The following is a 57671-nucleotide window of genomic DNA, read 5'->3' on the forward strand; positions in this document are numbered from 1 at the left end:
TTCTTCCTGCGTTAGTGCAGAAAAATGGGTAAAATCGAATCTTAACCTATCCTCATCTACATAAGAGCCTGATTGATGAACATGATCACCTAAAACTCTTTTTAATGCTTCTTGAAGCATATGAGTTGCAGTATGATTCCTACCAATTTCAGTTCGTCTTTTCTTTTCAACCCTTAGAGTTACTAATTCATCTGTTTTTAATGTTCCTTCTAGCATCAAAGCAAAGTGTACAATTTTACCTGAAGCATTCTTTTGACAATCATAAACCTCAGCCTTGAAATTATCATTAAAGATTATTCCTTTGTCAAAAATTTGTCCTCCCATTTCAGCATAAAAAGGAGTAACTTCTGTTACAATAATACCTTTTGAACCCTTTGCTAGCTCAGAAGCAACCTCTTCACCACTAATTAAAACTTTAACTACCGATTGTAACTCCGTTTTATCATATCCATTAAATTTAGTTTCTATATTTTTAGGAATTAAATTTAGTTCATTTTCTCCATTGCCCATATAATTTGAATGTCCTCTAGCAGATCTTGCTCTTTGTCTTTGACTTTGCATTTCACTATTAAAACCTTCTAAATCAATTCCTATGCCTGCGTCTTCTAGTATTTCCTCTGTAAGCTCATATGGAAAACCAAAGGTGTCGTATAATTTAAAAGCTTTATCTCCACTTAAAATCTTATTGTTATTGCTTTTAAGCTCTTCGATATAAGTTTTCAAAATATCCATACCAGAATCTAAAGTTTCTGAAAATCTTTCCTCTTCAAGTTTTATAACCTTTTTAATATAACCTGCTTTTTCTTTTAATTCAGGATATGCTTTAAAGGAATTTTCAATAACAATGTTACAAAGTTTATTTAAAAAAGCATTTTTAATACCAAGTAATTTGCCATGTCTTGCTGCCCGCCTAATTAGTCTCCTAAGAACATAGCCTCTGCCCTCATTAGATGGAAGCACCCCATCGCTTATCATGAAAATTGTGCTTCTAACATGGTCTGTTATAATTCGGAGTGATATATCCTCGGTGCGAGTTTCTCCATATTTTACTTTTGATACCCTTGAAACTTCGTCTAAAATATTTTTTATAGTATCTACTTCAAAGATACTGTTGGTTCCTTGCATTATAGTGGCTATTCTCTCAAGCCCCATACCTGTATCTATATTGGGATTCTTTAATTTGTTGTAGTTGCCCTGCTCATCTTTATCAAATTGAGTGAATACTAAATTCCAAAATTCTATTACTCTATCTTCATTTACTGCTTTAAGAAACTCTTCTGCAGTTTTTATTTGACCTAGTTCTACATTTCTATCAAAGTGTATTTCTGAACTTGGTCCACAAGGTCCCTGACCTATTTCCCAGAAGTTATCTTCTTTTCCTAATCTAAAAATACGTGTCGGATCAACGTCTGTATTTTTACTCCATATATCAAAAGCCTCATCATCTTCTAAATATATAGTTACATATAAACTTTCTTTTGGTATATTTAAAACCACTGTTATATATTCCCAAGCCCATGGGATAATCTCTTTCTTAAAATAATCTCCAAAAGAAAAATTTCCAAGCATCTCAAAGAAAGTACCATGTCTTGAGGTCTTTCCTACATTCTCAATATCTCCTGTTCTAATACATTTTTGACAATTAGTTATTCTGGTGCTAGGTGGTGTTTGTATTCCTGTAAAATATGGTTTAAGTGGTTGCATACCTGCATTTACAAGTAATAGACTAGCATCATTCTTAGGTACTAGAGGAAAACTCTCCAGTCTAAGATGTTCTTTACCTTCAAAAAATTTGAGAAAGGATTCCCTAATTTCATTCAATCCTAATTTTTCCATAATATCTCCTCCGTTTATTAATTGTATTTTGTCGTAGAATTTAAAAGCTTATAATTTTTTATAATAAAAAAAAACTTTACTCCCCTAAACCAAGGGACGAAAGTTTTCCGCGTTACCACCCTAATTATACCGCTATATAATTAATAAAAATTAATTACGCTGCAATATCTCTCAAGAAAAATGGTTCAAAGATAGCTTCAACATATCTAGCAAGAAGTTTTCACCATCCACTTCCTCTCTAAATGCAAAAATATATTTACTAGTTCTTATCATTACCAAGTATTAAATTATACTTGTATTATTATAGCATATTTTACCTTAGCACATCAATACATACAATATATAAAAAAACATATTTATAATTCTTAAAACAAATAATAGTTTAAGTCCTCGTATATAACTTTAATCACAACTCCTAGTGGTACAGCAAGTATCATACCTAAAATTCCGCCAACTTTACCACCTAAGATTAATAGTAATATTACTGTTAAGGGATGCATACTTATACTTTCTCCAATTATTTTTGGAGACAATATATTCCCTTCAATTTGTTGAAGTGCAAATAGCCATAAGGCTGTATATAAAGCTATTTTAGGTGAATGGAGTAGCCCTATTAAAATGGCAGGTATTACACCAAATATAGGCCCAAAATAAGGTATTATATTGAAAATTCCATTTATCAAAGAAAGTATAAGTGGAAAATCAACTTTCATAAACATTAAAATAAAAAAAGTAGCAATGCTTATAATTCCACATAAAATAAGTTGACTTATAATATATCGTCCCAATACTTTATCAATATCATCTATTATTTTTTTTATTATGTTTCTGCTCTCAGGAGGAAATACTATCAATGTCTTATTTATCATATTCTCACTATCACATAAAAAATAATAAATTATTAGAGGCGAAACCATGTAAGTGATTATATTCTCACCAAGCCCCATAATAGAGTCAAATACATTATCAAATATTACAAGTATTTGAGCATTTAATTTGTGGTATATAGTATTCATAATACTACTCATGAACTTGTTAGTGGTTAATATTTTAAATTTCATATTTACATGGGTTAAATAATTTTCTAAATCATAAGTTGCCTTACTAATATTTAAACCCTCCCTAAATATTGATGGAATTAGCACCACAAATGTTAATAATATTAAGCCTATTAGTCCCACTATTATCATTGAAGAGGCTGCTTTTTTATTTACACCTCTTCCAATCAAAAGCATATATAGTGGTTTTAATATATATGCTACAATAAATGAAATGAACGCTAAATTTAGTAATTGTTTAACAATAGGTATCCTTATTGCTATAAAGACAACTACCATAAAAAAAACAATACTTATAATTGCAATAATTAATTTCTTTTTACTAATTTTCTTCATGCGCTTTACCCTCCACGAAGAAGTTATGTGGCATACTCTTTAAAAAAGGATTATGGCAATTTGGAAGGTATAAAAGATTTTCTTCTCCAAGTATTAATTCATTTATTAAAATTATTCTCTTCCCTCTAAGCAAATTTGTAATAAATCCAGAAGACACTATAATTCCTTTAATTTCAAAGGTATCATATGTAAAAGTAATATCTTCAACCATACCAAATACATTTCTACATTTATCTATAACATCCATATTAACAAAGCTATGCAAAGGTAGATATTTATTTTTCTCAATTTTTTTCACTACCATATGTTTATTAAAATATATAATGTCTTCTTTTAATACACTTACGTTTTTATGAAAAAATTTATAAGGAGATACTTCAAATCCAATTACCTTTTCTCTATTAAAATCGATTAAAAGATCTTTGATAAATCCTATTTTTTTACCTTCTACAGTGACAACATCCATAAATATAAAATCTTTGCTTTTAAACATAATATCTCCTACATGAAAACAACTTAATTATTTTATAGTTATGTTTTCCAATTAGTCTAGGAATTATTACATAAATAAATATAATTGTTGGAAATAAACTATTTTTTCTTAAAGGATGCTAACAAAAGTATATATCGCGTAGAATGCGTATGAACAAGCCCTAGTGATTCACAATTTATATTATTTGCAGGTGCGTAAAGAAAACCGTATGTCTGAGCGAAGCGAGTTTGCGGTTTTTAGCAGCTGCAAATAATATAAATTGTAGAATTACTTGGCAAAGTGAGCGGATTCTTAGCGATATATACTTTTCGTTATAGCATCCTCTAAGAAAAAAAATTTAGTCTTATTAAACGTATTTATTTTAAATCATCTTTCCAAAGCTCAAGATTTTGTAACCCTCTATAATTATTTATTGCATTATGTATAGTTTGTTCTGCTAGCACTGAGCAATGCACTTTTGAAGACGGTAATCCTTCCAGCGCTTCAATAACTGATTTGTTGGTAAGTTTCCATGCCTCCTCTGTGGTTTTGCCCTTTACAAGTTCTGTAGCTATGCTAGAAGACGCTATGGCAGAGCCACAACCAAAAGCTTTAAACTTAACGCTCTGTATTATATTATCTTCAACTTTTATATAAATTTTCATTATATCCCCGCAATTAGGGTCTCCCGCCTCTCCAATGCCGTTAGCATCACCTAATATTCCAACATTTCTTGGACTGTAAAAATGCTCCATAACCTTATCGCTATACATCATAATTATTCTCCTTTTCTCCTTATAAATACAGAGGGATACCTAGTCTTTTAACTAGATACCCCTCTGCTTAAATTATCCACCAAAGTAGCTTTATATATAAATCACATTTAAATAAATAACAAGTTAGTAGCTAGTATATTTACTTGTTGTTTATTTGAATGTGCTATGTATTTATAAAACTTCTTCTATTATACCTCCACCCACTACTAGGTTTTCCGAATAAAAAACTACTGATTGTCCTTTGGTTATAGCTCTTTGCTTGTCATCAAAAACAACTTTTACCCTATTGTTTTCTAATGGAATTAAAGTAGCGAGTTGTGGCTGTGCAGAATACCTAATCTTAGCTGTAACTCTTAAATTATCCTTAAGTTTATCAAATAGAATGAAATTTAACTCTTTTGCGATAAGCTGAGTTTTAAAAATGTCCTCTTCGTCACCTAAAACCACTTGGTTAGTTAGTGGGTTAATATCAGTAACAAAAACAGGCTTTCCTAGTGCTATACCTAGTCCTTTTCGCTGACCTATAGTATAGTAGACTATCCCTTTATGTGCTCCTAAAACTTTTCCCTTTTTATCAACAAAGCTACCTGATCTTATTTCCCTACCACTATACCTTTTAATATAAGCTCCATGGTCGTTGTCAGGTATAAAACAAATTTCTTGGCTATCTTTTTTCCTAAAAACCTCTAGTCCAATTTTCTCTGCAATATTGCGTATTTCTGGCTTTGAATAGTCTCCACAGGGCATTAAAGTATGACTTAATTGATATTGAGTTAAACTATATAAAGCATAAGTTTGATCCTTTTTATCATCATCTGCTTTTTTAAGTACATATCTATCTTCTTGTTTTTCAATTTTAGCATAGTGACCCGTAGCTATATAATCAGCTCCAAGGGCTTCTGCTTTCCTTAAAAACTCTTTGAATTTAATATCCTTATTACACACAATACATGGGTTAGGCGTTCTACCTTCCATATATTCATCAATAAAGTTATCAATAACATTTGTTTTAAAAGCATCCTTAAAATTCATAACGTAAAAGGGAATATCCAGTACATCTGCAACACGCCTTGCGTCATTTGCAGCAGAAATAGAACAACATCCACCTTCATTTTCTTCATAATCAGGATTATCCTCAGAGAGCTTCATCATAATTCCTATAACTTCATAGCCCTGCTCTTTCAAGAGATATGCCGCTACAGAGCTATCTACTCCTCCACTCATTCCAATAACTACTTTTTTTTTCATCTAATATCCCCTATTCTCCGTGCACCTCGGCATGTATATCATCGTGTTCTGTGTAATCCCATACTTCAAGTCCTGCTTTGCTTCTATAATCATTAATTGCTTTGTGTATAGCTTCTTCAGCAAGAACCGAGCAATGCATTTTTATTGGTGGAAGTCCATCTAAGGCTTCAGCTACAGCTTGATTTGTTAATGTCCATGCATCATCTACAGATTTACCTTTAATAAGCTCTGTCGCCATACTTGAAGATGCTATAGCAGATCCGCAACCAAAAGTTTTAAACTTTGCATCTATCACTATATTATTTTCTACTTTTAAATACACCTTCATAATGTCTCCACATTTAGCGTTACCAACTTCACCAATTCCATCAGCATTTATAATTTCCCCTACATTTCTTGGGTTTGTAAAATGGTCCATAACTTTTTCGCTGTATATCATATTAATTTTCCCCTTTCTTTAAGTAGTCATCGTATAATGGTGACATATCTCTTAATCTTTGAATAATCCCTGGAACTGTTTTTAATACAAAGTCTACTTCTTCTTCAGTAGTTTCATCACCTAAAGATAATCTTAGGGATCCATGAGCTATTTCATGCTCTAGTCCTATTGCTAGTAGAACGTGAGATGGATCTAAAGACCCAGATGTACATGCACTTCCGCTAGAACCTGCTATACCATTCGCATCTAACATAAGTAGTATAGATTCGCCTTCTATAAACCTAAAGCATATATTTGAATTACCAGGAAGTCTATTTTCTCCTCTTGGTCCATTTAATCTTGTATGTGGTATTTCTAATAATCCATTCATAAGTTTATCTCTTAAATAAACTAGCTTTTTATTGTTTTCTTCCATGTTTTGAGTTGCTAGTTCAATAGCTTTACCAAAACCCACTATGCCAGCCACATTTTCAGTACCAGCTCTTCTATTTCTTTCTTGTCCACCACCATGTATTAAATTATCTATTTTAATACCTTTTTTTACATATAATGCTCCAACGCCCTTAGGACCATAAAATTTATGAGCAGCTATTGATAATAAATCTATATTCATTTCTTTTACGTCTACTGGAATATGACCTACAGCTTGAACTGCATCTGTATGAAAAAGTATTTTCTTACTTCTGCATAATGCTCCTATTTCTTTTATTGGCTCTATTGTTCCAATTTCATTATTGGCAAACATTATTGATACTAATATAGTTTTATCGGTAATAGCATTTTCTAAATCTTTAATATTTATAAGACCATATTCGTCTACTGGTAAATATGTAATTTCATATCCATTCTTAGCTAAATATTCACAAGTATGTAATACGGCATGATGTTCAATTGTTGTTGTTATTATATGATTTCCCTTTTGCTTATACGCAGAAGCTATTCCTTTTATTGCCCAATTATCTGCTTCTGAACCTCCACCTGTAAAGAAAATTTCATTTTCATTGGCATTTATAGCTCTTGCAATCTTATCTCTCGCAACATCAATGGCTTTTTTAGTTTCTCTTGCTAGAGTATAAATTGATGATGGATTTCCAAAGTATGTTGTGAAATAAGGAATCATCTCTTCTAAAACTTCTGGTTTAGTATAAGTTGTTGCAGCATGGTCCATGTAAATTGATTTATTCATTATCTTTCACTCCTTTATTTAATGTTATTTCATTATAATCATCAACAATATCTTTTAAGGTTATTGAGGATGTTACACTATCTATACTGTTTTTTATCTTTTTCCATAATAATCTGGTAGCACAACAATCAATTTTATTGCAAGAGCCTTCTTCAAGACAATCCGAGATTTCAATTGGTCCTTCAAGCACATTAATAACATCATATATTGTTATTTCCTCTGGTGCTCTATTTAGTATATAACCGCCTTGAGCTCCTCTTACACTTTTAATAAGTTTAGCCTTCCTAAGAGAAGAAAATAATTGTTCTAAATAATATTCAGAAATACTTTGTCTTTCAGATATACTTTTTATAGATATAGGTTGTTCTCCATAATTTATAGCTAAATCTACCATGGCTTTAACACCATATCTTCCCTTAGTAGATAATTTCATATAATCACTCCTTCAAAGTAGAGTGTTTTACTATACTTTCTATAAATTATAATATCAAACCCTAGTAAAGTTGTCAACTATAAATATGCGGATTTTTCAATATTATTTACAATAATAAGCTAAATTATTGAATTATTCATTAATAATCTATCTGTATATCCATAATGCTCAAAATTATGGATTATAATTATATATATATCCGCTTTTATATTAAAAAAAAGATTCACGCATAAAGAAGTTTTTAGTAATTGTTGAAGGAATTAAATATGTATAGTATAATTTAAAAAATGATTCTGAGGAATATCTTCCACGTATTTACATCAATTACCTAGGGTTTTTTATATTTTTTAAGGAGGTATTAAAATGAAAATCGACATGGTAAAACCATCTATTTTGCCTGGCTTTATGGAGTTACTGCCAGGGGATCAAATTCAGTTCAACAAATTAGCAGATACAATAAGGAAGACTTATGAAAGCTTTGGATTTATGGCCATAGATACACCGATAATAGAGAAATCTGAAATTCTACTGGCAAAAGGAGGAGGAGAAACTGAAAAGCAAATTTATAGATTTCTAAAGGGTAGTACTGATTTATCTCTTAGATTTGATTTAACTGTGCCACTAGCCAGGTATGTGGCTCAAAATTATAGTTCTTTGACTTTCCCTTTTAGAAGATACCAAATTGGCAAAGTATATAGAGGAGAGAGAAACCAAAAGGGGCGCTTTCGTGAATTTTACCAATGTGACATTGATATTGTTGGTAATGGCAATTTAAATATTTTCAATGATGCTGAAATACCTAGTATTATTTATTCAGTATTCAATAACCTAGGCTTCCAGGATTTCACTATAAAAATAAACAATAGAAAGCTGTTAAATGGATTTTTTGAAGCACTGCAAATTCAAGATAGTTCAGAGGTTTTACGAGTTATTGATAAAATTGATAAAATTGGGACATCAAATGCCACCCAGGAGCTATTAAGTTGTGGCTTAAGTTTCGAAATCGTAGAAAAAATCTTTGAATTTATTAATATAAGTGGAAACAATCAGGATATTTTATTATTATTAAACAATTTAAATATTTCTAATGCAAACTTCAAAGATGGTGTATGCGAGCTTTCAGCAGTTACTAAATATGTAAAATTGTTTGGTGTTCCAGATGATAATTTTAAAATAGATTTAAAAATAACCAGAGGTCTTGATTATTACACAGGAACAGTTTATGAAACATTTTTAAATGAATACCCGTCTATTGGTTCTGTGTGTTCAGGTGGACGCTACGACAATTTAGCAGAGCACTATACAAAACAAAAACTACCAGGAGTAGGCATATCAATCGGCCTTACTAGATTATTTTATCAATTAAATAAAGCAGGCTTCTTTAAAAATGATACTAATAAATCTATAACAAAAGTTCTAGTAATACCTCTTGATAATAATATTGATTATGGAATTTCTCTTGCAAATTTTTTAAGGGATAAGGGCATAATTACAGAAATATATCTTGAAGAGACTAAACTAGTAAAGAAACTTGGCTATGCAGATAAATTAGGTATTCCTTTTGTAATTTTAATGGGTGAAAAAGAAGCAGAAAATAAAACGGCCACTATAAAAAATATGTTTACTGGTGATCAAATAACTGTTGATTTTAATGCTGCTTATGAAATAGTTAATGCATAAATAAATGTCTAACAAAAAATATTATTGCCTCACAAATACATTATTTTTTGTAGGATAATAATAGGTAAAAACCTAAACAAAGGAGATTAGCCTATGGATTCAAATAGAAATACAAGATGGTTAGAGGATATCAATTTCTTATCTCGTGAACTTTCTCTAAAACATAAAAATTTATTTTTTCAAAAGAACAAAGAAGATTTTTTTAAGGAAATAGACAGTTTAAAAACGGATATTGAATCCCTAAGTAACTATGAAATAAAGCTGGAAATTGCTAAAATTGTTGCCTCCATGGGAGATGCTCACACCTATGTACCTTTAAACATTAATCTCTTGCTTCCCTTAGAATTGTATTGGTTTGCTGATGGAATCTATGTAATAGTAGCCCCACAGCAGTACAAGGAAATACTGTATCGCAAAATAATAAAAATAAACAACATCGATATAGAAGAGGTTATTAATATTTTAAGCTCAATCATTTCCTATGAAAATGAAACCTATCTCAAATCACAACTACCTAAATACTTCCCTGCTATTGAATTACTATACGATTTGGGACTTGTTAATGATATTGACAGCTTAGAATTAACATTTGAAGATAAAAACAAGAAAGAAAGAACTTTAGAAATAAAATCTATGCCCCTTGGCGAATGGAAAGAATTGTACAATTTAATTAATAATGATTTAATGTATAGCACCAATTTACCTCTTTATAGAAGAAATAGTCACAAAAATTACTGGTTCGAATACATAGATGCTTCTAGTATTGTGTACTTTAAATACAATGCTTGCAAGGATATGCCACCTAAAGATGTGGTTACCTTTTGCAGTGAACTCATCAATTTTATTGAAGCACATGTCGTAGAAAAACTCATAATTGATTTGCGAAATAACTTTGGTGGTAATTCTTCATTATTAAATCCATTTATTGAGTATATAATAAATTGTGATAAAATCAATAAAACTGGTAATCTTTTTATAATAATAGGACGAGAGACTTTTTCGTCGGCCCTGTTAAATTCCTTTTTCTTAAAAGAAAATACCTCAGCAATATTTTTAGGTGAACCCACTGGTGGAAAGCCAAACTGCTATGGTGAAGTGCAACGATTTATTTTAAAAAATTCTGGACTTACAGTTTGTTATTCTACTGAATACTACAAAATTATTGAAGATGATACCCTACTATCACTTTTACCGGATGTTAATATAGAGTTCACCATACAAAATTATATTAATAATGAGGATCCGTGTTTTGAATACATTAACAAGAAAGACTCATAAAGTATTTGCTCTCCATATTTATGACTTTTTTTTATCACCTTTTCCTCCTAGAACTAATACTATATACTGTGAATAATTTTACGAGGAGGAGTATTATGTCCTATAGAGAGGATAGTACAAGCTACAGAGATTTGATCCTTGGCATAAACAAAAAGGTACCTCTTATATCTGGGAAAAGTGTTACTGCAATTAATTTTGATAATGCAGCAACTACACCCCCTTTTAAGTCTGTTATGGAAGATGTTGTGAGATTTGCTCCTTGGTATTCCTCCATTCATCGTGGTGAAGGATTTAAGTCTCAACTTACTACTAGATTATATGAGGAGTCTAGAGATATTGTCAGCAAATTTGTTAAAGCTGATTGTAACAATACAGTTATTTATGTTAAAAATTCCACTGAAGCTTTTAACACTCTTTCCAATTTATTATACGAGTCTTCTAATAAAAATGTCATTTTGACAACAGACATGGAGCATCACTCTAATGACCTGCCTTGGAGAGATAAATTTATTGTAGACTATATATCTATAGATGCATCTGGAAGGCTATCTTTGGAGGATTTAGAAGCTAAGTTAAATAAATATAATAATTATATAAAGCTAGTTACAATTACAGGTGCTTCAAATGTAACAGGCTATAAAAATCCTATCTACAATATAGCCAAATTAGTTCATAGATTTGGTTCAAAATTACTTGTGGATGGTGCACAATTAATACCCCATGCTCCTTTTATTATGAATAATAAGAACTCAGAATATAATATAGATTTTTTAATCTTCTCTGCCCATAAAATGTATGCTCCCTTTGGCATCGGAGTATTAATTGGACCAAAAGATATTTTAGATAACTGTGACCCTGATTTGGTAGGTGGTGGAACCGTAGATATTGTAACTCATGACTTTATAAAATGGGCTGAATCGCCGCAGAGGCATGAGGCTGGATCTCCAAATGTTATAGGTACCATAGCTCTGGCATCTGCTATTAAAACTTTGAGCAAAATTGGTATGACTAATGTAGAGCATATTGAAAAAAAATTGACTGCTTACGCCATTTCTCAAATGAAAAACATTCCAAATCTTAAAATATATTGTGACACTTCTAAAGAAATTGACAGAGTTAGTATAATTCCCTTTAATATTGATGGAATTCACCATGCCACAGTTGCAAAAATTCTTTCCTATGAATGGGGTATTTCAGTAAGAAGTGGATGTTTTTGTGCTCAGCCCTACATGGCTTCACTTCTAAATATTTCTAGTGAATTTTCAAATAATCTCATAGCAAATCCTGACTTAAATCGTCCTGGAATGGTTAGAATAAGCTTTGGACTATATAATAGCTACTCAGAAATTGATATATTATCTCATGCCCTTAATAAAATTTCATCAAAAAGAGATTATTATATTTTGAAATATCAAAATATGAAAAAAACTCTTTTTGATAAATAATTCCTATAACTATTTGCAAATAAAAATAGTGCACATGTAAACTCTGTGTACTATTTTTAGAGTATCACTTAAATGGATAGTAAAATTAATTGAATTATTTATAAAAATAATATTACTATAGGTATAGTTATTACAGAAACCATTGTAGTTATAAATACGCACTGTGAGGCAAGTAAACTATCCCCACCATGTTTTTCAGCAATTATTGCAGTTATTACCGCTGCAGGCATTGCTTGCAGTATAACACATATGTTTAATAATAATTCATCTACTTTTAAGAATTTTAAAACTACATAAATAAGCATTGGAACTATTAGAAGTCTTACCACTGTAGCATAGTAAATAGAAATGTCAGAAAAAATATTCTTAAATTTCATTTCCGCCAGCATTGAACCAACAATTATCATAGATATTGGTGTTGTAGTAGATCCCACTAATTTTAACGAATTTTCAATAGGTAGAGGTAATCTTATTGAAAATACGAATAAAATTATGCCAATAAATACTGCTATAATAGCTGGGTTTGCTATTGATTTTCTCATGGATTTAAAATCTTTTTCTCCTGTGTAGAGCATTACACCTACTGTCCACGCTAAAAGATTGAAAGGAATATTGAATATTGCTGCATAGAAAACACCTACTCCTCCATAAATACTTTCAAGCACTGGATAACCCATAAAACCAACATTGCAAAAAATTGTTATAAACCTAAATACCTGTTGTTTGTTACTCGGAAACTTGAAAAAGAGTATCTTACTAATAAATATTAAACCTATGTGTATTAAAAAAGAATAAATCAAAATTTTTTGAGCATTACTGACCATGGTCGCTTCATATTTAATATTAAATGATGTAACTATCATAAAAGGCAAGGTTATATTTAATAGCAATTCCGATAGACCTTTATCAACGATAATATTAAAAAAATTTTTTTTCTTGGCATAAAAGCCTACCATCATAACAATGAATAATACCATAACCTGATTAACTAACTGGCTATTTCCCATTTTTATTCTCCTTAATTCAAAACATTCTAGTAACTTATATTAACATTAATTGAGGTGGTTTAACAACTATTTAAAATTAATTAAAAGTAGTACAACAAGTGATTATTAACTGTACCCCACAATCATATACTTTATAAAGAATTAATTAATTGAAGTTATTGTTAATGAAAAGGGGGAATTAGAAATGTATATTAATATGGACCAATATATGTATGAAGTTTATAAACAGGCCGAATATTGCAAATACAATATGGTGTATACTAATACCTTTGATGATGAGATTTTTTATAAAAATTCACTTAATAAAAAGCTCTATGAAATAAGTGATTTACTAGAAGATGATTTTAATTTTTCAATTAATCAAGCCTTAGAAAATAAAGGTATTAGACAAGAGGACTAAGTTAGCTAAATATAATGCTGATCCACCCTATGTGGCAATAAATGGAACAGTTTATGGCCTGCCATGGAGATTCGAAAATGCTCAATAGCTTACCAAAGATTGGAATATTGAAAATTTAATTAAATAAGGCACCTTCAAATAAATTAGAGTTAAAGGCTTGTATAATTATTTGAATGTGCCTAAAATACATTTTATAACAAGGGCATATACTCTATTTTTCTATTCTTAAAATAAACAGGTTTCAAATTACATATCTCGCATATCCTATTAGCTAATATAAAGTTGTTACCAATATCCTCTGCATTATGTGCATCGGAACCTATAGTTACGTATTTTCCACCTATTTGTTTGTAGGCACTATATACATGGATTAAATTATTATATGCTTCCACACTGCTCAGTCTTCTAGTATTAATTTCCATTACTTTTTCATTATGTACTATAGCTTTTAGCACTTCATTTATATATTCCTTAAATTCATGGTAGTGTATTTCATTATCTTGATAAGTAGCATATCTGGATATATAGTCGATATGTCCTAAACTATCAATAAAATCATACTGCTTTACGCAATCTACCATACTTGAAAAATATTGTTCAAATACTTCTTTTTTAGTTTTACCTACATAAGTTTTCGGATTGAAAATATCTGCTCCATTAGCTACATGTATAGATCCTATTATATAGTCAAAAGGATATTTGTTTATTATTTTTCTATTTTCCTCTAAACAAATCTCTTGCATTCCAATTTCAATTCCAAGCATAAAATTACTACCCTTGTATTTTTCATAGTCATTAAAATATTTATCTATATCAAAAGTAAAATCTGTTCCTGTTGGAAACTTTAAATCTAGATGCTCTGTAATAGTCATTCCTAAACCAATCTTTCTCGCATGGTCCAGACCATTTTGAAGTTTCATTTCAGAGTCTGAAGAAAACTCTGTGTGTATATGTGAATCAATCATAAGTCATCCTCCCTTTTTATTCAATTTTAATTGTAACATACTCCACTTAAATAACAAAAGCCACAATCCTATGCAAATATTTTTGCAGACAAATGTGGTTTTTATAAATTAATATTGAAGCACTGTGTGGTTTATATTAAGTATCTCTCCGCCCCCAGAGATTGAGGCAGAATATGTTCCAGGAGCAGTATCATTACCAACAATCCAATTAAAGGTAGTTACTCCTGTTTTATCTGTAGTACGCCATTGAATAACCCTAACTGTTTTATTTCCTACTTTATATGAAGTCTTTATATTATATTGTGTATTTGGTCTTCCTTGTATTGTTATAACACCAGTTCCTCCATGATTAACAGCAGATACAGCATTTATAATTTTTAAGTTGCCCTGGGCTATTATAAATTGTTGCTCTGGCATATTCACGGCTTTTACCATAGATATAGCTCCAGTGGTACTAGGGCACACCATGATGCACATGCTTAAAAATAAAATCCATACTACCTTGATTTTCATAAAATCACCTCTTCTTATATATTCTACCCATGTTAATAAATAATATTAGTTGCCACGCATATGGTAGCTTCAAATAATATAAAAATTTGCTTGAACTATTTAAAAAGTATATATATATATTTATTGGATATGTAAAATGGTGAAGTTAATTAAAATATGCCTCATAGGATTGCAGTTTAGCTGCTGTCCTATAAGGCATAATTAAATTTTATTATATCTTCATTAATATTTTGTGGTGATTATGACATATTACAGGATGGATTAAATTCCTCCATTATCATAGCTTAATTGCCACATAACTCCAAACTTATCTATCACATTTCCGTAGCATTTGCTCCAAAATGTTTCTTGAATGTCCATGCCTATAGTTCCGCCACTCTTCAGTTTATTAAATAGTGATTTAACTTCATCCATGTTCTTACTCACTATTGTAAGGCTTATGTTGTTTCCTACAACAAAAGGACTACCAGGAAAAACATCAGAAAACATAACATTGCTTCCATTAATATTAAGTTGCGTGTGCATCACTAACTCTTTTGCTTCCTTTGGAAGAGGATATTTTGGGTTAGGTGGCGCATCCCCAAAACTCATAATTTGTGGTTTTCCTGTTTCAAAAACCTTTGCGTAAAACTCCACTGCTTCACGACAGTTTCCATTAAAATTAATATAAATATCAACAGCCATTTAATTCACTCCTTACTTATAAATAATTTATAAATTATTTATTTGAATATTATATTATTTAACTGTAAATATTTATATATGCATCATAAAAAATATTTTTAGCGCCTACCAGCGATAAAGGACTGGATATTGTTTAACTTTATTCCTCGTTAATAGGTTGTTCCTGTAGTACCAAATGAGCGCCTTTTATTTTACTGCAAGTCTGCTGGAAAAACCAAGCCTATTTGTTTTCTTGCTTCATCCATCGTCTCCATTACCCACTTAGAAGTTTGTAATAACTTAGAGCTACCCTTTATGTCACCATTTTTAATCATAGTTATAAAGGTCTCTATTTCATAGCACATATCATGTTCATTATGAAATTGTGTTAGCTCTTCTTCTTTTCCATCTCTAAAAACTATTTTTACCTTTTCAAATTTATTAATATTTTCAATTATTATATTCCCATCTTCTCCTTGAATCTCCGAATACAATTTTGAATTTGTTATTTTTGAATACATAGCTATAGCATCCATTTCATCATACTTAAATATTATGCTGCCTTCACCATCAACACCGGACTCCAAAATTAAAGCATTTGCTTTTATTTCCTTTGGTTTACCAAATAAATTTATCATGGGATGAATACAATAAACACCAATGTCCATTAACCCACCATTAGATAGGTTTTGGTTAAATGCATTTAATACTATTCCTTCTCTATATTTATCATATCTAGAAGAGTATTGACAATAACTCCCAAAATATTTTCTTACCTTACCTATTCTATGTAGATTATCTTTAATAATTTTAAAATTAGGTAGCTGTGTTGTTTTCATTGCCTCCATTAAAATAACCTGGTTGATTTTTGCAGCATTTATCATGCTAATTACTTGTGATGCATTTGATGCTAAAGCTTTTTCACATAATACATGTTTTTTATGGTTTAAAAATACTATAGCTTGCTCTGCATGAATTGCATTTGGCGATGCAATATACACCGCATCAATTAAATCACTTTTTGCCATTTCAAATAAATCAGTAAAAATATGTTCTACATTATATTTTTCTGCAAAGGCTTTTCCTTTTTCTTCACTTCTTGAATATACCGCTGTTAAAATAAAATCTTTTACCTGCGCAGCACCATTTAGGAAGCAATCTGTAATATTATTTGTTCCTATAACTCCAAATCTTATAACTTTCTTATTCATTAAGTCCCTCTCCTTGTACATAACAAAATTTTATTTGATTTTATCTTTAGCTGACTTAATTATTTTCTTTTTTGCTTCTTTAACTTTATTTTTTGTATTACTTTCTTCTAATTCATTTTTTCTAGGTTTAGATTTTTTAACCTCATCTTCACCTTGAACTTCCATATCAATTCCAAACATATCAAATATATCTGTTTCTTCAATAACCCTACGACCTTTAGCTTTAGATTTTTCAAGCAAGTTCTGTGTTTTTTTGTTGATAGCTTCTGAAATAAGGTCATTTATATTTACCTGTCTTAAAATAAAAAACAGTTCTGGTTCATCATCAAGTTTTGCGCCAACACCATATAAAACTGCTGCTACGTGCTTGCACATATTTGCCCAGTCAGGGCAGTTACACTTTAAATCTATTTCACTTGGCGCTGGAAATAGTCCATTACCTTTTGATGTAAACAAATCAGCCAGTGTTTTGGGGAATTTTCCTTGAATTAGTTCCTCAATAGATTCTATTTTTCCTAAGCATTGATTTATAATGTCTTCCCAAATATTTTTTGGTAGTGCTTTTATATTAATATCCAGCTTATATGGTTTTGAGCCACTTCCTTGCACCAGAGCATTTATATTTCCTTTCGTTATTTTAAGATCTAATACTGCTCCATTTTTCACATAACTACGTCCGCGAGCTATGCGATTAGCATAATCTGCATAACTTTCTAAGTTCTTGTTCCATGATTTCCCCCACCAAGTTTTTGCTATAGTTTTACCTGTTATAACTACCGGAGAAATATCTGGATTTTTCTTTTTTAATTTTTTAACACTTTCCGCTGCACGTTCTTTTCTCTCGGCTACTGGTACATAGGCAGGAAAGCCTCCGTAATAAGACATATCTTCCCCTCCAAAAATTATATTTGTAATTTAAATAAATCCATAATCTCATTATTGGTCATCTCAGTAATAAAACTTTCTTGAATATCCGGAACAATTTCGCGAGAAAGTTTAATTTTATCTTCAATCATCATATCAATTTTTTCTTCAATAGTGCCTTTAGTTATAAATTTATGAACTATAACATTTTTCTTTTGCCCTATTCTAAATGCTCTATCTGTTGCTTGATTTTCAACGGCTGGATTCCACCATCTATCAAAATGAATAACATGATTAGCTGCTGTAAGGTTTAATCCTACACCCCCAGCTTTTATTGAAAGTACCATAAAAGGTACATACTCCTCACCTTGGAATTTATCTACAAGTTCTTTTCTTTTTTTTATTGCTGTTCCTCCATGCAATATAAGCCCTTTATGTTCAAATACAGTTTCTAGAAAATCACTAAGTGGTTTTGTTATCTCTTTAAATTGTGTAAATATAATAACTCTTTCTCTTTTTTCGTAAATAGTTTCACATATTTCACGAAGTCTTGCATATTTACCACTTTCATTTTCCTGGTAAGAATCTTGACCTAAATACTGAGACGGATGATTACATATTTGTTTGAATTTCATAAGTGATGAAATTACTATTCCCTTGCGCTCTATCCCCTCTTCTTTAGATTCAAGTTTTTGTTTTAAATCAATTACCAACTTATTGTAAAGCATAACTTGTTTTTTAGTAAGAGTTGCATAAGTTTTCATTTCTATTTTTTCTGGCAAATCATTAATGACTGCTTTGTCTGTTTTTAATCTTCTAAGAATAAATGGACTTACAACCTTTTTAAGTTTTGAATAGTCCATCTGACTTTCCTTAAGTTTCTTTATAAAACCCGAAAATTCCTTTGCACTTCCTAGAAGCCCCTTATTTAAAAAGTCAAATAATGACCACAAATCTGAAAGCCTGTTTTCTATTGGTGTACCCGTCATTGCTATTCTATATCTAGCTTTTAATTGTTTTACTGTTTTAGTTTGTATGCTTCCTGGATTTTTTATAGCTTGAGCCTCATCTAAAATCACTGAATCCCAAGTTATGTTTTTTATCCATTCAAACTTTGAACTCATAGCATATGTAGTTATAAAAAGGTCATAATTCTCCATATACTTACTATCATCTTCCCCTAATTTTTTATTTTCAGAAGGATGTATAACATAATACTTTAGAGAAGGTGCAAATTTTTGAATTTCACTCATCCAGTTACCAATAAGCGATGCTGGAATAATTAACAATGTTTTTTCTTGTTTATTTGTCCTAATATAATTCAAAAGCGCAATAACTTGCACCGTTTTCCCAAGTCCCATATCATCTGCAAGACAGGCTCCAAGACCAAGTGCTTTCATAAAATGAAGCCAGCTTATACCACGCTCTTGATAAGAGCGTAAGTTAGCATAAAAGTCATCTCCACAAGTAATTTCCTCTATTTTTTCTGGATTACATAACTTGTCAACAACTGAATTTAGCCACTGTCCATTTGTAACTTCAAGATCAAAGGTATCTTTAGAAATATTTAATACTTTTTGAGCATTTAACTGAAAACGCATTGCTTCAACCATATTTATGTCTTTACTTTCCATAAGCTTCTGCGCCTTTTCAAAAGCCTTTAGCATTTGTTTTAGCTTTTCATGATTAACTTCTACCCATTTTCCCTTTATAAAAGCTAATCCCTCTGCTTCTGACAAGAGCTTTTTTATTTCATCAGCGGTAATTGTTTCTTCTCCTAGAAATAGTTTTGCATCAAAATCCACTAATGCTTCAAGGTTTACTCTTGAGGGTGTAGAATTTCCTACACTTACAGACATCCTTAAGGATTCTGATTTATTCTTCCACCATTTTGGAATACGACATAATATCCCTGACTGCTCATAAAGAGGTATTTCTTTTAAAAATGTAAAAGCTTCCGCCGCACTTAAACCTAAGGGATGAAATATTTCACCTGTATCAACAAGTTCTGAAATTAGCTCACTTTTTTCTGATGCCTTGTTTACTGTTGAGAGTAGGTTTAAAAGTTTTTTGTTATTTTCTCCATATTCAATAAGTGCATTTTTTAATGGAAGATGCTTTGATGTACCACTTTTTGCATCATTTACTGAGTAAGTTGCTAAAAATGCAAAAGGATAGTTATCCTTCTTACTCTCAACTAAGTGGAAAAATACACGCCCGACTAAGTTAATATTAGTGCTGAAAGAAGAAAAAAACTCGGAAACGCTTCCTTCATACTCCCCTATCATTTCACTAAAAGAGTTGTTTAACTTCTGCCATAGTTTTTCAATCCACTCATAATTCAAGTATTCTAAGCCAGTCAAATAAGGTGCGCTATCTAGTAAGTCTTTAATTTCATCTTTTTCTATGTACACTATGGTTTTTTCACGTAAAAGTTCAATATCTGAATTCATGAATATTTTTTTTATAAATGTAGCTATAATAAGTCTTAAATATGTAACAGAATCTGTTACAACTTCTGTGTTTTCTAAAAATCCAAGAAAAAGCATACCTTGATTTTCATTTTGTGCAAAATGATTATTTATTTCTTGTTGAATTGCAATTTGCTTTTCATTTAATTCTTCTTTTGTTGCTTGCCAATCAAGTTCAAAGATACCATCTTGCTTAAATATTATAATTAATTCTTTGTTTTGATTTTCTACTGATTCATCTTTATTATGTAGCGCCATCAATCTTATCCTTTCAGGGAAATTTATTCTTGTTTTTTATTATGACCATGTTTTATATGTATACTCATTATATAATAGTTCTATATTAATTCATATTAAAAAAAGATAATAATTCAAGTATACTAATATACTTGAATTATTATCTTTTTCATAGGTCTAACCTATTATAAATAAAGTTTTGATAATAAAAGTTTAGGTGAAAGCGCATTATTCAAAAATATATTCAAATATTAAAGTTTTGATATTAATACAATTCTATCAACTTTTTCATCACATAGTTTTACATTTGTTTTACCATCATCGTTCATACGATATAATCTTCCATTATCTCCAGCATTCACATAAAAGAATCCAGATACATCGTCTTTATACATACATAGATCCCATTCGACCCCTACCATTTGCTTAAGTGATGAATCGGGCTGTAACATATAAGCACCACTTTCTGCAAATAACATAGTTGATCTTACTTTACCATCTGTAATAAGGTTACGTACATAACCCGCATTTTTTATAGAAAGTTGCTTTTTACTAGTAATTTTGTTGCCCTTTAAAGTACTAACGAAAGCTTTACCATATCCATCTACAAATACAAGTTTGTCAGAACCTAAGTTAGCAATTTCAACAATACCAGTGGTGTGTAACGCTAGGTTATTGCCAATCATATCAAAAGCAAATCCTTTGCTTTTTGTATAATCAAAGTCGCCATCAGATCCAAGTTTTATATCTTTGTTATACATATAATATCCGCTAGCCCATGCTCCTGAGTAAACCGCATTTGTATCAAGTGGTGCTTTAGCACTAATTGCTTTTGCAGCTCCACCTTTTTTAGGAAGAGAGTATAGTACCATGCATTTTAATGAATATTTAGTTTCTTCGGGTTTTGTGTTTATAATCATGTTAATAGAAGCACTATCTTCATGAATAAACCACGGATCAATGACTGAACCTGCTGCAATCCATTGCACTTGTCCACTCCCATCTATAGCTTTTGAAGCAACCCAAGTTGTACGTCCACTTTTTCTTGCATTATAATATATTTTCCCATCAATAATATTAAATTTAGGATATCGTGTATCCGCCATATCTGTTATTAGTGTGGGTTCAAATCCTTTTGAAGCATTTGCTGAAGCTCGATAGATAGCTCCTTTTTCATTCATGTAGTAAATAAATTCACCATCTGCTACAAAATATACCACATCAGATGCAAACCGTGAGGCTATATTTGCTGAACCATCCATTGGAATACGTAATAGTGTAGTTGAACTGTTATCATACATATAGTATAAATAATCGCCAGCCGGTATAAGTTTAACACCTAGGAAATTGTTAAGGAGCTTTTGAGATTTAGTGCCGTCACTCATTGCACGGTATAGCACACTGTTTGAAACATAGTAGACGAAAGCTTCATTGCTTTTAACTGTATTAACCTCAGCAGAATTATGTACAACTGTTGGAAAATCGCTAGCTTGCACTGCCATATTTCCTGTAAGGATAAGCATAGATGAACATAATACACAAACCCCCAGCTTTAAAAACGGATTAATATTTTTCATAATGTAAATCATCCTTTCTTTGTTTAAATTTTAGTAAAATATGTTGCCTTTACTAATATCGACTAATTTCGAAAAATGTTTATAGTATTTCAATAAAAAGTTAAACAAGTTTAACATTCTAATTACATTTTATAAATGAGCGAATCAGCAAACGAATTTTACTGTCTAAAATTGAAATTAGGTATCCTACGTCAATAACCCACTGTATCTACCCTTCGTCGTTAACCTTAGGATCTAATGCCACTCTTAATACATCTCCTAATATATTAAAGCTTAGTACAGTTAATAATATTATTATGCCTGGAAATAAGGATAAATATGGAATATCAAGTATATTTTCCTGCGCCTTTTGTAGCATACTTCCCCAGGATGCCATAGGTTCTTGAACGCCTAACCCTAAGAAGCTTAAGGCTGATTCTGAAAGTATTGCACCTGCTATGCTTATACTAGATATAACAATAATAGAGGAAATTAAGTTAGGAATTATATGTTTTTTTATTATATGTTTATTGCTAGCACCTAGAGACTTTGATGCCATAACATATTCCCGCTCTTTAAAGGATAATGTCTCTGAACGGACAATTCTCGCGGTACCCATCCAGCCAAATATACCAATGATAACTATTATATTTATAATACTTGAACCTAAGTAAGCATTAGCTATAAGAATTAAAAAAAAGGTTGGTATGCACATAAAAACATCTATTATTCTCATATTTATGCTATCAACTATTCCACCTACATATCCGCTAATAACCCCTACTAACGTACCAATGATAACTGATACAAACATGGAGGCAAACCCTACTGTTAAAGATACCCTTCCCCCATAAAGCACCCTAGTAAAATAATCTCTTCCTAATTCATCTGTTCCAAAAAAATGATTCAAATTAGGGGATAAAAATTTTTCAGATAAATTAATCTTGTTAGGGTCATAAGGTGATAAAAAAGCTAACAAGGAGCTCACTATAATTATAATTAGAATTACTAATGAAACTAGCGCAAACTTATTCTTTTTAAATTGAAGCCTTAGGTTAATCATGGTCCTATTTTTAATATTATTTTCATTTTCAACAATGTCTGTGTTTTCAAGGATATTTATTTTTTTCCACTTTTCCTCACTATTCATCTCTTCGCTATTACTCATGTTTATCCACCACCTTTATTCTAGGGTCAAGAGTTGCATATAGTATATCTGATATTAGATTTCCTAAAATAAGTAATATTGAAGTAATCATAGTAATTGCCATTATAGCAGGATAATCCCTATTAAATACTGAAGTTACTCCAAATCTTCCCATGCCTGGCCACCCAAAAATACTCTCTGTGATAAAAGAACCTGAAATAAGCTCTGGTAAACTCATTCCTAATATTGTTACAAAAGGTATCATTGAGTTTTTTAAAACATGTGAAAATAATATTCTATTTCGAGATGCTCCTTTACTTATAGCCGTTATTACATAATCTTCTTTTAACTGGCTTATAGCACTGGACCTAATATATCTAGTTAATACAGCTATGTTAGGAAAACTAAGTACCATACACGGCATAATGCTGTGCTTAATTAAATCTATATTTGTTTCTATCCCTATAGCTCTCATACCTATAGATGGCAATATTGAAAGTTTTACAGAAAAAAGAACTATAAGCATCATTGCAAACCAAAATCCTGGGATTGATATGCCAACATAACATACGGCTGTAACAACGTTATCAAATGACTTGTTTCTCTTAAAGGCACAAGTCATACCTAAAGGAATAGAAATTATAATTGATATAAGCATAGTAATACCCATTAGCCTCAACGTAACTGGTACTCTAGCTCCTATCTCCTCTGAAACTGGTTGATGGCTTATAAATGAATACCCAAAATCTCCTTTTATAACAGTTTTAATCCACTTCGCATATCTAACTGTTATAGGTTTATTAAATCCTAATCTTTCTCTTGTTTCTGCCACCTGAATTTTATTCATTTTAGGTGTTACAAAAGCATTTGATGGGTCTCCTGGTGCTAAATTCATAATCAAAAATGAAACCACTGAAATCGCTAAAAGCATTGGGATTGCTTGAAGAACTCTCTTAAATACATATCTTTTCATTTAAACTTCTCCTATCTCTATTTACCTGAAAAGAAATATATAAGCTCATTATTTTCAGCTTATATATCTAGCTTCTCAATAGTTAAACCTTACCAATTAATCCTATGATAATGTTCTTTAATCTTTGTAATTGCTTGTAATAAGAACTATGACCCTATTGAAATTTACTAATCAAATTTCATAGGGTCAAGCTTTTTTAAAAAAACTTTGCAAGTTGTTTACTCCAACTATTTTTCTATTATATATAATTTTGATAAGTCTTCAAACATATATATAGGTACTAATTTAGCTTCCTTAACTCCACCAATATTTGCTGCTGTTGAAATATAAGAAGTCGTATAGTCAATATTATATTGAACTGCATCTTCTGCTAATTTCTTTTGAAGTGTTTCGTACATTTCTTTTCTCTTAGCATCATCTGTTTCCATTGAAGCCTTTTTCCAAATTGGATCTAATTCTCTATTTACATAATTTGCCCAGTTCATTGAACCCTTCTCTACATATAGGCCTGAATAAGAATCTGGATCTGTAGTACATACATAAGCATTTAATACTAAGTCATATTGTCTTTTCATTGTTCCAAATAACTGTGCAAAGAAAGCTTCTTCTTCCAATGGTAGACCTTGAATTTTAATACCAATTTTAGCTAATTGCTCTTTCATTACATTCATTTGATTTATATCTTTTTTACTTCCTGCTACATAGGCAAATTTTAATGTAATGTCTTTTACTTTAGCTTCATCCATTAATTTTTTAGCTTTTTCTAGGTTAAAGTCATAATGTTCTACATCATCAGTATAATATAATGTAGTTGGTGGAAATACTGAGTTAGCCATTTTAACATTATCTAAAGATTCACATACGCTTTTTAATATATCTTGTTTATTTAAAGCATAACTTATTGCTTGTCTTACTTTTTTATCTTTTAAATTTTTATTATCCGTATTAAATAATAAATATTCTGGCATGCATTCATCAAATTTATAAGTTTTGAATTTTTCATTTTTAGAATATTTATTAAAGTCTTTTTCCTCAACATACTTTGCAGTGATTTCACCATTTTCAAAAGCTATTTTTCCTGCATTTGCATCACCAACTATTCTGTAAACTATTTTTTCTAAATGTGGTTTTCCAGTATAATAATCATTAAATCTTTCTAAAGTTAACGCTTCCCCTTTTTTCCATTCTTTGAATTTGAAAGGACCTGAACCTACAGGGTTATTATTTTTAGTTGATTTTTCTAGATCTTTTTCCCCTTGAAATACATGTTTAGGGATCATTCTAATACTTCCTAAAGAACCTTCAAATGGAATATAAGCTTTAGGTAGTTTCATTTCTACAGTTAAATCATCTATTTTAGTTATTTTTACTGGTTTTCCATCAATTAAATAGGACTCTCTATCTCCAATATGCTGTTTTGGATCTAATGCTGTATTTAATGTAAACATTAAATCCTCTGCTGTAATCTTCTGACCATCATGCCATTTTAAATTATCTTTCAGCTTAACCGTATATGTTAATTTATCCTTCGATACTTCTAATTTATCGGCTAAATAATATGTAATTTTGCTTCCATCCTTAACATATAACGGGTCAAATAGTGCCCTATTAACTGTAAAAGTTATTCTGTTATTTTGATAGAATGGATTTAATACTAAAGGATCACTAGCAGAAACAAATACCATTGTTCCTCCATCCTTAATCTTTTCTTTGGTATCCTTTACATCTGAAACTTTAACACTTGTTGTATTTTTACTATTACCACAAGCAATAAGTCCTAGACTCATTGTAGCAACTAATGCTAAACATAAAAATTTTGATTTTTTCATTGTTTTCCACCTTGGATTGCAATTTTCTTTTGTTCCACAACTAATTGTATAGACAAATTTAAACAAATTCAAGGTATTTTTTACATTATTTCAATTTTGTATAAACATTGGTTTAACTATAGAAAATATAAATTGTACGATTGTTTTGTGATTTGAATTATAAATGAGCAATAATATTATTTTTAGAATATTTTGTCGTTTTATATTATTTTTAGTAAATTACATGGATAATACAAATTTCTAATTATAGGTATTTTTCATTTATAAATATAGCTCATTTATTCAGCTTTAAATAATTTCAATTTATTGAAAATTATGATATACTATTCTTGGATAATAATTATTCTATGAAAATTATTATTCTGAACTGCATTTGGAAAATAATATGAATGGGGTGTTATTTTGAGTAATAAAAAAATTCTAACCGGCAATGAAGCAATAAGTAGAGGTTTTTGGGAAGGTGGCGGAATGATTGCTTCTAGTTATCCTGGCTCACCTACTGTACAAATTTTAGATTCTTTAAAACAGTATGAAGAGATTTATAGTGACTGGGGAACTAATGAAAAGGTAGCTATGGAGATTGCAATGGGCGGAAGTATTGCAGGTGCAAGATCAATGGTTTCTATGAAACACGTAGGAGTAAACATTGCAAGTGATCCCTTTATGACTTTTACACAAACAAAAACAAAGGGTGGTCTATTACTGGTTGTAGGTGATGATCCAGGCCTTTCAAGTTCACAAAATGAACAAGATAGCAGATTTTGGGGTAAATTTGCAAATATTCCTATTTTAGATCCACGAAATCCTCAAGAAGCTAAAGATTTTGCAATAGAAGGCTTAAAACTTAGTGAAAAATTCCATACACCAGTGCTTATAAGAATGATGAGTAAGTTATGTCATTGTAGATCAGCGGTAGAATTAGGTGACCGAGAAGAATTTGCCCCTGAGGGATTTGTACCAGAGCAAGGGCGATACAGCATGCTTCCCCCCTACTCTAATGCGCAACAATATTTTATGAAAGAAAGAATGGAAAAGCTTCAAAACTTCAATGAGGATTATCAATATAATTATTTAGAAGAAGGCAATAGCAAGGATTTTTTAATCATTACTTCTGGTCTTATATATGAATCTTTAAAGGAATTAGAATTAGAAAACATAAGTATACTAAAACTAGGTATGATTTGGCCTCTTCCTATAGAAAAAATTAAAAAATTGGGCGAAGAATATAAAAATGTAATCGTTCTCGAAGAAATGCTACCATTTATGGAAGAACAACTTAAAATCAATGGAATTGCAGCAAAAGGCAAGGAGTACTTTTCTTTTACAGGAGAGCTTACTATTGAAGATATAAAAATAGGTTTAAAAAAAGCAGAAGTTTTGATAAATGGTGTAGATTTAGAAGTCCCACAAAAGGAAGAAATTATTACAAGAACGCCTATGCTATGCGCAGGATGCCCTCATAGACCTATTTTCCATATTTTAAAAGCTAATAATGCAACGGTTATAGGGGATATAGGGTGTTATTCTCTAGGAATACAGGAGCCTTTCGAAGTACATAAAACTAATATAAGCATGGGGGCTTCCCTTGGAATGGCTCTTGGAGTTGCCACTGTTCATTCAAAAATAAATAAACAAAAACCAATTGTAGCTACAATTGGAGATGGAACATTTTTTCATTCTGGAATGACAGGATTTATACAACTTGCAAAAACTACAGAAAACATAACAGTTATTATAATGGATAATAGGACTACTGCCATGACTGGTGGCCAAAACACACCAACTACAGGAGATTATTTTAAAGAAGAACCTGGATATCATGTCAGCATACCTGATATTTTAAAATCTTTTGGAATAGTTGATATTACAGTAGCAGATCAATTTAAGTACAAGGAAACAAAAGAAATCATTAATACTGCAATGAAAAGATCAGGACTTTCTGTAGTAATAACAACTCGTCCTTGTGCATTGAATTTCAAAATTAAAAGTCCTCATTTTTATGTAGATGAAGATATTTGCATAAGTTGTAGAAGTTGTTTGCGTTCCAACTGCCCACCGATTTCTATGAAAATGTATCCTGGGAAGGAAAAGAAAAATTCTTATATAAATCCAGATATGTGTGTAGGTTGTTCCGTCTGTTCTCAAGTTTGCCCTGTTGGTGCAATAAAATGTAGTAGTGAAAACATGCAGAAGGGAGTGAAATAAGATGGGAGTTACAAATATTTATATGGCTGGTGTTGGTGGACAAGGGTTAGTGCTTACCACCGAAATAGTAGTAGAAGTTGCTTTCTTAGAAGGCTATGAGGTAAAAAGTAATGATGTAATTGGACTATCACAAAGAGGTGGAAAAGTTTGGGGAAGCGTAAGGTTTGGTGAAAAAGTATATTCTGCTTTAATTCCTGAAGGAGAAGGCGATCTACTCCTTGCAATGGAAGAACTAGAAGGTTTAAGATTATCCTCTGCTTTAAAAAAAGGTGCAAAAATTATATTCAATGAAGAAATCATTTTTCCAAATAAAGTGCTTATTGAGAAGGATGAATATCCAGAAAATATAAGAGAAAAATTAGTAGAAAAAGGATATGAGGTTATTTCTTTAAATGCACAAGAACTAGCTAAGGACCTTGGAAATATTAAAACAGCCAATATCGTACTTTTGGGCAAGCTGTCTAAATATTTGCCTTTTAAAGAAGAAACCTGGTTAAAAGTTATAGAAAATAAAGTCCCAGCAAAAACTGTACAAGTAAATTTTTCTGCGTTTAAAGCTGGCAGACAAGCATAAAAAAAACAAGGAATTCTAAATTAGAATTCCTTGGTTTCTTTGATATTCATTATAATTCATTCAACACTTTTTCTAACTGCAATAATCCATGCACATTCTGAAACTCCCACACATAAATGAATGGGGTTCTTGAATACTAAATAACTTTTTTTATACTCTCATTTATAATAAAAACTATAAATTACAACATATAAAAACTAATTATTTTCTTCAAGAATTTCACTATCAAGCATCACAATTGACACATTAGCGATAGTATATGGCTCGTTTCAAAACCTAAGTATATTATATCGTACTAAAATAGCCATGTCTAATGGTATATTTTAGTAGTGCTATCCATCCCACACTTGAAGGAGTGGGCTTTCCGCACAAATTCTTGTAATATATTTTTTTATAGATTAATAATATTTAACCCGTTGTTTAAATATATATATTTTATACTTAATATTTAATAAATTGGAGGAATAACAATGTTATCTGTAAAACAATTAGCCGAATCTATCGCTCTGAAAGAGGGCCTACATTATGTGGAAAAAAATCCTATGGAGAATTTCCCTAAACTATTAAAATGGGGTGAAAAATTTGCATCCCGTGAAGACCACAAGATGGAAATCAATGACGTAGCAAAAAACATGAAAGATCATACTACTGTCACTTATAAATTTGTTGAAAGAGTTTTAACAGAACTAAACCCGGAAGTAAGGAAAAAGTTCTTAGTTAATTTCATTATAAATTCTGGACTAGTTGGTATTCCAGAAAGCACTAAAATTCAAGAAAAAGAAAAATGTAATATTCCCTGGGCTATACTCCTAGATCCTACTGCAGCATGCAATTTAAAATGCATAGGATGCTGGGCAGCAGAATATAACAAAGGTGATTCTCTTTCCTATGAAACTATTGATAGAATAATAACACAAGGAAAAGATCTTGGAATTCATATGTATATCTTCTCAGGTGGCGAACCATTGGTTAGAAAAGAGGATATTTTGAAAATCATTAAAAAACACAGTGATTGCATGTTCCTTTCCTTTACCAATGCTACATTAATAGACGAAAAGTTTGCAGATGAAGTAGCAAAAGCAGGGAACTTGACGTTTGCTATTAGTGTAGAGGGCTTTGAAAAAGAAACAGACATGAGGCGAGGTGCTAACACATATCAAAGAGTTCTTCTGGCCATGGACATACTTAAAAATCGTGGTATTGGCTTCGGATTCTCATCTTGCTATACCAGTAAAAATTACCTTTCCATAGGTTCTGAAGAATATATAGATTTTATGATAAAAAAAGGCTGTCTTTTTGGTTGGTTGTTCACTTATATGCCTCTTGGGAAAGATGCTGTACCTGAACTAATGGTTACCCCTGAACAGAGAAAGTTTATGTATGAACGTGTACATGCTTACAGAAAAGAAAAACCTATTTTCCTTATGGATTTTTGGAATGATGGTGAATATGTTAATGGGTGTATAGCTGGTGGTAGACGCTATCTTCACATAAATGCAAGTGGTGATGTAGAGCCCTGTGCTTTCATTCACTATGCCAACGTTAATATAAATGATACAAGCCTTTTAGAGGCACTAAAATCTCCTATTTTCAAGCAATATAATAAAAATCAACCATTTAATGATAACCACTTAAGGCCATGTCCCCTCCTTGATAATCCTGAAAAATTAAGAGAAATGGTGCATGCTTCAAATGCACATTCAACTCAACCAGAAGATGAAGAGAACGTGGATGATTTAACTGCAAAATGCCAAGGAAAATCAGCTGAATGGGCAATCATAGCAGATGAGCTTTGGTCAAAATCACACTAACAAGCAGAAAGCCAGCACTTTTATTTTAACTGCTGGCTTTCTAAGTTTTAGATATATTATCCAGTAAGTAAGATCTTATTTTTAAAAAAACATGAGTTTAAAATTTCTTTGAACCTTAAAGCCTCTAAATCCTTATGAAAATCATAGAAATGGAATAATTGGAAGTATACCTATGCCTGTGCTCCAAAAATAGCTACCTGTTGGCTATCCAAAACAAACATACTATCTTTCCACTTTAGAGTATTCAAAACATATCCTAAGGAGTCTGCATTGTATCTTCCTGCTATTTTTTGATACGCCAATAGCTCGTATACTTTATTTGAATCAAAATCCACAGGATATAATCCGCTTAGAGGATTTACAAATCCTGTGATTGAATTCTTTAACTTTCCGTTGTCGTCGTATATTTCATTTAAATAATCAGCATCCTTATTAGATATATCTATAATGTATTTTTCATTGTTTTTCTTGCTAACAACTTCCACCTTGTAGCTGTCTTTATAAGTAACATCGTATTGGTATTGCTCATTATACAAATTAAAATCAAACAATAATTGTGCTGTATTGTTAATAAAGGAATAGATGTAGTCGTAGGTTATTCCACCACTACCACCGGTGGTAATGCCTATTAAGATATCCTTCACGCCATCTCCTGTAAAATCCCCTAAAAACAATGTAGGGTTGTATCCTGCGTTTTCACTGAGTGGCACACTAGTAAATCCACCTGTCATTATGTCTTGTATTACAAGGGTAATATTTCGAGTAAATTGACTATCTGACGTCTTTATACCAGTTAAATACACATTATCAGGTATTCCATCTCCATTTACATCTCCTCTTGCATAAGAAACAATTTCGGGATGCATCATATTAGCTCTAAAATAACAATTATACATAGTATCTCCTTTTCAATATTAGCATTGTATAATAGATTACTATAGATTCCAATAATATGTTACAGATATAAAAAAACTAAAATTTTACCAAGTATAATTTACAATAAATTAAGCAAAATAATATTTATAGTTAATGTAAATTTACTTTCTCTGAATAGGAGGATTTTATTATGCAAAGAGGTGTATCAGGATTTTTAGGCGGTGTACTAGGAGGGTTTATTATGTTAGTGATAAACTTTGGAGAAACAGGAACAAGCTCTGTTTCAAGTTGGATTATGCATATATTGATTACTGGTTTTGTTGGTTGGATAATATCGAAAATATTATCCAAAAAATCCACAATTAACTTTGTTTATTCAGGAACAATTACAGGTATAGTTTTATGCTTATTAATAAATGTTGTGTATATGCTTTCAGGAAGAATTGCTCCCACATGGTCAATGGGATTAAGTACATTTATAGTAAGCTTTTTTTCATACATTGTACTTGGAATAGTAATAACAGCCACTATTTCTAAATCACAAGTGAAAGTGACTAAATAGCCACTTTATTTTATGCTAGGTCCTCTTTAGTTTACTTCGTGCTTTTCTTGTTAATCGTCACAACTAATAAAACCGAATAGTCCCTTAAAAACACCCTATTATTCAATTGAATTTTACGGTGTTTTACGTCATACTATTTAATATTCTATTTTTTATGAGAATTCTTGGCTTTGCACATTAAAACAGAAGCCTTTGTCATTTGAATATAACTTTTTAAATTATCTATAATTCTACTTATTGATTTTTTAACACTTTTAGAACCTCTTCACCATGCTCCTCTGGCTTAACTTTCTGATAGGTCTTAATTATAGTTCCATTTTCATCAATAATAAATGTGGAACGTACAATTCCCATATATGTTTTACCAAACATTTTTTTCTCCTGCCATGCTCCATAAGATTCAATAACACTATGGTCAGCATCAGTTAACAAATAAAAAGGTAATGTATGTTTATCCTTAAATTTTTGATGTGAAGTAGAGTTATCTGCACTAATTCCTATGACAACCGCTCCAGCATCCAGTATGTCATCATATAGGTCTCTAAAACTGCATGCTTCCTTTGTGCAACCAGGAGTATCATCCTTTGGATAAAAATAAATAACCACCTTTTTACCATTAAAATTGTTTAATATTATATCCTGATTTTCCTCGTTCTTTAACGTAAACCCAGGTGCTTTATCTCCCTCTTTTAACATAATTATGACTCCTTTCATGAATTCAATTTTTTATTTCGAAATTTACTAAGTAAATTAAGTTTTATGATATTAAACATTATAATTATATAAGATTATTGTTTTATTTTACAACGAGATACTCTTAAATGCAATAATAACTTTTAGTATCTAATAATAACTTTAAGTATCTAATGATAAAGTATTTAAATATTGATTTAAATCACATATTCATAAAAGTATAGAAGATATAATAATCCCATAGTAAAGATCGCAAACAATTCCCTAGAGGACTATAAGGAGGCCATTTTATGAGTAATAAATTTAAAACTGAAGATGCCATAGGACAAATAGTTGCAGCGTTTCCAGGTGCAAGTGAGATATTTTATAAATATAATATAGATTTTTGTTGTGGAGGAGATAGGCCATTAATTCTAGCAATAAGTACACAAGGCCTTGAGGAAAAAACAATAATTGAGGAATTAAATACTAAATACCAGAGTTTTGAAGAAAACAATGAAAAGTTTACAGACTGGGCAAAGGAAAGCCCAAGCAAATTAATAGAATATGTGGTAAATAATCACCATGCATATCTAAATGTAGAGCTGCCCCAAATATCAAAGTTAATTCTAAAGATATTAGGCGTACATGGTAAAAAACATGAAGAATTATTTAAGGTACACAGACTATTTAATAATTTAAGAACAGAATTAGAGGAACATCTAGTTAAAGAGGAAGAATTTTTATTTCCACTTATAATTCAGTATGAAAAAGGGAAAAATGAAAAAGTAAGAAGTGCTACATTAAAACTTATTGATGAATTGGAACAAGAGCATACGGGGGCAGGAGATATTATAAAAGAACTAAGAGAAATTACAGACCACTATAATACACCTAAAGATGGATGTGGAACCTTTGAACTTACCTATAAAAAATTGCTGGAGCTTGAAGTAGATCTATTCCAGCATATACACTTGGAAAATAATATATTATTTAATAATTTTTAAGGAGGAGGAATAATCATGGATAAATATCTTTGTATAGTATGTCAATATATTTATGACCCAGAGCTTGGTGATCCTGATGGAGGAATTGCACCAGGCACTAAATTTGAGGATATACCTGAAGATTGGGTTTGCCCTTTATGTGGAGTTGGTAAATCAGATTTTGAAAAGGTAGAATAGTAATATTAAATCAGCATAAAGACAATAGTCTTCATGCTGATTTATTTTTTAATAGGTTGTAGTGTCAGTTTACTTAAAAACCTAATATTTTAATTATAGCCTGGAATAATAACACTGTAGTTAATGCTATTAAAATAACTATAGTAACCCAACCAACCCAGTTTTTGAATTTATTGTTTGTATATTCACCCATAAGGTCTTTTTTATTTACCATAAGCATCATACAAATTAAAACTACGGGTAGAAGCATTCCATTAATCACTTGAGAGCCAAGAGAAATCTGAAGTAATGGTGCACCTGGAATAAGAATAATTATGGCACCTATAATTATTATTGCTGTAAATAGTCCGTAAAATTCAGGAGCTTCCTTCATTGTTTTACCTATACCGGCTTCAAAACCAAAGGCTTCACAGATGTAAAATGCAGTTGCCAGTGGAAGAATTGTAGCTGAAAATACGGACGCAACCAAGAGCCCAAAGGCAAATATACTTGATGCTAAATCTCCAGCTAAGGGCTTTAATGCCATTGCAGCATCCTTGGCCTCACATATAGTAATACCCTGTTTATTTAAAGTTGCTGCGCAAGCTACAATAATAAAGAAAGCTACTACCACCGTTACGCTGCATCCAAGGATAACATCCATAAGCTCATATTTATACTCAGATATTTTAATTCCTTTTTCTATTACAGAGGACTGCATATAAAATTGCATCCAAGGAGCAATAGTAGTACCAATTAAACCAATTACAGTACTAATCCAAGCTGCGTCTATACCTTCTCCATGGGCACCATTAAATGAGGGTATAGGATTGATTAATGAAGTTCCAATTTGGTGCCAATCGGGATGGGCAAGAAGCGCAGAAAAAACATAGGAAAGTAAAAATACACTAAATACTAAAAATATCTTCTCAACGGATTTATAGGTTCCTTTTACAACCAGTAGCCAGACTAAAATCACTGCAATTGGGACTGATACATATTTTGAAAGATTAAATACCTGCAAACTTCCTGCAATACCTGCAAATTCAGTGGCGGTATTACCTATATCTGCCACTAATAGACCTAGAAATATAAAGAAGGTTATCTTTACACCAAAATTTTCGCGAATTAAATCTGCTAAACCTTTTTGAGTTACGATACCCATTCTTGCATTCATTTCTTGTACTACAAGTAATGCAATAAAACAAGGAATCAATGTCCAAAGTAAAAGATAACCATAGTGAGCTCCGGCTACAGAGTAGGCTGAAATACCACCGGCATCATTATCTACGCTTCCAGTTATTAAGCCGGGGCCAAGCACTGATAGAAACACCATAAAGCTTACAAGCCAAGGCTTTTTATTTAAATTCGTTTTTTCGCTCATAATATGCCTCCTTAACTAACCTTTCTTTTGTTTTTAAGCAATTCATAAATAATATCATTTATTATAACATTGCCGAGTAACTTCATTTCATGATTAGTAACAGGAATAGCTACAAGATTGTATTTTGAAACATTTTTTATCAAATCTTTAATACTATCTGTATCAAACATTGATTTGAATTTTTTATTCATAATAGCACTTATTTTGCTAGTTGGCTCAGAAATAATTAAATCTCGAAGGGAAAGGGTTCCTATTAATTTATCATTTTCATCTACTACATAAAGGCTGAACAATTCATCTTCTTCAGGTTTTAATATCCTTAGATTTTCAATTGCTTCATTTATAGTTTCATTGTTATTAAAAAATACAAAATCCGTGCTCATAAGACTTCCAACTGCTTTAGAATCATATCCTAACAATTCTCTAATTTCGCCTGCAGCTTCTTTTTCCATGCTATTTAGTAGCTCTTCTACTTTTTCTTCACTCATACCATCAAGAATATCTGCAGCTTCATCCGCAGGCATATTTTCTAAAACATCTGCAGCTTTATCTGCAGATAGACTTTCAATAAAACTAACTTGTGCATCTTCTTCCATTTCTTCTAAAACATCCGCAGCTTTTGCGTTATCAAGTGAGGAAAAAATGGTAAGACCTGTTTTAGCATCAAAGTCTTCAATAATATCAGCGAGGTCTGAGGGATGAAGAATGGATAGTGAATCATAGGTTTTCGATAGAACGATATTTTCATTAGAAGTTATGATAGCCTCTACATCATTCCATAGCATTAGCTTAGTCGAAACCTTAAGACCTAACATCTTAAGTGGTTTAGCAATTCCAATTCTTCTTAGAAGACCATCTATGCCGATGTCTACTGCAACTACATAAGCTCCTTTCTCTAAATATGATAGTGAAACATCATTTACACGAACTACTTTTCTCCCATTAACATCTATAATCTGTTGATCTAAAATATGCTTTCTTAAAAACAATGTATTGGGTGGGGTATATTCCTCTATTTTGTTACATATTAAAACATATTGTCCGTTTTGTTTTGTAATTGAAAAATTTTTAAAGTCGTAATCTTTAATTCCACTATTAGTTTTTACTTTTGCAGTAGTGACATGAGGGCTTTTTAATTCATTTACAACACCAAGATCACTTAGTCTTCCAATGACTTTCATATCTGGTGTATATATTTTATTTCCTAAAATTCTGCTTAGATAGAAGTTGTTTTTCATATTACATCCTCCTTTTAGGAAGGGATGCAATACCACCTATAAAATAATTTAATAGAGTGATATCCCTTCCAATATATTAAATTTTTGGCATGCTGGGGACCACTGTCCATTAAATAATCACACTCCTAAACTTAAAATTAAAAAATCTCTCCACAACAAAGTGAAGAGATTAAAATGCGTGAAAAATAAAGGCGTAAAAAAATAGCTCATCTCCACTCGTTGAGTTTTAGCACTGTACAGCTTAGAGATTTGATACTCAGCTACATTAAGTAAAACCTTAATCCGGTAATACCTGCTGACCCGTTGGCGTCTCTCGACATTTCTGGGCAGTAGCGTGTGTCTTATACAGTAACCTCACCTAACAAGAATATTAAATTGTAATTTTCAGTTAATATTATTCTTATAATATTATACTATGCGTCAAGCCTAATATTGTCAATGATTTTTATATTTTATTCACCTAAATAGCATGTTGGTACATATAATATAATATAATATTTTTTAGAGGGGATTTAATGTATAATTTGAAACCGGAAATTTTTGATTTTAAAAGCGTCAAAGGCATTTCTATGAAGCAGCTGGATGAGCACTACAAATTGTATTCAGGGTATGTAAGTAAATTAAATGAAATTTGGAACACTCCTTATGTACCTGATAATTATACTGATAGCAATGCCACTTATTCCAAAATGCGAAGTTTAAAACTAGGTGAAACATATTCACTGAACGGTGTAAAACTTCATAATCTTTATTTTGAAAACATAGTTGGAGGAAATAACCTTCCTTATGGACCCATTTTTAATGCTATAAAAAATCAATTTTCATCTTATGATGATTTTATATCTTACCTTACAAATGTAGGTTTATCCATGAGAGGTTGGGTAGTTCTTTCCTTTGATCTGCTTGATAACAGGCTACACATAATAGGAAGCGATTCACACGATACTGGCGCGGTCTGGCTTTCTTGTCCAGTATTAATCATGGATGTTTATGAACATGCATATTTCATGGATTTTGGAACAGATAAAAGAAAATATATTTCTACATTTATTGAAAATATAAATTGGGAGGTTTTAAATGCTAGATTGCAAAAATACGTTTCAACGATACAGTTTATGGAAATGAACCAACATAGATATAGTCCATATATATTTTTTTAATGGACTATTTTCTAATTCTAAGTTAAATAAAGAGTGTAGTAAAATCTACACTCTTTATAATTTGTATCAGCGACTATTATATAATTATTATCAATGGCATATCATCAACTAAAGAATACCTAATAAAAAAGAAAATTTCAATACACTTTGATCTTTATTCAATGGGTGAAAGAATCATATCAATTGAACACTTGAATAACTCTCCACTATTTACATCAACACAGTATGCAACATCCTCTAATGTATATTCCTCTGTGTTTAGGGTATATAGATAGTAGATTTTTTCCTTAATATTCCTTTGTGAATCATAAAGAACCTTTAAATTAGGCTCAATTTTAACCTTCGATGTTACTATTTCCAAGCCCGTTTCTTTAGATACCTTATAATTGGATATTTCACCACTATTACTATTCACTTTATTAACATTGAATGCAGATACAGCCCTAGGTATCGATACAACTGTAGCAAGTATAACTACTGATATAACAAATCCAATAGTAGGTATCCTCTTTTGATTTTTAGTAATTAATGCAATAATGACCCAAATAAAAAATATAAAAAATCCGAATAAGCCAAGTAAGGTAAAAAACATAACCATAGACCCATCCCCCTATTATTCCTAGCATTAGTTAAGTCTATGTTAGATAGAGCACAGGTTAGAACATATAACGAAATTTCATTGGATAATATAGTATTATTAAATATTTTAAAGAAAAGCAAAACACTATATACGATTGTACATAGTGTTTTAAAATTTAAGTTTCAAAGCTCATCTTATTCCTAATATCTTTACAATGGTTATGAAGTTTTCTTAACGAATGGAGCCATATATAACAAAATCATTTTCAATAACTCCAATTGCAATTAATTTTTCTTCTTTTATTAAGTATACTAATGGTTCTTTATTACTATCAGTATTCTTTTTATATAATACCCAACCATTATTTTTTAATAATGAATAATAGTCCTTAACGAAATTGTCTGGCAATAGTGATACTGAATAAAAATAAAATACATGTGTGCCATCAGGCGATAATGAAGTTTTGTAATAACTTGCATTTGTTGGCATCAGTATATCAGATAATAAGGGGAAATACTTATATTTATTTTCCGGAATAGATTGGGAAGTCATTTTATTTTTAATTTCCATTAATGTCTTTTCATTACTACTATTTAATAATGGATTAACTTCATTAATAGGTATTACAAATCCTATATCCCCTGCTAAGTCGTATCCCGCATAAGTTATTCCTATTATATCACCATATACATTAAATAATGCTCCACCACTTGAACCATGAGAAATACTTGCAGTAGTTTGAAAATCATTTCCTCTATCACTTTTTCTATTAATTCCACTTATTATACCCGTACTTAAAGAATTTTCATATCCTTCTGGGCTACCTATTGCAACAACATTGTCTCCTATTTCCATAGTGTTACTGTCACCTAATTTAACTATATTTAGATTAGTTGAATTTGATAATTGTAAAATTGCTATGTCTTGCTTTTCATTATAATTTAAAACACTTTTAACATCATACTTTGTTCCATTTTGTAATGTTACATTTGCATAGGAACAATCTTTAATTACATGAAAATTAGTTACTACAATACCATTGGAATTCACTATAAATCCACTACCATTTGCAATTAATTTATGATTTTCATCACTTACTTCAACGGAGACAACTGCATCCCCATATCTTCCAAAAATTTGTTTAGCAGTTAATTCATTTGTTACCGTTACTTTACATGTTGCTGTTTTGCTTCCATCTGAACTTATAACAGTTATTATTGCAGTTCCTGCACTTATCGCTGTTATCTTTCCGGTATTGTCTACTTTTGCTATTTCAGGACTTGAAGATGTCCATCTTATATCTTTGCTAGGCTCATCCATTGCTATTACATTATCTGTTCCGCCCACTATTAGCGAACTTGCAATTTTATTTAAATTCAAAGAGGCAGCTTTAATTGTTGTATTATTAATAGTAATTACTTTTAATTTAAAGCCATCATATTTATTCTGTGACTCATTATTCTTAGCCCATAAGTCTGCTATATAAGTACCCTCAGGAATATTTTTTAAATTATAATTTACATTCATATTATAATCAGTTAAATTAGTTAACCATTTGTTGTTTTTAACATCAAATAAGTGCAATTTATACTCCACTTCTAAAGGCGTATTTTCCACACCATTTATAGTTAATATATCCTCTTGACTTAATTGTGTCTTGCCAATTTCCATACTGCCATTTAATTCAATTTTTGCATTTTTAAACACCTCAAAATGTAAGGGATAAGCATCATCATAATCACCATACTTGTTTTGATTTAGGCCTTTTACGCCCACACGTCTAACTCTAATAGCAAATCTATATTTATCTGCTTTTAAATTCAAATTTGTAATATCTACAATTATTGGAGCTTGTGCATCTATAGGGTTTGTCCAACCATTAATCATATCAACATTATTAATTAACTTCCAGTCTTTCATGACACTTTCTTGTAAATAAAATAATTGATATTGGACCTGTCCAGTATAATTTTTAGCGGAAATATAGAACTCATTCTTATCCCCATTTATAAATGGGGAATGTTCCAATGATACTATAGATACTTTAGGTGTTATTTGTGCAAAAACCTGGATTTTAAATGTACTTAATAATACTACAGTTAGTAAAATCATAAAAAATCCACTTGTTAAATTTCTTCTCTTCATTTTAATCCCCCTCGAATATATTTGTAACAATACCATTTAATAATACATTTAATGACAAGATATAACAATAGTTTTATAAATATATTATCCTATAGTTTTATTGGAGTTAGTATATTGGGTCTGATTAATGACGAAGAAAACTCTGTAAAATTAATTCTTGATCGAAGTATTTTGGAAAATGATACCAATAATTATTTATTCAAATAAAAGCCCTCTATAACAGATTATAAACTGCCATAGAGGGCTTCAATAAGTATAAAAAACAAAAACGTAATTTAGTTTCTATTTAGGGATAACGATTTTTTTCCCTTCTTTACGCCACTTAGCAAATTCAGCGGTTGCTGTGAAAAGTACGTCTGTAGAAGAGTTAAGAGCTGTTTCGCAAGAGTCTTGTAGCACACCTACGATAAAGCCTACACCAACTACCTTCATAGCAATGTCATTTGGAATGCCGAATAAACTACAGGCTAGAGGAATCAGTAATAGTGAACCTCCAGCTACGCCTGAAGCACCACAAGCAGCTACAGCAGAAAGTACGCTGAGGATTAATGCTGTAGGCATATCCACTTTAATACCAAGCGTGGCAACTGCTGCAAGGGTCATAACAGAAATGGTAACAGCTGCACCAGCCATATTGATTGTAGATCCTAATGGAATAGATACAGAATAGGTATCCTTATCTAAACCTAGTTTTTCACACAAGGTCATATTTACAGGAATGTTCGCAGCTGAGCTACGTGTAAAGAATGCTGTAATACCACTTTCCCTTAAGCACTTAAATACAAGTGGGTATGGGTTTTGACGAATATTTATAAACACAATGATTGGATTGACAACAAGTGCCACAAAGACCATGCAACCAAGCATAACTGCAAGTAAATGTCCATAGCTCCCTAAGGCTTTAAGTCCCTTTCCTGCAAAAGCCTCAAATACAAGACCCATGATACCTAGTGGTGCAAAGTTTATTACCCATTTAACCATTTGAGTTAATGCATCTGAAAAATTAGTAATCATGACTTTTGTAGTATCAGGTGCATTTTTTAAAGCAAAGCCAAGAACTACCGCCCAAGATAATATGCCTATATAATTGGCATTAAAAAGTGCTTTTACTGGATTATCAACAACATTTAGAAGTAATGCTTTAAGTACCTCTACGATACCACCAGGTGGTGTTACGTTTTGAGCTCCCGCTATTGAAAGTGTTAATACTACTGGGAATATAAAGCTTGCAACAACTGCTACAAGTCCGGCTAAGAATGTTCCTAAAAGATAAAGGCCGATAATAGACTTCATATTTGTTTGATGACCAGTCCTATGTTGAGATATAGCCGACATTACCAAGAAGAATACCAATATTGGTGCAATCGCTTTCAAAGCACCTACAAATAAAGAACCAAATATAATGACTGGTTTTGCTTGTTCTGGAATAAATGCAGCTAATAAAACACCAATAACTAATCCTATAATTATTCGTATTACTAAGCTCATTTTATTCCAATTGCTCATTAGTTTTTTCATAATATTTTCCTCCTATAGTTAAAATTGAAATCAAACTGTGCACAGCCACTTTAAATAAACTTTCATTCGACTTATTATTCTCACAACTCTGTGATAAAAATAAGTCTACCACAAATTTTAACTCAGGGGAAGAAAAATTTTAGTGGTTAAATCTTTGCAAATTACCACTCTAAACCTAGTTATACCATAACTTTGGCTATAATGTAAAAATTTATAATTATACTTATAAGAACTTTGATATTAATTCGATATAAATCTAATGCTAAAAATATAAAAATGAAAATTAACAATAAAAATACATTAAATTGTATAATTTGCAGTTATTATATTCTTTCTTGTATTTAAATAGCTATATTAAACAGCCCTAGATCTTACGGTACCAAACCATATCGTATAGGTGATGTTAGCTTTTATTGACGGTCTTTTCTCAAATTGTTCTTGGTACATGAAGTATATAACTTTAATTTTTGGCTATATTAAAGAGAGTTGTTAAAGTTTATAGATATAAAATTCAAGAAAAATCCATATAATATTATCTCAGGAAAGTAATAGGAGGAAAAAATGTTTAATAAAAAGGATAAAAGCCAAAATAATAGATTTAAAGCTATAGATGACTATTCTTATGCCTCAGCCGTAACTAGTAAAATAATTCTAGATAAAGGAACAATAACAAATTATTTGATTAATATTAAAGATTACGCTGGAGCAATCACCGTATTATTGGATAAAGATGAAAACACTATGTTTTTACAGGTAAAGTTATAATATTTTTACATTAAAGTATAAAATAGCGCTCATTGGTAATTTATAAACCTTAAAATGGGTATGAAAAAAGCATCTGCATTGGCAGATACTTTTATATTGTTAAATACCCATAATGGGTGAATTAAAACCACATTTATATCTTTTTAACAAATTCAGATTTTAGTTCCATAGCTCCAAAACCGTCAATTTTGCAATCAATATTATGATCTCCATTAACCAAACGTATATTTTTCACTTTTGTACCTATTTTTATGGCTGATGAACTTCCTTTTACTTTAAGATCTTTGATTATTGTCACAGAATCACCATCTTTTAAGACGTTTCCGTTTGCATCTTTGATAATCTTTATATCTTCACTATTTTCACTTTCTAATTCTAAATTCCACTCATGACCACATTCTGGGCATACAAAAAGACTTCTATCTTCGTAAGTATATTCTGAATTACATTTTGGACAACTAGGCAAATCTAACATAATTTCATTTCCTCCATTCGTTATTGTTAATTCTATTATATAAGAATTACTTCAAATTTCTTTTTTAAAGCTTATACGAAGAGTCCATTTATTTATATGTGTAATTTTTAGTACTTGTAAGAATAACAATTACTAACTTAAAATTTACAAAAAAAATATAGGGAGATCCTTATATGCTTATATATTATCACAGTCTTCTCATATTGACAAACCTTCCTCTACTCTCTATATTTTAAACTTTCTGACATATTAATGCTCATTATCTTTTTCTTGTAAATAATAATGTTGCATAGTATACGTCTAAAAGAAATTGTAATCTTCTAATAGTGAAATGAATTCTTACTAATTAATTTGCTATTTTTTCATTTTTCTTTCCAATTTTCCAATTATTTATATACAGCATAAAATCAATAGATGCCATGGTCATATTTGTGGCATAAAGATATATAACCTTGTCATAATTATAAAATATTTTATGCAATATTCCAGAAGCATATCCAATTATCACAACAATCAGAAATATTACACTTTTACCTTCTACCGATTTAGATTTATAGGATTTATATATCGAAAAAGGCCACGCTACACCAAAACATAATAACATAATAATCTCAAAAACACTCATCAAAACCCCTCCAACTACCTTTCTTAAATTTAAGTTGTATATCAACACCCATAATTACACTATTATTTATTTGAAGTCAATTCTGACTTCATGCCTATAGCATCATTTCTAAATTCTTCATCACCTGTAGCCTTTATAATAAAATCTAAGCATTTAATTGCCTGAGTATCATCTTCTAACGCATTATATGCATAAACTTTATAATAATAAATACTACAAATTGATTCTACATCGCTTTTATCTACTAACTGTAACATTCTATCACAAATTTTAACTGCCTTTATAAATTGATCAGTATTCATATACAGACATTGTAAATAATATAATGAATCAGCTTTATCACCTTCCATATTTATAGCACCTTCAAAAGCTATAATAGCTCTACTAAACATATTCAAACCTATTAGTGATTCAGCTACTCCAAATAAAGCATCTGCAGTATCATTAATTTCCCTTGCAGTGTTGTAATAGAGAAGTGCATTATAAAAATCTTCCTTATTAATTAATTCCTCTCCTTTGTCTATAAGAGGTTGATACTCCATAGATGATATGTTTAAAGTCTTTTGAAGCACTTCTTCTGAATAGACTGTATTTATAAACCCTCTTTTGTATGACTGCATAAACCCTAAAACTTTTGGAATAAACATTGTTTTAGCATAATCAGATTCTGCATACCATATATTAGGTTTCTCCATACCCATATCTTTTTCAACAATTATAGATTTAGGTATTTCAAATGTTCTTTCTGATTCTGGCAGCAAAAAACAATCTTTACTCTTGGCTTCCATACTGAAATATAAATCTCTGCCTATTCCCCCATAAGGGTAAAATTCTTGTGAGTATTTATATAAAGTGGCATTTTTATACCAACCAACAATGACACTTTTCCCTGTTTTTGCCTGTTTCGCAACCCATATTACAAGCACATTATCTACACTATCATCGTTTACTGTTGCTTTTTCAAATCTTTCTAAATGCAGAGAGCCACCTCTATTGGATACGTATCCATAACATTTGCCGTTATAATCTTGAAAATTATATGATTCATAAGCCTCATTATTTCCACCTTTCTCCCCTCCAGAAGTTTTGCTGAGTTTATCATCGTCACTTACTCCTATATAATTTTTTAACCATGTAACGTTACAAAATATAATTCTCATTTTAATAATCCCCTTACATCTTAAATTTACTTATATTATAAACTAAAATGGATTACATGTTTTTCTCTATTATACATAAATATATCCTATAGAGTAGACTTTTTTAAATTGTCTACCTTATAGGATGCATTTTAGAGTCACATTAACTTTTTTCTATTCTTTATATAAGTTTTAAATTGATAATTTTGCTATTTTCAAAACACTATCCATGCTTTTAGCTGATGCTATAAACCCTGCTTTGTGACAAAATATAGCATCATCTATTTTAATTATAGAATTTATTTCATCACTTGATTTTCCTCTAATAGATTCTAATATATCTCTTCTTGCTTCAAAAGTATCAGCAGATTTCTTTACTGTCTGAATCTTATACTCTGCATCATTATCACCTGGAGAAATAACGAACAATACCTCATTATTTATATCTATTTTAAGTAACTGTTGTAGCCAAGGGCAACCCTTTTTTAAAACCATTATCTCATTAATATCTCTATTTTGAAAGGCCTCATTTACTATAATCCTTGCTTTTATAACAGAAACTTGCCTGCTTATTATTCTTTTTATAACCTCAGTAGCATATAAAGTAGCTTCTTCAAATGCCTCATCTTTGGATGCGATAGAATCCCATGTAGGATTAAAACTTTGGATAATATCACTTATGGAAGTTACTTTAATCTCTGATTTTATATCTATGCCATTATCTGTAGCATCAATACCTTGCATTAAATTTTTATCAACATAATCGAAAATTGATATTATATCATTTTCATCAAACTCTGGATTAAACTTTTGTATTACTCGAGGCCCAAACTCTCTCCAAACTAACCCACAAGCAGCATAAGGAATATTATTTTCTCTTATTTCTTTATTTAATTGGTGATGATCGAATTCTCCTAGGGATATATCATAAACAAAGTCTAGTTTCCTAAGTATATCTTCATTCCTTGTTCTTGTTACCTTAATATCCCCTAGTAGTAGACTAAGTATGGCAGTAGCCATAACATCGTCTGCATGAAATTTACCGCTATGTGTTCCTAAAGTTTTTATATTCTTTTCATTAATCATCATTTACCTCTTTCATATTTATATTCTAAATATATTCAATATCATTAATTTATTATTATATCACAACATTGGTGTATTTTCCTGAATATCACGCTATATAATTTAAATCTACCAACGGGTCAGTGGCAAGTGCCATAAAGTTTCCATTATCTGTTGTTGGTTCTTTAGAAATAAATTCCCACGCTCTGCAGGACTGCATTACAAAAATCAGAAGCATATATGTATCTGATAGAAATAAATATGGTATAGTAATAAATATAAATAGTTTTTTTACACATGCTATATTTGAAAAATAAATTTGTTCTGGAGGAAAGATATGAATAAAAAAGAGAATTTTTTATGCGATATAAAAAATGAAAGTAATATAAAAATATCATTAATGGTAATGAAAATACTAGTCAAAGATTCTTCTAAAGTTGTATGCATATTAGTTGATAAAAGCGGAGAAATAAAAGCTAATATACCAAGTAAAAATGGAGATATTAAAGAAGGAAGCGTACTAGCGATTCAAGGGGTTAAAGATAGGAATCTAGATGTTAAGAAATATGAACTTATTTCAGATTATAATCTCTCAGATTATCTTCCAACGGTAAAGAGACCTATTGAGGAAATAATGAAGGAAATAGAAGTATATACAAACAAATATATTATTTCAAGTGAAGGTAAGGCATTAAATGACTATTTCTTTAAGAATGAAATAGTTTTAGATAAGTTTAAAAGGGGCATAGGTGGAGTTTCAATGCATCATAATTATATAGGTGGTCTTGCGGAACATACCCTAAATGTTATGTATTTAAGTGCTATGCTTTGTGAGAGATATGAATGTAGGAGAACAGAAATAGCGTTACTTGCAGCAAAACTTCATGATATTGGGAAGATTTATGAATTATATTATGATGGTCCTTTTAAATATACCCTTAGAGGAGAAATGGAAGGTCATATTGTTATTGGAGTAGCGTTAATAGATAAAGCTATTAGAGAAAATCCAACATTATATTCAGAAGATTTCATCACTAGGATAAAAGGTTGCATTGTTCAGCATCATGGAAAGCTTGAATTTGGTTCTCCAAGAGCAATGAAAATGGAAGAATCATTTATAGTTAATTATGCTGACTCCATAGATGCTACTATGAATAAGATTTCTCAAGTAAAGGATAAAACAGAATCCGGCAATTGGTCAGAATATGATAGAAGAATTGAGACTAAATTATATTTATAGTGGACTACCAGAAAGACCTAAAAAAGACATGTAAAAATTATAATTTGCATGTCTTTTTCATTTATTTTGCAAGTTTAAGAAAAGTTTTAACAGTAGGTTACTATTCCTTTTATAATGCTAAAAATACCAAATAAAATAATAACAATACCAATTATTTTATCTATAAAAATAAAGCACTCAAATTTATATTTTTTCTTAGATTGCTCTATTAAATTGGCGGTGATTAACCATTGAATAGAAGATCCCACAAAAATCAATATAACAAATATTATGTGCTGCAGTAATGTACCGCCTTCAACATATACACCTATTTTAGTAAATATAGCATAGAAAATTAAAAATGTCATAGGATTGGATAACCCCATGAAAAAATGAATAAAAAATGGATGTATCCTCTCTCCCTCAGTATCTTCTTTAATTTTTATTTTTCTTACTGCACTACTGAGGATATTAACTCCAACTATTACAAATAAAATTCCAGTTAGCCCACTAATAGCACATCTGTATTTGCTTACAAAATTATCTATAAAGCTTACCCCTAAAATCGCTAAGGAAGAATAAATCAAATCTGATACAGCTGCACCAACAGCAGAAATAAAGCCTATTCTCCACCCCTTATTTATGGTTCTTTGTATAGACAATAAACCAAGTGGCCCAATAGGAAAAGAAACAAACATACCTATAATAATTCCTTTAAATAAGAACATATCTTTATTAGTTCACCCCTCTACTAGCAAAACAAATTGGTCGTAATCATTCATGGATATATTGAGTAGTAATATCATTTACTATTGTATAAAGTCTTTTTCAATCGGGGATTTTATTCATAGGAATAATTACTGCAATATATATCATAACATAAAAAGTCTAAAGTACAAATATTAATAAGTCTGTTAGTTTAATGGAGTACATCCACATTTTTACTATTCTTACTAAATCAATATAAAAATAGAGGACATTAATGCACAAGTCCTAGATAAAGAAGGTTATTTCAAATGGTTATTATTTCATGGGGTTTCGTTATAAGGTATTTGCCAATGAGGAGGGATTGAGTTTACTTTTTATCTAGTAAATACAAATTCTGTATCAGAAGATAGATATTCATTATGACTATATCCCTCTTCATTGAATTCTTTTTTAAGATAGGCAATAATCCTATTTATAAAGTTCTTTAACTGCTTTTCTTGTTTCAATTAATTTTCCTTCTACTTCTTTTATATTGTTTCTAGCCATTCCTATAAATAACATGTCTATTATTGCCAACTGCGATATTCTCGAGCTAATTGCACCTTCCCTTAAAGATTTTTCTACTGCTGGCACGCGTAATACCACATCTGAGATATCAGCTAGCTTATTATTTACACTAGCCTTTGTTATTGCTATTACTGGAATTTTCTTTTTTCTTGCGTTTTCTACACATTTAATAACTTCCCTTGTTTCACCTGAATAGGATATTGCTATTGCTACATCACCTGTTTCCATTAAAATAGATGAGGTTATTTGCAAATGGGTATCTGTATGTGATATACATCTCTTATTTATTCTGCTTAATTTATAATAAAAATCTTGACCTACTAAAGCTGATACTCCTACACTAAAAATATATATATTTTTAGCATTTATAAGTAACTCTATTGCATTATCTAGTTCTTCTTCCTTTAATATGCTAACAGTCTGTTCCATAATAGAATCTATTGAATTTTTTATTGCGTGAATTATATTTTTTGTTCCTAAATCTTTATCTAAATATTGAAACTCTATAGCTTGATCCATTTTATCTAAACTTATAGACAAGGTAAGCTTCATTTCATTTAAGCTATTAAAACCTATTTTTTTAGCAAACCTAACAACTGTTGGAGCTGATGTTTTAGTAGCATCAGCTATATCCTTAGCTGACATTGATATAATACTTTCCTTAGTTTCTAATAAGTAATCTGCTATTAATTTTTCACTATCTGTAAAACTATCATAATTTTGCTTTATATATTGTAATACATTCATAATTCCACATCCTATTACATTTAATTTTAGCTCTAGTTATTGACTATCTTAAAGTAAAATTTTTTACCACCAGTTATATATTTCAATAGATAAATATGCTTTTGTAAGACTGAAGCTACAACATTTGTCCTATAATCACTCTTTTGACTCCCTTTTAATATTTGTAATTCTCCCATGTATCTCATATATTTCTCATTATCTATTATAATGTCTCCATAATTTTTATCAACTGTATTTAATGCCTTTATTTTCTCACCATTAAGAAGTAACCTACTTTCACTAGCTCTTATGGCATCTCTAGCCTCATCTTCTCTTTGGGTGTAAGTTTCAGTAAGTAATCGTAAGGTTACATTATCAAATTCTTTTAATTCTATAAAAAGCTCTACTGCATCTGGATTTAATCTAGATAAATCCTCTAGTTCTTTTTTACCAGGAAGTGAATCTCCTATAAATATAGATTTATTTCCCAGAGCAAACAAATGATTTGCAGCTTCGCGTACCTCTATACCTCTATGAGCTTCTAAGCTAGGTAATCCATCATATAATGGACCTCTTTTTCTATTATTTGATCCTACAAAAGCAGAAGCTTTAATTCCTCTTTTGCTTAAAATAGTATTTTTTTCTTTCATACATTCTTCTGAAATACCTGTACCCACTCTAGGGTAAAAATTATGCAGTGCATCCATATTTTTATAGTTAGGCGAATATCTATCTAGACCTTCAAAAAACTCTTTAGTTATTGTTGATGCATTTAGTTGAACTTTAATTCCATAAATATTCTTACTCATTTTAGATATTTCTTCTTCTGTATACCCAAAATCTATTCTTATAGTCTTAACCCCTATATCACATAATCCCTTCAAATCCATATCATTTAAGTCTAAAAACTTAAATGTGTTAGGAGAAATATCACTTATTATATCCATATTATATTTTTTAGCTAAGTTAAAAAATTCACGTGCTTCAGTCTTTAATATGCTATAATTTGCCTCTGGTATATGAAGTGAGGTAAATATTCTGGTAAAGCCTAGTTCATGAGCATCCTTTAATAACTTTATATTTTCTTCCTTTGTATTGTCTAACCCAAAATAAATTGAAATACCATAACTCATAAAAATCTCCCCTTTAATCATCTCTTGTAGAGCTGCATTAATTAATTTTGCTTATTAAAAAGACCCTTGCGGGTCTTTTTTTAAACTCTCTCAACTTGTTAATCCACTGGATCTTCAAATCCTAATATGCTAGTAAAGAAATATCCACCTATATATGATACTAATACTCCTATTAAGAACACTCCCATTTTCCCATTTGCAATTAATAATGCGAGTGGTAATCCTGATACGCCAATTGCAACGGCTCCTACCTTAAATAACGCCATCACCGCTCCACCTAATGCTGCTCCAAGACAAGCTCCAACAAATGGCTTTCCAAGTGGTAATGTTACTCCATATATTAATGGTTCTCCTATTCCTAAAAATCCTGGTACTAATCCATTTTTAGCTACTTTCTTTAATCTTTCATTTTTTGTTTTTCGGAGTACTGCTATAGTAGCTCCTACTTGTGCCATTCCAGCTGTTGCGAGTATTGGAAGTAATACTGTAAATCCAACATTAGCTATTAAATCTGCATGTATTGGAGTTAACGCTTGGTGCATCCCAGTCATAACCAGTGGTAAAAATAACCCTCCCGATATTGCTCCTGATATAACTGATATTATTATATGATCTGATGCTATTGTTTGTCCTACTACGAGTCCTATACTATCTGAAATAAATCCACCTATTGGTTGAAGTATAAATAATGCTACTAAAACTGAAATTGTAAGTGTAACAAGTGGTGTAACGAATAAATCTAATACATCTGGTACAAATTTTCTACAAGCCTTTTCAATATAGCAAGATAAAAGTACTACGAGTATTACTGAAATAATCCCCCCACGTCCTGGGGTTAATGCTTTTCCAAAAAGAGTTATCTTTGCAAGTGCTGCTGACGAAAGAATTCCACCTAATACTCCACCCATCATTGGCATTTGTGAACCGAATTCCTTAGCTGCATTTACACCAACTAAAATTGATAGAATAGAGAATACACCATTACCTATAAGTCCTATTATTTGAGCTGCTGTTGTGGTTTTATATGCATCTCCAAAGTATACTCCTGCTATATTATTTACTGCCAGGACCAACCCACAAGCTACAAATAATGGTATTAATGGAATGAATATATTTCCTAATTTTTTAAGTATATTTTTAAACTTAGTATTATTTTTTTGTTTTAATTTAGTTTTAGTTTCTGCTACTGCATCTTCCCCTATAACTATATTTTTTCCAAGTATTTTACTTACTTCTTCAGTTATCTTATTTACCTTTCCTGGTCCATAAATAACTTGTAGCTGTCCCGCGTCCTCAACTACCCCAAGAGCTCCTTCAGATTTTTTTATTTCTTCTGTTTTTGCCTTTGAAAAATCTTTAAGTTCAAGTCTGCAACGCGTCATACAATTTGCAACAGACTTTATATTATCTTTCCCTCCAACGAGCTCCACTAAATTTTTAGCAATATCTCTATTTATCATAATATTTTTCCCCCTCTTTAAATATTTTCTAGTGCCTTTGCTATATACCCATTATTTTGATCCAATATAATCCTTGCTTCATCTTTATTAAGATTTGATAATATTATGAATATTGCTAGCTTAACATCAAAATCTGTTTTATTTAATACTTCAGTTGCATCTTCAATACCTATACCTGTTGCGGCGCAAACTATTAACTTAGCTCTCTCAATTAATTTTTCATTTGTTGATTTTACATCTACCATGAGATTGCCATATACTTTACCTAGCTTTATCATAGCTCCTGTTGATATCATATTTAATACTAGTTTTTGAGCTGTTCCTGATTTGAGTCTTGTGGATCCTGTTACAACTTCTGCTCCAACTACTGGTGCTATTGATATTTTTGCGGTCTTTGAAACTTGTGAATTAGCATTACAAGTAATTGAAATTGTTAATGCGCCTACTTCATTTGCATACTCGAGTCCCCCTATAACATATGGCGTTCTACCTGATGCTGCAATTCCCACTATTGTATCATTTTCTGTTATATCTTTATTTTTCAAATCTTTTACTGCGAGCTCCATAGAATCCTCAGCGCCTTCCTTCGCTCTAAATATAGCTTCTTTACCTCCTGCAATAATCCCTTGTACCATTTCTTCTGAAATTCCAAATGTAGGTGGACATTCTGAGGCATCTAAAATCCCAAGTCTTCCTGAAGTACCTGCACCTAGATAAATTAATCGCCCTCCTTTATACATTCTTTCAACTATACAATCTATGGCTTCTGCTATTTTAGGAAGTTCCTTTTCCACAGCTTCTGCTACCTTTTTATCTTCATTATTAATTTTTTTTACCATCTCTAATGTTGAAATCCTATCTATGTCCATGGTATTTTCATTTCTACCTTCTGTTGTTAGTTTTTTCAAATTTAATCTATCCATATTTTCTCCTTTATTGTTAAGTATTTTTCTTTTGAGTACGTTTTCATCTTATGACCTTATATTAGCATATTTGAAATTATGTTTCAAGTATTTTAAAAAATAATTTTATTTCATTTCATTTATTGCATATTAATTAACTTGAATTTATAAGAGGAATAAACAAAATGGAAGATTTAATGAAATGCATTTTTTTTTATTAGCTTGATGATAAGATCCTATTCAATAGATATGTTTATCATCCTCTATCTTAAAAACCTTCGGACAAATTCCCTCACTTTCTAAATGAAGAAAGTCAAGAAAATCTAATCACTTTATGATTAAAAATCCTTGACTTTCAATATGATTTTCTTGTTGACAACACAAGTCTGAATCTTATTATATTTTTTATCTATACTATTATTATTCTACAGAAATTGCATCAACAGGGTATTGTTCTTATGCATGTATATGGTTAATAGAAAAGATTTAAGCAGTAACTTTAAAAAAAGATGAAACTTTATTCATATTACATTTAGTAACACCCCTAGTTTTAGGGCCATAACCTTAAAATCGAAAATCATTATCCTAATATTTGTTTTAAATCATCTTCCGGTGTGCTTATTGGTTTAATGTCAAAAGTATCAACTAAAAATTGTAATACATTAGGACTTAAGAAAGCTGGAAGCGTTGGTCCTAGATAAATTCCTTTTACTCCAAGTGACAATAATGCCAATAAATCAGCAACCGCTTTTTGCTCATACCAACTTATAATCATTGCCAATGGTAAGTCATTAATTCCACATTTAAATGCATCAGCTAGTGCTGAAGCTATTCTAACAGCAGAATATGCATCGTTACATTGACCTATATCTAATAATCTTGGAAGCCCTGCTACGGTACCAAACTCCAACTTATTAAAACGATATTTTCCACAAGCCAAAGTAAGAATAATACAATCTTTAGGCACCAGCTGTGCAAATTCAGTGTAATAATTTCTTCCTGGTCTTGCGCCGTCACATCCTCCAATTAAGAAGAAGTGTCTAATCTTTCCTTCTTTAACTGCAGTAACTATTGCTTCAGCATGGCTCAAAGTTGCTTTATGACCAAATCCTACTAAAATCTCTTTAACTTCTTCATCTTTTTCAAAGCCACCGAGTTCTAGAGCTTTATTAATTATTTCAGAGAAGTCCTTATGACCATTCTCATCATTAGATATATGTTTTATGCCATCCCACCCAACTACACTTGTAGAGAAAATTCTATCTTTATAAGAATCTCTCGGTTTCATTAAGCAGTTTGTTGTCATTAAAATACAGCCAGGTATGCCATCAAATTCTTTTTGCTGATCTTGCCATGCCCCACCAAAATTACCTACTAAATGAGGGTATTTATTTAACTTAGGATACCCATGGCAAGGCAACATTTCACCATGAGTATAAATATTTATTCCCTTTCCTTCTGTTTGCTCGAGTAACATTTCAAGATCCCTTAAATCATGACCAGAAACTACGATGAATGGACCTTTTTTAATGTTCACATTAACCTTTGTAGGTGTTGGAGAATCATATTTTTCATTATTGGCTTTATCTAATACCTCCATGACCTTAACACTCATATCTCCAGTTTTAACTAAATACTTGATAAGATCTTGAAGATTTAAACTATCATCAGTCATTACGGCTAAAGCTATAAAATAAAAATCATCTACTTCATCGCTATTATATCTAATAAATCTAGCTTGGTGTGCATAAGCCGCAATTCCTTTTAATCCATATTTTATAGTTTCTCGAACTGATCGAATATCTGCATCTAAATCTTCATCGAACATAACGCCTGCTTTTTTAGCATCTTCAAGTATCTGTTCTTTAGTATCACTTAAATTATATAAGGCTTCTTCAGCAGTTACTTCTTCCCCTGCTACTTTTTTCCTGACATCTTCTTTTATTACTTGAGATCTTTTAAGCATATCCATATGAGATTCAGGATCAAAATTTACATTAGTTAACGTCATAAAGAGTGAATTTTCAATAAATGAAACCCATGACTTATCGATTTTTTCACCTTTGGCTAAAAGTTTAGTAGCATAACAGCTTATCCCTTTTAGCTGATAAATGAGCAAATCCTGCATTGCTGCAATTTCTGGTGTTTTTCCACAGACTCCTACTTTAGTACAACCTTTCCCACCGAAAGTTTGTTCACATTGAAAACAAAACATTTTTCCTTGCATATGTAATCCTCCTAATTTTTTAAAATAACCTATACATTAGTCTTTACTTTCTTGGCGTAAGTATACGTCACAATTTTTTTATATTTTGATTTAAATCATATTTTTATTAATCAAAGTTAAGTAAAATTATGACATGGGAATAAGAAATCTAAAAAATAGAGTTGTAGAGGAGAATTTAAAATGGATAATAAAAAGATAGAAAAACTAACTCACGTTTTGCAAAAATTAAATAAAGAGGGTATAACCGAAGCTCTAAGAAAAGAAGCTTTAGACATTGTTTCAAATATAAGTCCTATTGAACTTTCAATTGCAGAGCAAAATTTAATAGAAAAAGGAATGAAGCCTCAAGATTTAAGACATCTTTGTGATATACATATGGAAGTTTTAAAAGACGAACTTGATAAAATCAAAACGAAAATTGAACCAGGTCATGTTGTGTATACCCTTATTGCTGAGCATGATAAAATTCTTGAATTTTTGACACAACTTGAAGAAATTAATACTGAAATTCAAAAGATTGAAATCTATGATAACACTTTAGAAGAAATTGAGAAATTAAAGACTGTTATATTTAATATATTAGATGCAGAAAATCACCACCAAAGAGAAGAAAAAGTGCTGTTTACTGAGATGGAAAACAGAGAGATTACTGGTCCAACTAGAATTATGAGAATGGAACATGAGGATTTAAAAGCAAAAAAAGAATTTTTGAAAATGACAGCAGAAGGGGCCTGTCAATTAAACTTCAATGAATTCAAATCAAAAGTGGATGAGACAGCAAAATATATTATATTTAATATGAGAGATCACATATTTAAAGAAAACTATATTCTATACCCTACAGCAATAGAATCTATACAAGGAAAAGAAGTATGGAATGATATGAAAAGAAGGTGCGATGAGATCGGCTATTGTGGATTTACACCTGAAGTATAATTCAATATATCTATTCTTTAATAATACAAAAAAATAACACCGTTATCAATCCGGTGTTATTTGCAAATATCTAAATTATAGGAGGAACCTATTATTTAATAGTAATACTTTTATGTGGCAGTCGCATGACAAATATGATAATAATTTATGAACACTCCCTAGAAATTTATTTGTAATAATTAACTTGCATTGCTATCTTTAAGAACCGTGTTGATAATATGTCAGTTTTTAAGGTAAGTCGGAATTGATCCCTTAATACACCTTTTACGAATATTGGTACTTAGGACATATGGAGGACAATCATTGAGCAACCACAAACTATAATCCCAACAAGCGTTATATATTCACAGGTACACTTAGTAAATCTCTTTTATTGTGTAATTTCAATATTTTAGGTGATACATCGCAATAAGCAGTATGTATATTAGTATTTTCATTGTTTTCATTTAAAATTTTACCACTAGACAAAATAGTGTATAACCTTCCATTAAAAAATTGAGTAACTCCATTTTCTACAGCTTCGTGTCCACGGACTAATAAATCCACGCCAAGAATATTTATAAAATCATTAAAATGTTCTTGGTTAAAGTTAAATCTTGCTTTTAGCTAGGCGTTAAACATAACATTTTAAACGCAAAAAATGATGAACTTGAAGCACATATTATTGAACAAGCAGCCACTCTTTATGCCGTTACTGTTTCAACTAATATGGCTGGCAGAGGTGCTGATATAAAACTTGGTGGCCTAGATGGAACTAATAAAGATAAGATAGCTTCCCTTGGAGGATTATATGTTATAGGTACTAATAAGCAAGAAAGTATTCGCATTGATAAGCAGCTTAAAGGAAGAACTGGCCGTCAGGGTGATGTTGGCATGTCAAAATTCTTTATAAGCCTTGAAGATGACCTCATTAAAAGATATGGTATCCATGAAATAATACCCACGGCAATTAGACCAAAGCTGCAAGAAGAACCTTTACTTAATCCTAGAATAGCAAGTAAAATAGAACATGTGCAGAGAATTATTCAAGGCCAAGATTCTGATTTACGTAGAGCATTATGGCAGTATTCCACTTTCATAGAAAATCAGCGACTTGAAGTTTACCAAAGGAGAATGGAAATACTATATGATACTTTGCCTTTTAATATATTGAGACTGGAAAATCCACAGCTATTTACAGAGTTAATTAACTTCTTTAGTGAATGCACTGTAAATGAACTTGAAAAACAAGTAGCACTATATAATATTGATGAAGTTTGGGTTGATTATCTTGCTCATGTAGCATATCTTCAAGATGGAGTAAAGTTAAGTATTCTCCAGCGTAAAAATCCATTGCAAGAATTTCAACTGGAAACAGCTAGCGTATTTCAAAATCTACAGCAAGAGATACAAAAGAGAATATTACAAGATTTTGAAGCATTAGATTTATCAAATCAGGGTCTAATTAGCTTAAAGGAGCGGATAAAACCACCTTCATCAACTTGGACCTATCTTGTTAATGACAATTCCCTAATAGATCCACTTTCTTCATTATTTATTCGTAACGCAATTGCGTCCATAGGAATATTGATTGCCTTACCAATTCGATTTGGAACTTGGATTTACAATAAAATTTTCTAGCAAAATAAATTGGAAGGTAGCAAATATTTTTTGTTGATATACTCTAAAAGCTAACGATGTTCCAAAAATTCAGCTTTTGGGACACCGTTAGCTTTTAAATTTAAGCTTCTAGGGATATATTTTCTTCAGTTTCATCCTCAGCTTGATTTTTAACAATAGCATTTACGAACTTTTCTCCATATGGAAGGCAAAA

Annotated in this window: 54 protein-coding genes, 1 pseudogene and 1 riboswitch (2 of these 56 only partly in view); of the genes and pseudogenes, 16 read left to right on the top strand and 39 right to left on the bottom strand. The window is 30.7% G+C overall.

Annotated elements, in window-relative coordinates:
* The 8 genes from alaS to G9F70_RS15425 all read right to left on the bottom strand — a co-directional run.
* Nucleotides 1–1836 carry the 5' portion of an alanine--tRNA ligase gene (gene alaS, locus G9F70_RS15390; protein ID WP_164943811.1) on the bottom strand. The gene continues 810 nt to the left of window position 1, outside the view, so the window shows 1836 of its 2646 coding nt (coding positions 1–1836); it begins with the start codon at nt 1834–1836; its stop codon lies beyond the left edge, outside the window.
* 365 nt (nt 1837–2201) lie between these two features.
* A complete protein-coding gene (locus tag G9F70_RS15395; protein ID WP_164943812.1) occupies nt 2202–3230 on the bottom strand; it encodes an AI-2E family transporter in 1029 nt (342 codons plus the stop codon).
* Complete coding sequence (locus tag G9F70_RS15400; RefSeq protein WP_164943813.1) at nt 3217–3723, bottom strand: PRC-barrel domain-containing protein; 507 nt, start codon at nt 3721–3723, stop codon at nt 3217–3219. Before G9F70_RS15400 ends, G9F70_RS15395 begins: the two co-directional genes overlap by 14 nt.
* A gap of 356 nt (nt 3724–4079) precedes the next feature.
* Nucleotides 4080–4478, bottom strand: coding sequence for a Fe-S cluster assembly scaffold protein NifU (gene nifU / locus G9F70_RS15405; protein WP_164943814.1), 399 nt, complete (start codon nt 4476–4478; stop codon nt 4080–4082).
* A gap of 171 nt (nt 4479–4649) precedes the next feature.
* On the bottom strand, nt 4650–5726 hold the full coding sequence (gene mnmA / locus G9F70_RS15410; RefSeq protein WP_164943815.1) for a tRNA 2-thiouridine(34) synthase MnmA: 1077 nt from the start codon (nt 5724–5726) through the stop codon (nt 4650–4652).
* Nucleotides 5727–5736: 10 nt separating this feature from the next.
* Complete coding sequence (nifU, locus tag G9F70_RS15415; protein ID WP_125004697.1) at nt 5737–6165, bottom strand: Fe-S cluster assembly scaffold protein NifU; 429 nt, start codon at nt 6163–6165, stop codon at nt 5737–5739.
* A 1-nt stretch (nt 6166) separates the two neighbouring features.
* Entirely contained in the window at nt 6167–7351 is a 1185-nt protein-coding gene (nifS, locus tag G9F70_RS15420; protein ID WP_164943816.1) for a cysteine desulfurase NifS, read from the bottom strand.
* Entirely contained in the window at nt 7344–7784 is a 441-nt protein-coding gene (locus G9F70_RS15425; RefSeq protein WP_125004693.1) for an RrF2 family transcriptional regulator, read from the bottom strand. Before G9F70_RS15425 ends, nifS begins: the two co-directional genes overlap by 8 nt.
* A gap of 363 nt (nt 7785–8147) precedes the next feature.
* On the opposite strand from G9F70_RS15425, the gene hisS reads away from it, so the two are divergent.
* From hisS to G9F70_RS15440, 3 genes are all read left to right on the top strand, one after another.
* Nucleotides 8148–9464 carry a histidine--tRNA ligase gene (gene hisS, locus G9F70_RS15430; protein ID WP_164943817.1) on the top strand — a complete coding sequence of 439 codons (1317 nt, stop codon included), beginning with the start codon at nt 8148–8150 and terminating at the stop codon, nt 9462–9464.
* Between the two features lie 93 nt (nt 9465–9557).
* The gene (locus G9F70_RS15435) at nt 9558–10742 is read left to right on the top strand and encodes a S41 family peptidase (protein ID WP_164943818.1); all 1185 of its coding nucleotides are present in this window, start codon (nt 9558–9560) and stop codon (nt 10740–10742) included.
* Nucleotides 10743–10837: 95 nt separating this feature from the next.
* The gene (locus tag G9F70_RS15440) at nt 10838–12187 is read left to right on the top strand and encodes an aminotransferase class V-fold PLP-dependent enzyme (protein ID WP_164943819.1); all 1350 of its coding nucleotides are present in this window, start codon (nt 10838–10840) and stop codon (nt 12185–12187) included.
* 98 nt (nt 12188–12285) lie between these two features.
* On the opposite strand, the gene G9F70_RS15445 is transcribed toward G9F70_RS15440, so the two are convergent.
* On the bottom strand, nt 12286–13194 hold the full coding sequence (locus tag G9F70_RS15445) for an AEC family transporter (protein WP_164943820.1): 909 nt from the start codon (nt 13192–13194) through the stop codon (nt 12286–12288).
* Nucleotides 13195–13378: 184 nt separating this feature from the next.
* Between G9F70_RS15445 and G9F70_RS15450 the strand changes: the two genes are divergently transcribed.
* On the top strand, nt 13379–13594 hold the full coding sequence (locus tag G9F70_RS15450) for a hypothetical protein (protein ID WP_164943821.1): 216 nt from the start codon (nt 13379–13381) through the stop codon (nt 13592–13594).
* Nucleotides 13595–13785: 191 nt separating this feature from the next.
* Here the strand turns inward: G9F70_RS15450 and G9F70_RS15455 are convergent, their stop codons facing one another.
* From G9F70_RS15455 to G9F70_RS15500, 10 genes are all read right to left on the bottom strand, one after another.
* Nucleotides 13786–14559: a histidinol phosphate phosphatase gene (locus G9F70_RS15455; RefSeq protein WP_164943822.1), complete on the bottom strand. Its 774-nt coding sequence runs from the start codon at nt 14557–14559 to the stop codon at nt 13786–13788.
* Between the two features lie 108 nt (nt 14560–14667).
* Entirely contained in the window at nt 14668–15072 is a 405-nt protein-coding gene (locus G9F70_RS15460) for a hypothetical protein (protein WP_164943823.1), read from the bottom strand.
* Nucleotides 15073–15333: 261 nt separating this feature from the next.
* Complete coding sequence (locus tag G9F70_RS15465; protein ID WP_164943824.1) at nt 15334–15756, bottom strand: VOC family protein; 423 nt, start codon at nt 15754–15756, stop codon at nt 15334–15336.
* 191 nt (nt 15757–15947) lie between these two features.
* Nucleotides 15948–16946, bottom strand: coding sequence for a Gfo/Idh/MocA family protein (locus G9F70_RS15470; RefSeq protein ID WP_164943825.1), 999 nt, complete (start codon nt 16944–16946; stop codon nt 15948–15950).
* A 30-nt stretch (nt 16947–16976) separates the two neighbouring features.
* A complete protein-coding gene (locus G9F70_RS15475; protein WP_187352951.1) occupies nt 16977–17831 on the bottom strand; it encodes an SWIM zinc finger family protein in 855 nt (284 codons plus the stop codon).
* A gap of 17 nt (nt 17832–17848) precedes the next feature.
* Nucleotides 17849–20539, bottom strand: a complete 2691-nt coding sequence (locus tag G9F70_RS15480) for a DEAD/DEAH box helicase (RefSeq protein WP_164943826.1) — start codon at nt 20537–20539, stop codon at nt 17849–17851.
* 230 nt (nt 20540–20769) lie between these two features.
* Entirely contained in the window at nt 20770–22095 is a 1326-nt protein-coding gene (locus G9F70_RS15485; protein ID WP_164943827.1) for a DUF5050 domain-containing protein, read from the bottom strand.
* Nucleotides 22096–22303: 208 nt separating this feature from the next.
* On the bottom strand, nt 22304–23137 hold the full coding sequence (locus G9F70_RS15490; RefSeq protein WP_164943928.1) for an ABC transporter permease: 834 nt from the start codon (nt 23135–23137) through the stop codon (nt 22304–22306).
* Nucleotides 23138–23234: 97 nt separating this feature from the next.
* Nucleotides 23235–24194: an ABC transporter permease gene (locus tag G9F70_RS15495; RefSeq protein WP_164943828.1), complete on the bottom strand. Its 960-nt coding sequence runs from the start codon at nt 24192–24194 to the stop codon at nt 23235–23237.
* A 227-nt stretch (nt 24195–24421) separates the two neighbouring features.
* Nucleotides 24422–26023 (bottom strand): ABC transporter substrate-binding protein, encoded by a 1602-nt coding sequence (locus G9F70_RS15500; RefSeq protein ID WP_164943829.1) that lies wholly within the window; start codon nt 26021–26023, stop codon nt 24422–24424.
* A gap of 402 nt (nt 26024–26425) precedes the next feature.
* Here G9F70_RS15500 and G9F70_RS15505 point away from each other — a divergent pair, with 402 nt between their 5' ends.
* From G9F70_RS15505 to G9F70_RS15515, 3 genes are all read left to right on the top strand, one after another.
* Nucleotides 26426–28228: an indolepyruvate ferredoxin oxidoreductase subunit alpha gene (locus G9F70_RS15505; protein WP_164943830.1), complete on the top strand. Its 1803-nt coding sequence runs from the start codon at nt 26426–26428 to the stop codon at nt 28226–28228.
* A gap of 1 nt (nt 28229) precedes the next feature.
* The gene (locus tag G9F70_RS15510) at nt 28230–28802 is read left to right on the top strand and encodes an indolepyruvate oxidoreductase subunit beta (RefSeq protein ID WP_164943831.1); all 573 of its coding nucleotides are present in this window, start codon (nt 28230–28232) and stop codon (nt 28800–28802) included.
* Nucleotides 28803–29272: 470 nt separating this feature from the next.
* Nucleotides 29273–30613, top strand: coding sequence for a radical SAM protein (locus tag G9F70_RS15515; RefSeq protein ID WP_164943832.1), 1341 nt, complete (start codon nt 29273–29275; stop codon nt 30611–30613).
* A 170-nt stretch (nt 30614–30783) separates the two neighbouring features.
* On the opposite strand, the gene G9F70_RS15520 is transcribed toward G9F70_RS15515, so the two are convergent.
* Nucleotides 30784–31509 carry an FG-GAP-like repeat-containing protein gene (locus G9F70_RS15520; protein WP_164943833.1) on the bottom strand — a complete coding sequence of 242 codons (726 nt, stop codon included), beginning with the start codon at nt 31507–31509 and terminating at the stop codon, nt 30784–30786.
* Between the two features lie 170 nt (nt 31510–31679).
* Here G9F70_RS15520 and G9F70_RS15525 point away from each other — a divergent pair, with 170 nt between their 5' ends.
* Nucleotides 31680–32051 carry a hypothetical protein gene (locus G9F70_RS15525; protein WP_164943834.1) on the top strand — a complete coding sequence of 124 codons (372 nt, stop codon included), beginning with the start codon at nt 31680–31682 and terminating at the stop codon, nt 32049–32051.
* Between the two features lie 234 nt (nt 32052–32285).
* On the opposite strand, the gene bcp is transcribed toward G9F70_RS15525, so the two are convergent.
* Nucleotides 32286–32747: a thioredoxin-dependent thiol peroxidase gene (gene bcp / locus G9F70_RS15530; RefSeq protein ID WP_164943835.1), complete on the bottom strand. Its 462-nt coding sequence runs from the start codon at nt 32745–32747 to the stop codon at nt 32286–32288.
* A 287-nt stretch (nt 32748–33034) separates the two neighbouring features.
* On the opposite strand from bcp, the gene ric reads away from it, so the two are divergent.
* Nucleotides 33035–33730 (top strand): iron-sulfur cluster repair di-iron protein, encoded by a 696-nt coding sequence (ric, locus tag G9F70_RS15535; RefSeq protein WP_164943836.1) that lies wholly within the window; start codon nt 33035–33037, stop codon nt 33728–33730.
* Between the two features lie 15 nt (nt 33731–33745).
* Nucleotides 33746–33907, top strand: a complete 162-nt coding sequence (gene rd / locus G9F70_RS15540) for a rubredoxin (RefSeq protein WP_125004656.1) — start codon at nt 33746–33748, stop codon at nt 33905–33907.
* A gap of 73 nt (nt 33908–33980) precedes the next feature.
* Here the strand turns inward: rd and G9F70_RS15545 are convergent, their stop codons facing one another.
* Complete coding sequence (locus G9F70_RS15545; protein ID WP_187352952.1) at nt 33981–35270, bottom strand: NRAMP family divalent metal transporter; 1290 nt, start codon at nt 35268–35270, stop codon at nt 33981–33983.
* An 11-nt stretch (nt 35271–35281) separates the two neighbouring features.
* Complete coding sequence (locus tag G9F70_RS15550; protein WP_164943837.1) at nt 35282–36508, bottom strand: magnesium transporter MgtE N-terminal domain-containing protein; 1227 nt, start codon at nt 36506–36508, stop codon at nt 35282–35284.
* Between the two features lie 204 nt (nt 36509–36712).
* Nucleotides 36713–36881, bottom strand: a riboswitch (M-box (ykoK) riboswitch).
* Between the two features lie 142 nt (nt 36882–37023).
* Here G9F70_RS15550 and G9F70_RS15555 point away from each other — a divergent pair.
* On the top strand, nt 37024–37668 hold the full coding sequence (locus tag G9F70_RS15555) for a superoxide dismutase (RefSeq protein ID WP_164943838.1): 645 nt from the start codon (nt 37024–37026) through the stop codon (nt 37666–37668).
* A 154-nt stretch (nt 37669–37822) separates the two neighbouring features.
* Here the strand turns inward: G9F70_RS15555 and G9F70_RS15560 are convergent, their stop codons facing one another.
* The 3 genes from G9F70_RS15560 to sstT form a co-directional block, all read right to left on the bottom strand.
* Nucleotides 37823–38266 carry a hypothetical protein gene (locus G9F70_RS15560; protein WP_164943839.1) on the bottom strand — a complete coding sequence of 148 codons (444 nt, stop codon included), beginning with the start codon at nt 38264–38266 and terminating at the stop codon, nt 37823–37825.
* A 213-nt stretch (nt 38267–38479) separates the two neighbouring features.
* A complete protein-coding gene (locus tag G9F70_RS15565) occupies nt 38480–40393 on the bottom strand; it encodes a trypsin-like peptidase domain-containing protein (RefSeq protein WP_164943840.1) in 1914 nt (637 codons plus the stop codon).
* A gap of 282 nt (nt 40394–40675) precedes the next feature.
* Complete coding sequence (sstT, locus tag G9F70_RS15570) at nt 40676–41911, bottom strand: serine/threonine transporter SstT (RefSeq protein ID WP_164943841.1); 1236 nt, start codon at nt 41909–41911, stop codon at nt 40676–40678.
* A gap of 561 nt (nt 41912–42472) precedes the next feature.
* On the opposite strand from sstT, the gene G9F70_RS15575 reads away from it, so the two are divergent.
* Entirely contained in the window at nt 42473–42676 is a 204-nt protein-coding gene (locus tag G9F70_RS15575; RefSeq protein ID WP_164943842.1) for a DUF6440 family protein, read from the top strand.
* A 133-nt stretch (nt 42677–42809) separates the two neighbouring features.
* Here G9F70_RS15575 and G9F70_RS15580 read toward each other — a convergent pair whose 3' ends face one another.
* The 4 genes from G9F70_RS15580 to G9F70_RS15595 form a co-directional block, all read right to left on the bottom strand.
* Nucleotides 42810–43151 (bottom strand): zinc ribbon domain-containing protein YjdM, encoded by a 342-nt coding sequence (locus tag G9F70_RS15580; RefSeq protein WP_164943843.1) that lies wholly within the window; start codon nt 43149–43151, stop codon nt 42810–42812.
* Nucleotides 43152–43497: 346 nt separating this feature from the next.
* Nucleotides 43498–43776 carry a hypothetical protein gene (locus G9F70_RS15585; protein WP_124999329.1) on the bottom strand — a complete coding sequence of 93 codons (279 nt, stop codon included), beginning with the start codon at nt 43774–43776 and terminating at the stop codon, nt 43498–43500.
* 62 nt (nt 43777–43838) lie between these two features.
* Nucleotides 43839–44936 (bottom strand): tetratricopeptide repeat protein, encoded by a 1098-nt coding sequence (locus tag G9F70_RS15590; protein ID WP_164943844.1) that lies wholly within the window; start codon nt 44934–44936, stop codon nt 43839–43841.
* A 171-nt stretch (nt 44937–45107) separates the two neighbouring features.
* A complete protein-coding gene (locus G9F70_RS15595; protein ID WP_164943845.1) occupies nt 45108–46001 on the bottom strand; it encodes an MYG1 family protein in 894 nt (297 codons plus the stop codon).
* Between the two features lie 316 nt (nt 46002–46317).
* Here G9F70_RS15595 and G9F70_RS15600 point away from each other — a divergent pair, with 316 nt between their 5' ends.
* A complete protein-coding gene (locus tag G9F70_RS15600; RefSeq protein ID WP_164943846.1) occupies nt 46318–47220 on the top strand; it encodes a 3'-5' exoribonuclease YhaM family protein in 903 nt (300 codons plus the stop codon).
* A gap of 86 nt (nt 47221–47306) precedes the next feature.
* Here G9F70_RS15600 and G9F70_RS15605 read toward each other — a convergent pair whose 3' ends face one another.
* The 7 genes from G9F70_RS15605 to hcp form a co-directional block, all read right to left on the bottom strand.
* On the bottom strand, nt 47307–47927 hold the full coding sequence (locus G9F70_RS15605; protein WP_164943847.1) for a LysE family translocator: 621 nt from the start codon (nt 47925–47927) through the stop codon (nt 47307–47309).
* Nucleotides 47928–48281: 354 nt separating this feature from the next.
* Entirely contained in the window at nt 48282–48413 is a 132-nt protein-coding gene (locus G9F70_RS27050) for a hypothetical protein (RefSeq protein ID WP_263484331.1), read from the bottom strand.
* Complete coding sequence (locus tag G9F70_RS15610; RefSeq protein ID WP_164943848.1) at nt 48376–49221, bottom strand: MurR/RpiR family transcriptional regulator; 846 nt, start codon at nt 49219–49221, stop codon at nt 48376–48378. The genes G9F70_RS27050 and G9F70_RS15610 overlap by 38 nt, the downstream gene beginning before the upstream one ends.
* Nucleotides 49222–49253: 32 nt before the next feature.
* Nucleotides 49254–50333 carry a DUF871 domain-containing protein gene (locus G9F70_RS15615; protein WP_164943849.1) on the bottom strand — a complete coding sequence of 360 codons (1080 nt, stop codon included), beginning with the start codon at nt 50331–50333 and terminating at the stop codon, nt 49254–49256.
* A 98-nt stretch (nt 50334–50431) separates the two neighbouring features.
* Nucleotides 50432–51793 carry a PTS transporter subunit EIIC gene (locus tag G9F70_RS15620; RefSeq protein ID WP_164943850.1) on the bottom strand — a complete coding sequence of 454 codons (1362 nt, stop codon included), beginning with the start codon at nt 51791–51793 and terminating at the stop codon, nt 50432–50434.
* A 17-nt stretch (nt 51794–51810) separates the two neighbouring features.
* A complete protein-coding gene (gene murQ / locus G9F70_RS15625; RefSeq protein WP_164943851.1) occupies nt 51811–52716 on the bottom strand; it encodes an N-acetylmuramic acid 6-phosphate etherase in 906 nt (301 codons plus the stop codon).
* A gap of 559 nt (nt 52717–53275) precedes the next feature.
* Nucleotides 53276–54922, bottom strand: a complete 1647-nt coding sequence (gene hcp, locus G9F70_RS15630; protein WP_164943852.1) for a hydroxylamine reductase — start codon at nt 54920–54922, stop codon at nt 53276–53278.
* 180 nt (nt 54923–55102) lie between these two features.
* Between hcp and G9F70_RS15635 the strand changes: the two genes are divergently transcribed.
* Entirely contained in the window at nt 55103–55858 is a 756-nt protein-coding gene (locus G9F70_RS15635; RefSeq protein ID WP_164943853.1) for a DUF438 domain-containing protein, read from the top strand.
* Nucleotides 55859–56194: 336 nt separating this feature from the next.
* Here G9F70_RS15635 and G9F70_RS15640 read toward each other — a convergent pair whose 3' ends face one another.
* Nucleotides 56195–56404 (bottom strand): hypothetical protein, encoded by a 210-nt coding sequence (locus G9F70_RS15640; protein ID WP_224617603.1) that lies wholly within the window; start codon nt 56402–56404, stop codon nt 56195–56197.
* A gap of 75 nt (nt 56405–56479) precedes the next feature.
* Between G9F70_RS15640 and G9F70_RS27520 the strand changes: the two are divergent.
* Nucleotides 56480–56785, top strand: a pseudogene (locus tag G9F70_RS27520) (accessory Sec system translocase SecA2); the annotation flags it as partial.
* Nucleotides 56786–56971: 186 nt separating this feature from the next.
* The gene (locus G9F70_RS27525; protein WP_411956021.1) at nt 56972–57478 is read left to right on the top strand and encodes a hypothetical protein; all 507 of its coding nucleotides are present in this window, start codon (nt 56972–56974) and stop codon (nt 57476–57478) included.
* Between the two features lie 100 nt (nt 57479–57578).
* Here G9F70_RS27525 and G9F70_RS15650 read toward each other — a convergent pair whose 3' ends face one another.
* On the bottom strand, nt 57579–57671 hold the 3' portion of the coding sequence (locus G9F70_RS15650; RefSeq protein ID WP_164943855.1) for a YczE/YyaS/YitT family protein. Its footprint extends 576 nt past the window's final position; only the last 93 of its 669 coding nucleotides appear in the window; the start codon falls outside the window, past its right edge; it ends in the stop codon at nt 57579–57581.

The organism is Clostridium sp. FP1, from assembly GCF_011065975.2.
In the GTDB taxonomy this organism is placed as follows: Bacteria; Bacillota; Clostridia; order Clostridiales; family Clostridiaceae; genus Clostridium_AD; species Clostridium_AD tagluense.

Excerpts from the sequence above, each read along its gene's own strand:
- G9F70_RS15395 (WP_164943812.1), bottom strand. The coding sequence starts at position 3,230 with ATGAAGAAAATTAGTAAAAAGAAATTAATTATTGCAATTATAAGTATT.
- G9F70_RS15400 (WP_164943813.1), bottom strand. The coding sequence starts at position 3,723 with ATGTTTAAAAGCAAAGATTTTATATTTATGGATGTTGTCACTGTAGAA.
- nifU (WP_164943814.1), bottom strand. The coding sequence starts at position 4,478 with ATGATGTATAGCGATAAGGTTATGGAGCATTTTTACAGTCCAAGAAAT.
- mnmA (WP_164943815.1), bottom strand. The coding sequence starts at position 5,726 with ATGAAAAAAAAAGTAGTTATTGGAATGAGTGGAGGAGTAGATAGCTCT.
- nifU (WP_125004697.1), bottom strand. The coding sequence starts at position 6,165 with ATGATATACAGCGAAAAAGTTATGGACCATTTTACAAACCCAAGAAAT.
- nifS (WP_164943816.1), bottom strand. The coding sequence starts at position 7,351 with ATGAATAAATCAATTTACATGGACCATGCTGCAACAACTTATACTAAA.
- G9F70_RS15425 (WP_125004693.1), bottom strand. The coding sequence starts at position 7,784 with ATGAAATTATCTACTAAGGGAAGATATGGTGTTAAAGCCATGGTAGAT.
- hisS (WP_164943817.1), top strand. The coding sequence starts at position 8,148 with ATGAAAATCGACATGGTAAAACCATCTATTTTGCCTGGCTTTATGGAG.
- G9F70_RS15435 (WP_164943818.1), top strand. The coding sequence starts at position 9,558 with ATGGATTCAAATAGAAATACAAGATGGTTAGAGGATATCAATTTCTTA.
- G9F70_RS15440 (WP_164943819.1), top strand. The coding sequence starts at position 10,838 with ATGTCCTATAGAGAGGATAGTACAAGCTACAGAGATTTGATCCTTGGC.
- G9F70_RS15445 (WP_164943820.1), bottom strand. The coding sequence starts at position 13,194 with ATGGGAAATAGCCAGTTAGTTAATCAGGTTATGGTATTATTCATTGTT.
- G9F70_RS15450 (WP_164943821.1), top strand. The coding sequence starts at position 13,379 with ATGTATATTAATATGGACCAATATATGTATGAAGTTTATAAACAGGCC.
- G9F70_RS15455 (WP_164943822.1), bottom strand. The coding sequence starts at position 14,559 with ATGATTGATTCACATATACACACAGAGTTTTCTTCAGACTCTGAAATG.
- G9F70_RS15460 (WP_164943823.1), bottom strand. The coding sequence starts at position 15,072 with ATGAAAATCAAGGTAGTATGGATTTTATTTTTAAGCATGTGCATCATG.
- G9F70_RS15465 (WP_164943824.1), bottom strand. The coding sequence starts at position 15,756 with ATGGCTGTTGATATTTATATTAATTTTAATGGAAACTGTCGTGAAGCA.
- G9F70_RS15470 (WP_164943825.1), bottom strand. The coding sequence starts at position 16,946 with ATGAATAAGAAAGTTATAAGATTTGGAGTTATAGGAACAAATAATATT.
- G9F70_RS15475 (WP_187352951.1), bottom strand. The coding sequence starts at position 17,831 with ATGTCTTATTACGGAGGCTTTCCTGCCTATGTACCAGTAGCCGAGAGA.
- G9F70_RS15480 (WP_164943826.1), bottom strand. The coding sequence starts at position 20,539 with ATGGCGCTACATAATAAAGATGAATCAGTAGAAAATCAAAACAAAGAA.
- G9F70_RS15485 (WP_164943827.1), bottom strand. The coding sequence starts at position 22,095 with ATGAAAAATATTAATCCGTTTTTAAAGCTGGGGGTTTGTGTATTATGT.
- G9F70_RS15490 (WP_164943928.1), bottom strand. The coding sequence starts at position 23,137 with ATGATTAACCTAAGGCTTCAATTTAAAAAGAATAAGTTTGCGCTAGTT.
- G9F70_RS15495 (WP_164943828.1), bottom strand. The coding sequence starts at position 24,194 with ATGAAAAGATATGTATTTAAGAGAGTTCTTCAAGCAATCCCAATGCTT.
- G9F70_RS15500 (WP_164943829.1), bottom strand. The coding sequence starts at position 26,023 with ATGAAAAAATCAAAATTTTTATGTTTAGCATTAGTTGCTACAATGAGT.
- G9F70_RS15510 (WP_164943831.1), top strand. The coding sequence starts at position 28,230 with ATGGGAGTTACAAATATTTATATGGCTGGTGTTGGTGGACAAGGGTTA.
- G9F70_RS15515 (WP_164943832.1), top strand. The coding sequence starts at position 29,273 with ATGTTATCTGTAAAACAATTAGCCGAATCTATCGCTCTGAAAGAGGGC.
- G9F70_RS15520 (WP_164943833.1), bottom strand. The coding sequence starts at position 31,509 with ATGTATAATTGTTATTTTAGAGCTAATATGATGCATCCCGAAATTGTT.
- G9F70_RS15525 (WP_164943834.1), top strand. The coding sequence starts at position 31,680 with ATGCAAAGAGGTGTATCAGGATTTTTAGGCGGTGTACTAGGAGGGTTT.
- bcp (WP_164943835.1), bottom strand. The coding sequence starts at position 32,747 with ATGTTAAAAGAGGGAGATAAAGCACCTGGGTTTACGTTAAAGAACGAG.
- ric (WP_164943836.1), top strand. The coding sequence starts at position 33,035 with ATGAGTAATAAATTTAAAACTGAAGATGCCATAGGACAAATAGTTGCA.
- rd (WP_125004656.1), top strand. The coding sequence starts at position 33,746 with ATGGATAAATATCTTTGTATAGTATGTCAATATATTTATGACCCAGAG.
- G9F70_RS15545 (WP_187352952.1), bottom strand. The coding sequence starts at position 35,270 with ATGAGCGAAAAAACGAATTTAAATAAAAAGCCTTGGCTTGTAAGCTTT.
- G9F70_RS15550 (WP_164943837.1), bottom strand. The coding sequence starts at position 36,508 with ATGAAAAACAACTTCTATCTAAGCAGAATTTTAGGAAATAAAATATAT.
- G9F70_RS15555 (WP_164943838.1), top strand. The coding sequence starts at position 37,024 with ATGTATAATTTGAAACCGGAAATTTTTGATTTTAAAAGCGTCAAAGGC.
- G9F70_RS15560 (WP_164943839.1), bottom strand. The coding sequence starts at position 38,266 with ATGGTTATGTTTTTTACCTTACTTGGCTTATTCGGATTTTTTATATTT.
- G9F70_RS15565 (WP_164943840.1), bottom strand. The coding sequence starts at position 40,393 with ATGAAGAGAAGAAATTTAACAAGTGGATTTTTTATGATTTTACTAACT.
- sstT (WP_164943841.1), bottom strand. The coding sequence starts at position 41,911 with ATGAAAAAACTAATGAGCAATTGGAATAAAATGAGCTTAGTAATACGA.
- G9F70_RS15575 (WP_164943842.1), top strand. The coding sequence starts at position 42,473 with ATGTTTAATAAAAAGGATAAAAGCCAAAATAATAGATTTAAAGCTATA.
- G9F70_RS15580 (WP_164943843.1), bottom strand. The coding sequence starts at position 43,151 with ATGTTAGATTTGCCTAGTTGTCCAAAATGTAATTCAGAATATACTTAC.
- G9F70_RS15585 (WP_124999329.1), bottom strand. The coding sequence starts at position 43,776 with ATGAGTGTTTTTGAGATTATTATGTTATTATGTTTTGGTGTAGCGTGG.
- G9F70_RS15590 (WP_164943844.1), bottom strand. The coding sequence starts at position 44,936 with ATGAGAATTATATTTTGTAACGTTACATGGTTAAAAAATTATATAGGA.
- G9F70_RS15595 (WP_164943845.1), bottom strand. The coding sequence starts at position 46,001 with ATGATTAATGAAAAGAATATAAAAACTTTAGGAACACATAGCGGTAAA.
- G9F70_RS15600 (WP_164943846.1), top strand. The coding sequence starts at position 46,318 with ATGAATAAAAAAGAGAATTTTTTATGCGATATAAAAAATGAAAGTAAT.
- G9F70_RS15605 (WP_164943847.1), bottom strand. The coding sequence starts at position 47,927 with ATGTTCTTATTTAAAGGAATTATTATAGGTATGTTTGTTTCTTTTCCT.
- G9F70_RS15610 (WP_164943848.1), bottom strand. The coding sequence starts at position 49,221 with ATGAATGTATTACAATATATAAAGCAAAATTATGATAGTTTTACAGAT.
- G9F70_RS15615 (WP_164943849.1), bottom strand. The coding sequence starts at position 50,333 with ATGAGTTATGGTATTTCAATTTATTTTGGGTTAGACAATACAAAGGAA.
- G9F70_RS15620 (WP_164943850.1), bottom strand. The coding sequence starts at position 51,793 with ATGATAAATAGAGATATTGCTAAAAATTTAGTGGAGCTCGTTGGAGGG.
- murQ (WP_164943851.1), bottom strand. The coding sequence starts at position 52,716 with ATGGATAGATTAAATTTGAAAAAACTAACAACAGAAGGTAGAAATGAA.
- hcp (WP_164943852.1), bottom strand. The coding sequence starts at position 54,922 with ATGCAAGGAAAAATGTTTTGTTTTCAATGTGAACAAACTTTCGGTGGG.
- G9F70_RS15635 (WP_164943853.1), top strand. The coding sequence starts at position 55,103 with ATGGATAATAAAAAGATAGAAAAACTAACTCACGTTTTGCAAAAATTA.
- G9F70_RS27525 (WP_411956021.1), top strand. The coding sequence starts at position 56,972 with ATGGAAATACTATATGATACTTTGCCTTTTAATATATTGAGACTGGAA.